51 protein-coding genes (2 of these 51 cut by a window edge) are annotated in these 56,717 nt (G+C 62.6%); 30 read left to right on the top strand and 21 right to left on the bottom strand.

Going from position 1 to position 56,717, the window contains the following annotated elements; genetic code table 11:
- From ACK4FZ_RS06070 to ACK4FZ_RS06025, 10 genes are all read left to right on the top strand, one after another.
- Positions 1-578, top strand: the 3' portion of a protein-coding gene (locus ACK4FZ_RS06070) for a methyl-accepting chemotaxis protein (RefSeq protein WP_409818886.1). It extends 229 nt beyond the left edge of the window; 578 of the gene's 807 nt are visible here — the last part of the coding sequence; the start codon falls outside the window, past its left edge; the stop codon is at positions 576-578.
- Between the two features lie 18 nt (positions 579-596).
- The gene (locus ACK4FZ_RS06065) at positions 597-965 is read left to right on the top strand and encodes a response regulator (RefSeq protein WP_409818858.1); all 369 of its coding nucleotides are present in this window, start codon (positions 597-599) and stop codon (positions 963-965) included.
- A gap of 47 nt (positions 966-1,012) precedes the next feature.
- Entirely contained in the window at positions 1,013-1,312 is a 300-nt protein-coding gene (locus tag ACK4FZ_RS06060) for a lipid asymmetry maintenance protein MlaB (protein WP_409818856.1), read from the top strand.
- On the top strand, positions 1,302-3,473 hold the full coding sequence (locus ACK4FZ_RS06055; protein WP_409818854.1) for a chemotaxis protein CheA: 2,172 nt from the start codon (positions 1,302-1,304) through the stop codon (positions 3,471-3,473). The genes ACK4FZ_RS06060 and ACK4FZ_RS06055 overlap by 11 nt, the downstream gene beginning before the upstream one ends.
- A gap of 39 nt (positions 3,474-3,512) precedes the next feature.
- Positions 3,513-5,153: a methyl-accepting chemotaxis protein gene (locus ACK4FZ_RS06050; RefSeq protein ID WP_409818851.1), complete on the top strand. Its 1,641-nt coding sequence runs from the start codon at positions 3,513-3,515 to the stop codon at positions 5,151-5,153.
- 14 nt (positions 5,154-5,167) lie between these two features.
- Positions 5,168-5,728, top strand: coding sequence for a chemotaxis protein CheW (locus ACK4FZ_RS06045; protein WP_409818848.1), 561 nt, complete (start codon positions 5,168-5,170; stop codon positions 5,726-5,728).
- A gap of 70 nt (positions 5,729-5,798) precedes the next feature.
- Positions 5,799-6,599 (top strand): CheR family methyltransferase, encoded by an 801-nt coding sequence (locus ACK4FZ_RS06040; RefSeq protein WP_409818845.1) that lies wholly within the window; start codon positions 5,799-5,801, stop codon positions 6,597-6,599.
- A complete protein-coding gene (locus ACK4FZ_RS06035) occupies positions 6,596-7,135 on the top strand; it encodes a chemotaxis protein CheD (protein WP_409818843.1) in 540 nt (179 codons plus the stop codon). Before ACK4FZ_RS06040 ends, ACK4FZ_RS06035 begins: the two co-directional genes overlap by 4 nt.
- A complete protein-coding gene (locus tag ACK4FZ_RS06030) occupies positions 7,132-8,229 on the top strand; it encodes a chemotaxis response regulator protein-glutamate methylesterase (RefSeq protein ID WP_409818841.1) in 1,098 nt (365 codons plus the stop codon). Before ACK4FZ_RS06035 ends, ACK4FZ_RS06030 begins: the two co-directional genes overlap by 4 nt.
- A 115-nt stretch (positions 8,230-8,344) precedes the next feature.
- Positions 8,345-9,538 carry an EAL domain-containing protein gene (locus ACK4FZ_RS06025; protein ID WP_409818838.1) on the top strand — a complete coding sequence of 398 codons (1,194 nt, stop codon included), beginning with the start codon at positions 8,345-8,347 and terminating at the stop codon, positions 9,536-9,538.
- A 162-nt stretch (positions 9,539-9,700) separates the two neighbouring features.
- Here ACK4FZ_RS06025 and ACK4FZ_RS06020 read toward each other — a convergent pair whose 3' ends face one another.
- The 7 genes from ACK4FZ_RS06020 to ACK4FZ_RS05990 form a co-directional block, all read right to left on the bottom strand.
- Positions 9,701-10,291: a porin family protein gene (locus ACK4FZ_RS06020; protein ID WP_409818835.1), complete on the bottom strand. Its 591-nt coding sequence runs from the start codon at positions 10,289-10,291 to the stop codon at positions 9,701-9,703.
- A gap of 227 nt (positions 10,292-10,518) precedes the next feature.
- A complete protein-coding gene (locus ACK4FZ_RS06015; RefSeq protein WP_409818833.1) occupies positions 10,519-11,853 on the bottom strand; it encodes an ATP-binding protein in 1,335 nt (444 codons plus the stop codon).
- Positions 11,850-12,551 carry a response regulator gene (locus ACK4FZ_RS06010; protein ID WP_409818831.1) on the bottom strand — a complete coding sequence of 234 codons (702 nt, stop codon included), beginning with the start codon at positions 12,549-12,551 and terminating at the stop codon, positions 11,850-11,852. Before ACK4FZ_RS06010 ends, ACK4FZ_RS06015 begins: the two co-directional genes overlap by 4 nt.
- A 72-nt stretch (positions 12,552-12,623) precedes the next feature.
- Positions 12,624-13,214 carry a porin family protein gene (locus tag ACK4FZ_RS06005; RefSeq protein WP_409818829.1) on the bottom strand — a complete coding sequence of 197 codons (591 nt, stop codon included), beginning with the start codon at positions 13,212-13,214 and terminating at the stop codon, positions 12,624-12,626.
- A 115-nt stretch (positions 13,215-13,329) separates the two neighbouring features.
- A complete protein-coding gene (gene thrB, locus ACK4FZ_RS06000; protein ID WP_409818827.1) occupies positions 13,330-14,268 on the bottom strand; it encodes a homoserine kinase in 939 nt (312 codons plus the stop codon).
- Positions 14,269-14,278: 10 nt separating this feature from the next.
- On the bottom strand, positions 14,279-14,593 hold the full coding sequence (locus ACK4FZ_RS05995; RefSeq protein WP_144372778.1) for a DUF2782 domain-containing protein: 315 nt from the start codon (positions 14,591-14,593) through the stop codon (positions 14,279-14,281).
- 63 nt (positions 14,594-14,656) lie between these two features.
- A complete protein-coding gene (locus ACK4FZ_RS05990) occupies positions 14,657-15,385 on the bottom strand; it encodes a TIGR00730 family Rossman fold protein (RefSeq protein ID WP_144372777.1) in 729 nt (242 codons plus the stop codon).
- A 19-nt stretch (positions 15,386-15,404) separates the two neighbouring features.
- Here ACK4FZ_RS05990 and polA point away from each other — a divergent pair, with 19 nt between their 5' ends.
- The gene (polA, locus tag ACK4FZ_RS05985; protein WP_409818825.1) at positions 15,405-18,209 is read left to right on the top strand and encodes a DNA polymerase I; all 2,805 of its coding nucleotides are present in this window, start codon (positions 15,405-15,407) and stop codon (positions 18,207-18,209) included.
- 57 nt (positions 18,210-18,266) lie between these two features.
- Here polA and ACK4FZ_RS05980 read toward each other — a convergent pair whose 3' ends face one another.
- Complete coding sequence (locus ACK4FZ_RS05980) at positions 18,267-19,937, bottom strand: diguanylate cyclase (RefSeq protein ID WP_409818823.1); 1,671 nt, start codon at positions 19,935-19,937, stop codon at positions 18,267-18,269.
- A 217-nt stretch (positions 19,938-20,154) separates the two neighbouring features.
- Here ACK4FZ_RS05980 and cysG point away from each other — a divergent pair, with 217 nt between their 5' ends.
- The 12 genes from cysG to ACK4FZ_RS05920 all read left to right on the top strand — a co-directional run bounded on the left by cysG (position 20,155) and on the right by ACK4FZ_RS05920 (position 32,687).
- Positions 20,155-21,546 carry a siroheme synthase CysG gene (gene cysG / locus ACK4FZ_RS05975; protein ID WP_409818821.1) on the top strand — a complete coding sequence of 464 codons (1,392 nt, stop codon included), beginning with the start codon at positions 20,155-20,157 and terminating at the stop codon, positions 21,544-21,546.
- Between the two features lie 79 nt (positions 21,547-21,625).
- Positions 21,626-22,039 carry a PTS sugar transporter subunit IIA gene (locus tag ACK4FZ_RS05970; RefSeq protein ID WP_409818819.1) on the top strand — a complete coding sequence of 138 codons (414 nt, stop codon included), beginning with the start codon at positions 21,626-21,628 and terminating at the stop codon, positions 22,037-22,039.
- Positions 22,020-22,289, top strand: a complete 270-nt coding sequence (locus ACK4FZ_RS05965; RefSeq protein WP_144372771.1) for an HPr family phosphocarrier protein — start codon at positions 22,020-22,022, stop codon at positions 22,287-22,289. Before ACK4FZ_RS05970 ends, ACK4FZ_RS05965 begins: the two co-directional genes overlap by 20 nt.
- A 38-nt stretch (positions 22,290-22,327) precedes the next feature.
- On the top strand, positions 22,328-24,067 hold the full coding sequence (ptsP, locus tag ACK4FZ_RS05960; RefSeq protein WP_409818817.1) for a phosphoenolpyruvate--protein phosphotransferase: 1,740 nt from the start codon (positions 22,328-22,330) through the stop codon (positions 24,065-24,067).
- Positions 24,068-24,085: 18 nt separating this feature from the next.
- Positions 24,086-25,168 (top strand): putative lipopolysaccharide heptosyltransferase III, encoded by a 1,083-nt coding sequence (rfaQ, locus tag ACK4FZ_RS05955; RefSeq protein ID WP_409818815.1) that lies wholly within the window; start codon positions 24,086-24,088, stop codon positions 25,166-25,168.
- Entirely contained in the window at positions 25,165-26,304 is a 1,140-nt protein-coding gene (locus tag ACK4FZ_RS05950) for a glycosyltransferase family 4 protein (RefSeq protein WP_409818813.1), read from the top strand. The genes rfaQ and ACK4FZ_RS05950 overlap by 4 nt, the downstream gene beginning before the upstream one ends.
- Positions 26,301-27,416: a glycosyltransferase family 9 protein gene (locus ACK4FZ_RS05945; RefSeq protein WP_409818811.1), complete on the top strand. Its 1,116-nt coding sequence runs from the start codon at positions 26,301-26,303 to the stop codon at positions 27,414-27,416. Before ACK4FZ_RS05950 ends, ACK4FZ_RS05945 begins: the two co-directional genes overlap by 4 nt.
- A complete protein-coding gene (locus tag ACK4FZ_RS05940) occupies positions 27,413-28,714 on the top strand; it encodes an O-antigen ligase family protein (protein WP_409818809.1) in 1,302 nt (433 codons plus the stop codon). The genes ACK4FZ_RS05945 and ACK4FZ_RS05940 overlap by 4 nt, the downstream gene beginning before the upstream one ends.
- Positions 28,707-29,813 carry a glycosyltransferase family 4 protein gene (locus ACK4FZ_RS05935; protein WP_409818807.1) on the top strand — a complete coding sequence of 369 codons (1,107 nt, stop codon included), beginning with the start codon at positions 28,707-28,709 and terminating at the stop codon, positions 29,811-29,813. The genes ACK4FZ_RS05940 and ACK4FZ_RS05935 overlap by 8 nt, the downstream gene beginning before the upstream one ends.
- Positions 29,810-31,558 carry a lipid A export permease/ATP-binding protein MsbA gene (gene msbA, locus ACK4FZ_RS05930; RefSeq protein WP_409818805.1) on the top strand — a complete coding sequence of 583 codons (1,749 nt, stop codon included), beginning with the start codon at positions 29,810-29,812 and terminating at the stop codon, positions 31,556-31,558. The genes ACK4FZ_RS05935 and msbA overlap by 4 nt, the downstream gene beginning before the upstream one ends.
- Before the next feature lie 185 nt (positions 31,559-31,743).
- Entirely contained in the window at positions 31,744-32,274 is a 531-nt protein-coding gene (locus ACK4FZ_RS05925) for a Tfp pilus assembly protein FimT/FimU (RefSeq protein ID WP_409818803.1), read from the top strand.
- Positions 32,265-32,687 (top strand): type IV pilin protein, encoded by a 423-nt coding sequence (locus ACK4FZ_RS05920; RefSeq protein WP_409818801.1) that lies wholly within the window; start codon positions 32,265-32,267, stop codon positions 32,685-32,687. Before ACK4FZ_RS05925 ends, ACK4FZ_RS05920 begins: the two co-directional genes overlap by 10 nt.
- 4 nt (positions 32,688-32,691) lie before the next feature.
- On the opposite strand, the gene ACK4FZ_RS05915 is transcribed toward ACK4FZ_RS05920, so the two are convergent.
- The 8 genes from ACK4FZ_RS05915 to ACK4FZ_RS05880 all read right to left on the bottom strand — a co-directional run bounded on the left by ACK4FZ_RS05915 (position 32,692) and on the right by ACK4FZ_RS05880 (position 39,716).
- A complete protein-coding gene (locus tag ACK4FZ_RS05915; protein WP_409818799.1) occupies positions 32,692-33,078 on the bottom strand; it encodes a FimV family protein in 387 nt (128 codons plus the stop codon).
- An 84-nt stretch (positions 33,079-33,162) separates the two neighbouring features.
- Positions 33,163-34,248 carry a 3-dehydroquinate synthase gene (gene aroB / locus ACK4FZ_RS05910; protein ID WP_409818797.1) on the bottom strand — a complete coding sequence of 362 codons (1,086 nt, stop codon included), beginning with the start codon at positions 34,246-34,248 and terminating at the stop codon, positions 33,163-33,165.
- Positions 34,245-34,796, bottom strand: a complete 552-nt coding sequence (aroK, locus tag ACK4FZ_RS05905; RefSeq protein ID WP_409818883.1) for a shikimate kinase AroK — start codon at positions 34,794-34,796, stop codon at positions 34,245-34,247. Before aroK ends, aroB begins: the two co-directional genes overlap by 4 nt.
- A gap of 33 nt (positions 34,797-34,829) precedes the next feature.
- The gene (pilQ, locus tag ACK4FZ_RS05900) at positions 34,830-36,971 is read right to left on the bottom strand and encodes a type IV pilus secretin PilQ (protein ID WP_409818795.1); all 2,142 of its coding nucleotides are present in this window, start codon (positions 36,969-36,971) and stop codon (positions 34,830-34,832) included.
- Entirely contained in the window at positions 36,968-37,465 is a 498-nt protein-coding gene (locus ACK4FZ_RS05895) for a pilus assembly protein PilP (protein WP_409818880.1), read from the bottom strand. Before ACK4FZ_RS05895 ends, pilQ begins: the two co-directional genes overlap by 4 nt.
- 32 nt (positions 37,466-37,497) lie before the next feature.
- Positions 37,498-38,103 (bottom strand): type 4a pilus biogenesis protein PilO, encoded by a 606-nt coding sequence (locus tag ACK4FZ_RS05890; protein WP_409818793.1) that lies wholly within the window; start codon positions 38,101-38,103, stop codon positions 37,498-37,500.
- The gene (locus ACK4FZ_RS05885) at positions 38,100-38,675 is read right to left on the bottom strand and encodes a PilN domain-containing protein (protein ID WP_409818791.1); all 576 of its coding nucleotides are present in this window, start codon (positions 38,673-38,675) and stop codon (positions 38,100-38,102) included. Before ACK4FZ_RS05885 ends, ACK4FZ_RS05890 begins: the two co-directional genes overlap by 4 nt.
- The gene (locus ACK4FZ_RS05880; protein ID WP_409818789.1) at positions 38,676-39,716 is read right to left on the bottom strand and encodes a pilus assembly protein PilM; all 1,041 of its coding nucleotides are present in this window, start codon (positions 39,714-39,716) and stop codon (positions 38,676-38,678) included.
- A gap of 211 nt (positions 39,717-39,927) precedes the next feature.
- Between ACK4FZ_RS05880 and ACK4FZ_RS05875 the strand changes: the two genes are divergently transcribed.
- Entirely contained in the window at positions 39,928-42,303 is a 2,376-nt protein-coding gene (locus ACK4FZ_RS05875; RefSeq protein ID WP_409818787.1) for a penicillin-binding protein 1A, read from the top strand.
- Between the two features lie 155 nt (positions 42,304-42,458).
- Here the strand turns inward: ACK4FZ_RS05875 and arsC are convergent, their stop codons facing one another.
- Entirely contained in the window at positions 42,459-42,803 is a 345-nt protein-coding gene (gene arsC / locus ACK4FZ_RS05870) for an arsenate reductase (glutaredoxin) (RefSeq protein WP_409818784.1), read from the bottom strand.
- Positions 42,804-42,873: 70 nt separating this feature from the next.
- Here arsC and ACK4FZ_RS05865 point away from each other — a divergent pair, with 70 nt between their 5' ends.
- Positions 42,874-44,076, top strand: coding sequence for a multidrug effflux MFS transporter (locus ACK4FZ_RS05865; RefSeq protein ID WP_409818781.1), 1,203 nt, complete (start codon positions 42,874-42,876; stop codon positions 44,074-44,076).
- Between the two features lie 7 nt (positions 44,077-44,083).
- Here the strand turns inward: ACK4FZ_RS05865 and ybaK are convergent, their stop codons facing one another.
- From ybaK to ACK4FZ_RS05845, 4 genes are all read right to left on the bottom strand, one after another.
- Positions 44,084-44,566, bottom strand: coding sequence for a Cys-tRNA(Pro) deacylase (gene ybaK / locus ACK4FZ_RS05860; RefSeq protein WP_409818779.1), 483 nt, complete (start codon positions 44,564-44,566; stop codon positions 44,084-44,086).
- A 31-nt stretch (positions 44,567-44,597) separates the two neighbouring features.
- Positions 44,598-45,212 (bottom strand): sulfite oxidase heme-binding subunit YedZ, encoded by a 615-nt coding sequence (locus ACK4FZ_RS05855; RefSeq protein WP_409818777.1) that lies wholly within the window; start codon positions 45,210-45,212, stop codon positions 44,598-44,600.
- An 11-nt stretch (positions 45,213-45,223) separates the two neighbouring features.
- On the bottom strand, positions 45,224-46,132 hold the full coding sequence (gene msrP, locus ACK4FZ_RS05850) for a protein-methionine-sulfoxide reductase catalytic subunit MsrP (protein WP_409818775.1): 909 nt from the start codon (positions 46,130-46,132) through the stop codon (positions 45,224-45,226).
- 76 nt (positions 46,133-46,208) lie between these two features.
- On the bottom strand, positions 46,209-46,388 hold the full coding sequence (locus ACK4FZ_RS05845; protein WP_409818773.1) for a protein MIGRI: 180 nt from the start codon (positions 46,386-46,388) through the stop codon (positions 46,209-46,211).
- 180 nt (positions 46,389-46,568) lie between these two features.
- Between ACK4FZ_RS05845 and ACK4FZ_RS05840 the strand changes: the two genes are divergently transcribed.
- The 5 genes from ACK4FZ_RS05840 to pbpC form a co-directional block, all read left to right on the top strand.
- Complete coding sequence (locus ACK4FZ_RS05840; protein ID WP_409818771.1) at positions 46,569-47,711, top strand: homoserine O-acetyltransferase; 1,143 nt, start codon at positions 46,569-46,571, stop codon at positions 47,709-47,711.
- Complete coding sequence (gene metW / locus ACK4FZ_RS05835) at positions 47,708-48,307, top strand: methionine biosynthesis protein MetW (RefSeq protein WP_144372745.1); 600 nt, start codon at positions 47,708-47,710, stop codon at positions 48,305-48,307. Before ACK4FZ_RS05840 ends, metW begins: the two co-directional genes overlap by 4 nt.
- 64 nt (positions 48,308-48,371) lie before the next feature.
- Positions 48,372-50,051 (top strand): AmpG family muropeptide MFS transporter, encoded by a 1,680-nt coding sequence (locus tag ACK4FZ_RS05830; RefSeq protein ID WP_409818769.1) that lies wholly within the window; start codon positions 48,372-48,374, stop codon positions 50,049-50,051.
- A 542-nt stretch (positions 50,052-50,593) separates the two neighbouring features.
- Positions 50,594-56,272, top strand: coding sequence for an alpha-2-macroglobulin family protein (locus ACK4FZ_RS05825; RefSeq protein WP_409818767.1), 5,679 nt, complete (start codon positions 50,594-50,596; stop codon positions 56,270-56,272).
- Positions 56,262-56,717, top strand: the 5' portion of a protein-coding gene (gene pbpC, locus ACK4FZ_RS05820) for a penicillin-binding protein 1C (protein ID WP_409818765.1). The gene runs 1,755 nt beyond the window's last position; only the first 456 of its 2,211 coding nucleotides appear in the window; it begins with the start codon at positions 56,262-56,264; its stop codon lies beyond the right edge, outside the window. The genes ACK4FZ_RS05825 and pbpC overlap by 11 nt, the downstream gene beginning before the upstream one ends.

Raw genomic sequence — 56,717 nt, 5'->3', positions numbered from 1 at the left:
CGCTGAATGCCGCCATCGAGGCCGCCCGTGCCGGCGAGGCTGGGCGCGGTTTTGCCGTGGTGGCCGATGAAGTACGCAAGCTGTCGATGCAATCCAACGATACCGGCAAGAACATTTCCAGCGCTGTAGGCCAGATCGTGGCCGAGCTGGAAGCCACCGCGCAGCGGGCGCAGCAGCTGGGTAATGACGAAAAAACGCTGATGAGCGACGCTGCCGCTTCGGTCACCGATGTCATTCACACCTACCAGCAGATCACCCGGGAACTGAAAGACAGCCAGCAACAGTTGGCCGCTAGTGGTAGCCAAGTCGGTGACGAGATCCAGGACGTGCTGGTTAACCTGCAGTTCCAGGACCGCGTCAGCCAGATTCTCAGCCACATCATTGCCGACATGCAGCGGCTGGAACGCGTGCTGAACGAGGCGATACAGGCACCGCCAGGGTCATTGCCGCCGGTACCCGATACCCGGCAGTGGCTAGCCGACCTGAAGCGTAGTTACACCACCCACGAACAGCACGCGCTGCACGGCGGGGGCGGCAAATCAAGCGCTGCAGCCAGCACTGAAGTGACATTTTTCTGATGAACGGGGAGCAAGCACATGGCCAAGACCATATTGATCGTGGACGACTCTGCCAGCCTGCGGCAGGTGGTGAAGATTGCGCTGATGGACGCCGGTTACGAGGTGATTGAAGCCGGTAACGGCCAGGAAGGGCTGCAGCGGCTGGATGGACGCAAGATCCACCTGATCGTGTCCGACGTGAACATGCCCATCATGGACGGCATTACCTTCCTGAAAAACGTCAAGCAGCACCCGTCGTACAAATTCACGCCGGTGATCATGCTCACCACCGAAACCAGCGACGACAAGAAAAAAGCCGGCCAGGAAGCCGGTGCCAAAGCCTGGGTGGTGAAACCGTTCCAGCCGCCCATCCTGTTGGCCGCCATTTCCAAGCTGATCCTGCCCTAGGCAGGGCCTTGCCGCTGCGGCGGCGCTGATTGTTGCCGGAGGAAGCCATGCCGTCCGTCATCACCCTGGAACAAGAATGCACCATCTACCAGGCCGCCCAGCTGCGCCAGCAGCTGTCGGACGCGCTGGTTGCCGGTGACGGCCTGCAGCTGGACCTGTCGGCCATCGACGAAATGGACTGTTCGGCCGCGCAGATCTTGCTGTGGCTGGCGGGCGAAGCACGCCGCCTGGACAAACCGTTGCAGCTGGTGCGGCTGTCTGCCGCCGCTCGCGAGCTGCTGACCATGCTGGGTCTGCTGCTGCTGTTGCCGATCAAAGACGAGGAGGATGGCCGCAATGAATCTTGATTCGGCACGCCAGACCTTTCTGGAAGAAGCGCGCGAACTGCTGGAAGACATGGAGCGCATCCTGCTGGACGTGGAAGCCAGCGCCACCACCGACGAGCAGCTCAACGCGCTGTTCCGCACCATGCACACTATCAAGGGCTCGGCCGGCCTGTTCAACCTGGACGAGGTGGTGCATTTCACCCACGAGGCCGAAAACGTGGTGGACCTCCTGCGCAGCGGCCAACTGACGCTCAGCGAAGACCTGTCCGGCCTGCTGCTGCGCTGCCACGACCACGTGAAGGCTATGCTGGTGGTGGTGGACGACAAGACCGCCATGCAGCAGATGCTGCAGACGCCGCTGCTGGACGAGCTGCGCCGCTACGCCAGCCCGGCGGTTACCGAAGCGTCTGCCACCGGGGCAGCGGCTGACGCGCCCGCCGATGCGGTGATGGAAGGCGGCTTGCGCGACTGGGTGCTGTCGCTACGCTTTGGCGACGACGTGCTGCGCAACGGCATGGACCCGTCGGCCTTCTTTCGCTACCTGCGGCTGCTGGGCGAGTTCCTGGTCGTCCAGCCGGTGGTCAGCCGCCTGCCTGTCGCCGAACGCTTCGACGCGGAAACCTGTTACCTGCGCTTCGAGGTGCTGTTCTCCAGCGACGCCAGCCAGCAAATGCTGCTGGACGTGTTCGAGTTTGTGCGCGAAGACAGCCAGATCCACATCTTCCCGGTCAGCGAGGCCGCGCAGCACTGGCCGCAGGTGGCTGCCCTGGGCGACGAGGCCGAACAGGCTGCCGTGGCCGCTGCCTGGTGCGCGCTGGGGCTGCAGACGGAGGCCACCACGGCCAGTACCGAAGCCGAAACCGACGTCGCACCTGACCCGGTGGCCGTCGTCAGCGTGGCCGCCAGCAGCGTCGACAAGGCAGATAAAACCGACAAAGCGCCGGCGGAGGTGCGTCAGCCGCGCGGTACCGAAAGCCGCTTCATCAAGGTGGAAGCGGCCAAGCTGGACAACCTGATCAACCTGATCGGCGAGCTGGTCATCGCCGGCGCTGCGGCCAACCTGATGGCCCGCCGCTCGGCGCAGGGCGCGCTGGTGGAGTCCACCATCGCGATCGCCAACCTGATCGAACAGATCCGCGCCGGTACGCTGAGCATGCGCATGGTGCAGATCGGCGACATCTTCAGCCGCTTCCCGCGCGTGGTACGCGACGTGTCGAAAGAGCTGGGCAAGAGCATCCAGCTGAATGTGTCCGGCGCCGACACCGAGCTGGACAAGTCGATGGTGGACAAGCTGGGCGACCCGCTGATGCACATCGTGCGCAACGCCATCGACCACGGCATCGAATCGTCCGAGACCAGGTTGGCCGCCGGCAAGCCGGCCGAGGGCAATGTGTGGCTGAACGCCTACCACGAGAGCGGCAGCGTGGTGATCGAAGTGGCCGACGACGGCGCCGGCCTGCGCAAGGACAAGATCCTGGCCAAGGCGGTGGCCAACGGCCTGGTGTCGCCCGACGCGGTGCTGCCGGACGGCGAGGTGTACAAGCTGATCTTCGAGCCGGGTTTTTCCACCGCCGAGCAGGTGACCAACATCTCCGGCCGCGGCGTGGGCATGGACGTGGTGCGGCGCAGTATCGAACAGCTGCGCGGCACCATCGATATCGAATCGGCCGTTGGCGAGGGCACCACCTTCCGCATCCGCCTGCCGCTGACGCTGGCCATTATCGATGGCTTCCTGGTGTCGGTCGGCAATGCCACCTTCGTGATACCGCTGGAAACGGTGATCGAATGCATTGAAATGCCGGGCAACGCGCTACAAGGCGACGCCCACAACTGCCTGAACCTGCGCGGCGAAGTGCTGCCGCTGCTGGGGCTGAACCAGTTCCTGGAGCTGGCGCAGCCGCCGGGCAAGCGCCAGAACGTGGTGGTGGTGCGTTACGGCGACAGCAAGGCCGGCATTGTGGTGGACGAACTGCTGGGCGAGTTCCAGACCGTGATCAAGCCGCTGGGTAGTTTGTTCCGTCACCTGCGCGCCATCAGCGGTTCCACCATTCTGGGTTCGGGCGAGGTGGCGTTGATCCTCGATATTCCGGCTCTGATCCAGTACGCCTGCGCGCAGGAAGCCGAGCGTTTCGTCCACCACGCCGACACCGCGCAGGGGCGCGGCGGCCACGGCAACCATTAACCAAGCACAGCAGCCGGCAGGCTGCGGGGGAGCACACAAATGAGCACAAAACAGATGTCAGTGGCCATGCGCCTGGGGCTGGGCTTTGGCGCGGTGATTTTCTTCATGCTGCTGGTGTTCGTCATTGCGATGAACGGCTTCAAGCAGATCAATGTGCAGCTGGATGCCATTACCAAAGAGAACAATCCGCAGTTGGTGCAGATCAACGTGATGAACGATGCGGTGCAGGAAATGCGCGTGCAGTACCGCAACGTGATCATCATTACCGACCAGGTGGAGCTGAGTAAGGCAGTGGAAATCTACAACAATAACAAGAATAAATACCCCGACGCCTACCGCAAGCTGCAAGAGCTGTTTGCCGGCCAGACGGCACCTATGTCGCAGAAAGAGCGTGATCTGATGGAGCAGATTGCAGCGCAGGCAGCCATTGCTTTCCCCATTGTGGACCGTGTGGTGCAAATGGGAGCAGCCAACCAGAATGAGGAGGCCGCTGCCCTGATGCAGGAGCAGGCCAATCCCGCCATGACTAAGTTGCGTAGCCTGATTTCGGAGTTGTCTGCTTATGAAACCCAGCTCAGTGCGGACATGGCCAAAGAAGCGGACGAGCAATACCAGGCCGCCTTCATGCAGATGCTGACGGTGTCCATCATCGCTTTGGTGGTGGGTATCGTGGTCGCCATCCTGATCATCCGCAACATCGCCCGTTCGCTGGGTGGCGAGCCGCACTACGTGGCTGACATGATGCGCGAAGTGGCCAGCGGCAACCTGATGGTGAACATCACCGTGAAACCGGGTGACACCACCAGCCTGGCGTCGTCCATCGCCATGACCATCGACAAGCTGCGCGGCATCATGGCCGAGGTACGCAGCAACGCCGACAACCTGTCGTCGGCGTCGCAGCAGGTGAGCGCCACTGCCCAGTCACTGGCGCAAGGTGCCAGCGAGTCGGCCGCCAGCGTGGAAGAAACGTCGGCGTCGGTGGAAGAAATGTCCTCGTCCATCAACCAGACCAGCGACAACGCCAAGCTCACCGAAAGCATTGCCACCAAGGCTGCGCGCGAAGCGGCAGAAGGCGGCGAAGCGGTGAAACAGACCGTTACCGCCATGCGGCAGATTGCCGACAAGATCAGCATTGTCGACGACATCGCCTACCAGACCAACCTGCTGGCGCTGAACGCTGCCATCGAAGCCGCCCGCGCCGGCGAGCACGGCAAGGGCTTTGCCGTGGTAGCGGCCGAGGTACGCAAGCTGGCCGAACGCAGCCAGGTAGCAGCGCAGGAGATTGGCGAAGTGGCCAGCGGCAGCGTGTCGATGGCCGAACGCGCCGGTCAGCTGCTGGAAGAAATCGTGCGCTCCAGCTCCAAAACCGCCGACCTGGTACAGGAAATCTCGGCAGCGTCGATGGAGCAGGCCAGCGGTGTCGGCCAGATCAACGCCTCGGTACAGCAGATCAACGCGGCCACGCAGCAGAGCGCGTCGTCCAGCGAGGAACTGGCGTCCACCGCCGAGGAGATGAGCGGCCAGGCCGAAAACCTGCAAGACCTGATCTCGTTCTTCCGCATTGAAACCTCGGGTATCGCCCGTCGTCGCGGCACACCGCGCAGCCCGGTGGTGAGCAGTGCCGCCAGCTCGCACGGCAGCGCCGGCGAGCCGGACGAGAACGACTTCGTGCGCTTCTGAGCCGGGAGGTGACCATGGGCGCATTGACCCTACGCCGGGGGCGCGACGCCGCCCCCGTGGAGGAGGTCCACGAGGACATCCTGCAATACCTGACTTTCCAGCTCAGCGGCGAAACCTACGCCATTGGTATTCTGGCTATCAAGGAGATTCTGGAGTACACCACGCTGACGCAGGTGCCGCTGATGCCGGCCTTCATCCGCGGGGTGATGAACCTGCGCGGTGCGGTGGTGCCGGTGATCGACCTGGCGGTGCGCTTCGGCCGCAGCGAAACGGCCATTTCACGTCGCACCTGCGTGGTGATCATCGAGGTCACCTGCGAAGACATGCAGCAGTACATCGGCATTCTGGTGGATGCGGTGCACGAGGTGCTGGCCATCCGCGCGGCCGACATCGAGCCGCCGCCGCAGTTCGGCAGCCGCATCCGCGTGGATTTCATCGCCGGCATGGCCAAGGTGGATAACCGCTTTGTGGTGCTGCTGGACGTGGAAAAAGTGCTGTCGGTGGAAGAAATGGCCGCGCTGTCGTCGCTGGGGGGGAGCGAGTCACCGGACCTGCGCGAGGCCGAGAGCCGTTAACCGTGCCGGCAAGAGATTCCGGGCCGGCCAGGCGAGTACCGGGGCGGGCGTTTGATACCGAGGGGGCACCATGCAATTGTCCGATGCCACGTTTTCCCGCTTTGCGGTGTGGATGAAGGCGCAGACCGGGGTGCATTTTCCGCCCGGCAAGAAAACGCTGGTGCACCAGCGCCTTACCCGCAGGTTGGCCGCACGCAATGTGGCCACCTTCGAAGCCTATTTCCGCCTGCTGCAGGACCCGGCCGAGCTGGACGAGCGCGAAACGGCGATCGACCTGCTGACTACGCACGAAACCTTTTTCTTTCGTGAGCCCAAGCATTTTAACTGGCTGCAGAAGCACCTGCGCGAGCAGCCGCCGGTGGGCACGCTGCGGGTATGGAGCGGCGCGTCGTCTACCGGCGAGGAGGTGTGGAGCATCGCCATGCTGCTGGCCGACGTGCTGGGTATCGACGGCGACTGGACGCTGCTAGGTAGCGACATCAGCCAGGGCGTATTGGCGCGGGCGCAAAAGGCGCATTACGCGCTGCAGCGCTGCGAAGGTATGCCGGAATCGTATATGCGCCGTTTTTGCCTGAAGGGGGTGCGCCAGCACGCCGGCACCTTTCTGGTGAACAAGACGCTGCGCGCCAAGGTGAATTTCCAGCTGATCAACCTGGATAAAACGCTGCCATCCATCGGCCCGTTTCACATCGTGTTCTTGCGTAATGTGCTGATTTATTTTGATGCCACCACCAAGCAGCAAGTGGTGGAGCGGGTGCTGGGCCGGCTGTCGGTGGGCGGTTTCTTGCTGGTTAGCCATTCGGAAAGCCTGCACGGCCTGCCGCTGCCCATCCAGCTGGTGGCACCCGGCATCTACCGGAAACTGTCATGAGCGAGTCGCACCAACGGACCGAAGTGTTCCTCAAGCCTGGCGAGTGGCATTTCGGCGGCGAAGAGTCGCTGATCAAGACGCTGCTGGGCTCTTGCGTGTCGATCACGCTGTGGCACCCGCGGCTGAAGATAGGCGGCATGTGCCACTACCTGCTGGCGCAGCGCAAGAACGGCGAACGCAGCGATACCTTCAGCGGCCGTTATGGCGACGAGGCCATGTTGCTGCTGGTGCGCGAGGCGCTGCGCAGCGGCCGGCCGCTGCGCGAGTTCCAGGCCAAGCTGATCGGCGGTGCCTCGGTGCTGTCCAGTGTGGAGCGCGAGATGCATGTGACCGACGTGCCAGGCGAAAACATTGTGATGGCCAGGTTGTTGGCCGCACAACTGGGTCTGAACGTGCAGGCCGAGGATTTTGGCGGCGCTGGTGCCCGGCTGGTGTTGTTCGACGTGGCCTGTGGCGACGTATGGGTACGCCAGAGTACCGAGCGCGATATCCCCCGTCCGCAGCCCGCACCCTTCCGAAGAAAGGCAACAAAATGACCATCCGCGTGATGCTGGTAGACGACTCCGCCGTGGTACGCCAGGTGCTCACGGCGGTATTTACCCAGGCTTCGGGCATTGAAGTGGCCGATGTGGCGCACGACCCGATCATGGCCATGGAAAAAATGAAGGCACGCTGGCCGGACGTGATCGTGCTGGACGTGGAAATGCCGCGCATGGACGGCATTACTTTTCTGAAGCAGATCATGAGCTCGCGGCCCACCCCGGTGGTGATCTGCTCGTCGCTGACGCAGAAGGGCTCCGACATGGCGATGAACGCGCTGGCGGCCGGGGCGGTAGAGGTGATCGCCAAACCCACCGGCGGCGTGAAGGCGTTTCTGGAAGCCAACGGCAACGCGCTGGTGCAGGCGGTAAAGGCAGCCGCTGTGGCGCGGATGGGCAATGTGCGTGCCTCGGCGCCCGTTGCGGCCAACCCTGCAGCAGGCAGCCGGCCACCGTTACCGGGCGTACCGGGCAAACTGTCAGCCGATGCGGTGCTGGACGCGCCTACTGGCCGCGAAATGTTCAGCACTACCGACCGCATCGTGGTCATCGGCACCTCCACCGGTGGTACCCAGGCGCTGGAGCATATCCTCACCCGTCTGCCACGCGGCTGCCCCGGCATGGCCATCGTACAGCACATGCCCGAGCGCTTTACCTCGTCGTTTGCCGAGCGGCTGAACCGGTTGGCCGCCATCGAGATAAAAGAGGCGGCCAACGGTGACAGGATCATTCCCGGCCGCGCGCTGATTGCGCCGGGCGGCAAGCATATGATGATCAAGCGCAGTGGCGCTTTTTACCACGTGGAAATCGTGGACGGCCCGCCGGTGAGCCGCCACAAACCGTCGGTGGACGTGCTGTTCCGCTCTGCCGCCAAATTTGCCGGCCGTAATGCCTTGGGGGTGATCATGACCGGCATGGGCGACGACGGGGCCAAAGGCCTGAAGGAATTGCATGATACCGGCGCCCATACCATTGCCCAGGACGAGCACAGTTGCGTGGTATTCGGCATGCCCAAGGAAGCCATCAAATTAGGGGCCGCGCGTGAGGTGCTGTCGCTGGATGCGTTGCCTGCCGCCATCAGCAAACACTGATTAATGGCAATGTGCTTGCATTTCAATGGCTTGTGTCTAATAGTTTGTTATTGAAATTAGGCGTTTTATCGATGCCATATTAATCAAATAGCTGTCTCGACCAAGGCTGTGACTGATGCCGAAATTCACACTGGATGACGTGCTGATCGTGGATGACAGCCCGTCGCAGTTGCAACTGCTGGCCGAACTGTGCCAACAGTTGCCGCTAAACCGGATACGTACCGCCCGTCATGGCGAAGAAGCGTTGCACGCCATGCGGCAGCAGCGGCCTTCGCTATTGCTGCTCGATCTGGAAATGCCCAGGCTGGATGGGGTACAGGTATTGCAGCGCATGGCACGCGAGGGCTTGGTGATGCCGGTGGTGGTGGCGTCTGCCAAAGACCCGATGTTGATCGCAACCGTTGAACTGATGGGCCGCGAGCTGGGCCTGCCGGTACTGGGGGCGTTGAAAAAGCCCATTCGCCTGCACGAGCTGAGCGATCTGCTCAACCGTGCCTGCCACCGCCAGCAGGCAGCGACGGACGAGGCACTGTGTACCGACAGTGCCATTCGCGTGGCATTGGACCGTGGCGAAATCGTGCCTTATTACCAGCCCAAGGTCACCTTGCACGGTCAGTTGCTCAAAGGCGCCGAACTGCTGGCACGTTGGCCACAAGGTGACGACGTCATCAGCCCGTCGCGTTTCATCCCGGTAATTGAAAGCTGTGGCTGGAGCAGCGAGCTGACCTTGCAGATGCTGCAGCATGGCCTGCACCAATGGCAACAATGGGCGCGGCGTGGCTTGCGCCTGCCGATGTCGATCAACCTGTCGGCACTCGCAATGCGTGGTGATGAACTGGTTGGCCGCATCGAGCAGCAGGTAGCGCACAGCAAGGTACCGCCGCGCTTCATCATTTTTGAAATTACCGAGACGGCAGTCGCCGACGACCTTGCTGCCGCGATCGGTATGGCGGCACGCTTGCGCTTGGCCGGTTTCGGTTTGTCCATCGATGACTTCGGTACCGGTTTTGCCACCATGCAGCAACTGGTGAGGTTTCCGTTTACCGAGCTCAAGATAGACCAGTCGCTGGTGCAGTCCATCAGTAACAAGACACATCTGGAAAACGTGGTGCACAGCGTGATCGAGCTGGCCAAGCGCATGAACTTGACCACGGTGGCCGAGGGTATAGAAACCGAGGGCGACCAATTGTGTCTGGGCCAGCGCGGCTGCCAGCTGGGCCAAGGCTACCTGTACACCCGGCCTTTGCCGCCGGCGCAGTTCGAGCACTGGATACGCCAGCGCCGCCAGACCGACCCGGTGCCGGCATAACAAAAAAAATGCCCGTCCAGCGGACGGGCCAAGCAACGCACTAGCACTCACTAAGGAGAAGCCCGCCGCCAAGGCGGGCAGGGAAGACACACGAGGTTTGGAGAAACGGGGTACTGCAGTAAAACGGGCTGACCGCCGCCTATGCGGGCAGCCCGTGGTCGTTTAGAAGCGGTAGCTCACACCCACTTTCAAGGCACCCACCGGGGCGGTGTCGGTGATGTCCTTGTGCTTGATGTTACCGATGCCGTCGTATTCGGCACGCAGGCTGACCTGCTTGTTCAGTTTGTAGTTGGCGCCCACACCCAAGCCCATGCCAAAGGTGCTGTCCTTGCTGTTCTGCAGCGCCGCGCTGGTGGCGGTGAATTTGCTGCGGATGTGGCTGGCAGAAACCTTGCCGTACACTTCGAACTGGTCATTTACAGGGATAATGCCAAGTGCAGCGACACGAAAGGCGTCGTAGTCCAGTTTGCCGGCACCCTTCAGTTCGGTAGCGTCGCCGTGGTTCAGGTAGCTGCCTTCAACGGCAAAGTTGTCGTTGATGCGCTGGCCGACACCCACTTCGAACATGCCGGAGGTGGCATCGTCCTTGTTCACTTTCTTGTCGCTCACGCCGGCTTTGGCGGCAGCGCCATCTTTGGCGGTCCACTGGTTGGCAGATACGCCCAGGTTGCCGAACACGTAGGTGCCGGTGTCAGCGGCGAAAGCAGTGGTACCGGCAGCGGCGAGGATGGAGGCAAGAATCAGCTTTTTCATGTGAAGCTCCTGTCGGGGTATGAGTGAATTCGATGTCGTCATTCTGCCCAGCGGCAGGGCTTAACACTATGTCGCTTGCGTGGGCCGAATGTGCGGCCAACATGCCGCTGTGTGACGGTGTGTGACAGCCGGCGTTGTGCTGTCTTTACAGGTATGAGCAGCGCAGAAACGACAAACCCCGCGTGATGGCGGGGTTGTTGTATGGCTGTTCTGGTAGCAGCGCTTGCTCAGCCTCTGGGGCGGGGCGGGTGTTGCGGTAAACGTAGTGCCATGCGGGCCCCCCCCAGGCTGGCTTGGCCGGCGCTGGCGCTGCCGCCATGGTGCAGGGTAATCAGGCGTACAAACGATAACCCCAGGCCGTGGCCGCCGGTGGCACGGTCGCGCGAGCGGTCAAGGCGCTGGAACGGCTCGAAGATGCGTTCGCATTCCTCGGGCGGTATGCCGGGGCCGTCGTCTTCCACCGCTATCCACAATTCGCCGCCATACAGGGTGACACTCATCTGCACGCGGCTGGTGGCGTACTTGAAGGCGTTCAGTAGCAGGTTCCGGGTCGCCACATACATCAGCTTGCGGTCGAAGGTGGTGTTGCCGCTGCCGCAGTCCAGCCCCAGTTGCAGGTGGGGTGGACACAGTGGCTGCATCAGCCTGATCAGATCGTCGAACCATTCGTTGAGGTCGACGGTTTCGTATTGCAGGCTCACTTCGCCGCGGTCCAGCTTGGCATAGCTGAGACTGATGTTCAGCAGTTCGTCCAGTTCGGTCAGGTCGCGTTCCATGCCTTCGCGGTAGTGCTGGCGCTCGTTGTCGTCTTCTGCCTCGTCCAGCATCGATAGCCCGAAGCGCAACCGCGCTACCGGCGTGCGCAGTTCGTGTGCCACGGCGTGGGCCAGTGCCTGCCGCGTTTCCACCTGGCGCTCCAGCCGGGTGGCCATGTCGTTGATCACGGTAGACAGCGGTGCAAACAGCGGACTTTTCAGGCGTCCTACCCGCGCGGACAGGTCGCCCTCAGCCAGTTGGGTGGCAGTTGCGCGCAGAGCCATCAGCGATTGCCAGTGCGGGCGCAGGTTCAGATAAATCAGCACCGCCATCGGTACGCCGAAAAAAACGAACCACAGCAGGAACAGCCCCCATTCGCTTTGCAGAAAGTTGTGCTGCTCGCTGTCCTGACCCAGTGGCCCCAGTTGCAGAATCTGCCTCGTACCAGGCAGCGGCGCGTACAGTAGCTCGTTACCGTAATCCAGCCAGCTTTGGCCGCTTGCCAGGCGGGCGCGGGCTTCGTCGTCCAGCGCGGCAGGCAGTGTGGGTAGCAGCTTGACCGGGTACGCAAACAGCTCGTTGATGCTGGCCAGTTCGGCAGCGCGCCGTGCTGGTGGCTGGCTGAGCAGTTCGCGCTGGATCATGCGTACGGTGCCGTCCATTTGCTGTTCGATGCGGTCACGGTCGGCGCCGGAGGTCAGCAAGATCAGCAGGGTGACGAAGCCCAGCAGCAGTACGAACTGCACCACCATCGTCTGTACGAAATAGCGCGCAAACAGCGCCGCCAGGCTCAGAGGCGGTTTCACTCCCAGTCGCTCCGTGAAAACAGGTAGCCCTTGCCGCGTACGGTCTTGATGCGGGTGGGGGTATCGGGGTTGTCGCCCAGTTTCTTGCGCAGACGGGAAATGCGGGCGTCGATGGAGCGGTCCAGGCCGTCGAAGCCGATACCGCGCAGCGCGTTCATGATGTCGTCGCGCGACAGGATTTCGCCGGCGTGGCTGGCCAGCAGCCACAGCAGGTCGAACTCGGCGGTAGTGAGGTCTAGTGCATCGCTGCCCAGCATGGCTTCGCGGGTGGCCTGACTGATGCTGAACTGACCGAAGACGATGCGGCCATCTTCGCTGGCCTGCCCGGCATCGCTGTCGCTACGGCGCAGCAGCGCCCGGATACGCGCCAGCAGCCGGCGCGGCTCTACCGGTTTGGTGAGGTAGTCGTCGGCACCCAGTTCCAGGCCCAGGATTTCGTCTATCTCTTCATCGCGCGCGGTCATCATCAGGATACGGCCATGGTAGCGCGGGCGAATATCACGGCAGACTTCAAAGCCATCCTTTCCCGGTAACATCACGTCCAGGATGACCAGGTCGGGGTTTTCCGCCAGGATGGTGTCGGCTGCGGTATCGCCGCGGGCATGGTGCAGCACCTCGTAACCATGCTTGCTCAGGTAAACGCGTACCAGCTCGGCCAGGCGTTGGTCATCTTCTACGAGTAACAGGCGTGGAGACATGCGGGCTCTCGATCAGGCGGTTAAAAAACAAAACAGCCCGCGGCGCGGGCTGTTGCGTGCACAACGGGCGGCTTAGTAATGATAAGTCACGCCGGCACTCAGGCGGGAGGCAGAGTGCGTATCTTCGGCACCGCCGGTAGAGGATTTTACCTTGCCGGTCTGGCTGTACTCCACATAACCGCGCATATCGGCATTCAGTTGGCTTTCCACGCCGACACCGATTACCGGGACGGTTTTGCGGGCTTTGAAGCCAGTGCTGGCGATGCTGCCGCTGAGGGTGGTCTTGCTTGCTACGCGTGCCAGACCGACACGGCCGTACAAACCAAGTTTTTCGTTAAGCGGCAGGTGGCCGATAGCGCTAACGCCGATACTGGACAGTTTGGACTCCGCCTTGCCGCTGGTGCCGTAGGTGCGCACATTCTTGCCGTAATCCTGGTAGTCCAGTTCCCACGACAGGTTGTCGTGACTGTAAAAGCCGGCGCGCAGGCCATAACCGCTGTCATTGCTCTCGGTTTTGGTCTGGGTATTGAAGGTAGGGTTACCCATGCCGACGCTGTGGCGGGTGAGCGACAGGTTGCCGCCGATGTATTCGTCTTTACTGCTATCTACGGCGTGGGCAGCCAGCGGGGCGATCAAAGCCAGCAGGGCCAGAGACTTTTTCATATCGGTTCTCCGTGCGTTGAGTGAGTGCTGCATGGTAGTGGCTAGCACGGTGGGTCGCAATATGCATTTTGTATCCTTGATTGCGACCTTCCATTTCGATAGGTTATTGCTGCAATTACAGCCAGAAATCCTGGCGTTCGCGGTGTGCGGCCAACAGGCGCTGGAAGACGCCCGGGTCTTTGGTGAAGGTCAGTTCACCCGCTGCCGGCCGGTGGAAGTCCAGCAGGCGCGATACCCAGAAGCGCAGGGCGCCAGCGCGCAGCATCACCGGCCACGCGGCCAGCTCGTCGGCGCTGAACGGGCGTACCGACTGGTAGCCGGCCAGCAGCGCGCGCGCCAGGGTGGCATCGATGCTGCCGTCCGGCAGGCGCGCCCAGTCGTTCAGCGCAATGGCCACGTCGTACAGCAGGATGTCGTTGCAGGCATAGTAGAAGTCGATGAAGCCGGCGATGCGGTCGCCGTCCATCAGCACGTTGTCCTTGAACAGGTCGGCGTGGATGACGCCCTGCGGCAGGAAATCGAAGCGGTGGCTACCCTGGAACGCGATTTCCTCGCGCAGCATGGCGGCGTCTTCAGCCGGCATGGCCGCGTAGAGTTCGGCGGCAGTGTGGCTCCACCACGCCGGGCCGCGCGGGTTGTCCATGCGCAGGGGGAAGGTCTGGCCGGCCTGGTGCATTTGCGCCAGCATTTCGCCGACGGCCTGGCATTGCGCGGCATTCGGGGCGCTGACGTCACCGCCGTGCAGGCAGCTGACCAGGCAAGCCGGCTTGCCGGCCAGTAGCGAGGCAAAGCTGTCGGTATGGTCGGCAATCGGCGCCGGGCAGGCAACACCGTGGCGCGACAGGTGGCTCTTCAGCTTGAGGAAGTACGGCAGTTCTTCCAGTTTCAGTACTTCGAACAGCGTCAGCACGTAACGGCCGTGCGTGGTGGTGACGAAGTAGTTGGTATTGGTGATGCCGGCGGCGATGCCCTTGAGTTCGACCAGCTCGCCCAGTGCGTAGCGCTGCAGCCAGCTGCGCATCTCGCTATCGGTAACAGAGGTGTAAACGGACACGGCGGGCTCCTCAGAACGTCATCAGCACCCAGCTCGGGGTACGCGGCGGCTGGTTGGGGGAGACGCGTTGCAGCGTGCCATGGCCTTCGTTGTCCAGCAGGTAGTAGGCCGGTGCCCCCTGCGGGCTGACCTTCACCATGTAGAGCTTGCCGTTCATGCGGTACTCTTCCACGGTATCGGGGCCGTTCTGGAACACTTTCACTTCCGGTTCCGGGCCGCTGATGGTAGCCGGCTTCAGGGGTGGCGGGGGCGGCACAACGGCCGGGGTGTCGGCATAAGCCGTCAGCGAGGCCACCAGCAAGGTGGCCAGCAAAAGGCGCTGCATGAGGAGTTTCCTTGGTCCTGGGCTTGAGGGCGGGGGGCTGTTGCCCCCTCTGTCGCCCTCATTCTACAGGTTTAGCAGCTGCTCGCGCTCCTCCGGCAGCGTGTCGAAGCCACGGGTTTCGTAGAAGCGGAAGATGGTTTCCACGATTTCCTTCGGCTCGTCGATCAGTTGCAGCAGGTCGAGGTCGTCCGGGTTGATCATGCCTTCGCCGGCCAGCCGTTCGCGTACCCAATCCAGCAGCCCGCCCCAGAAGGCGCTGCCGCACAGGATGATGGGCATCTTGCGGCTCTTGCCGGTCTGGATCAGCGTCAGCGCCTCGAACATCTCGTCCAGCGTGCCGAAGCCGCCCGGCATCACCACATACGCCAGCGCGTGCTTGACGAACATCACCTTGCGGCTGAAGAAGTGGTCGAATTTCAGGCTGAGGTCCTGGTATTCGTTGGGGCGCTGTTCGTGCGGCAGCACGATGTTGAGGCCCACCGACGGGCTCTTGCCGTAGAAGGCGCCCTTGTTGGCCGCCTCCATGATGCCGGGGCCGCCGCCGGAGATTACCGAGAAGCCGGCGTCGGAAAGCAGACGGGCCACGTCCTCGGTGAGCTTATAATACGGGTGGTCACGCGGGGTTCGTGCGCTGCCGAAGATGCTGACGGCCGGGGTAATGGTCTGCAGCTCTTCGGCGGATTCGACGAATTCCGACAAAATCTTCATCACGTGCCACGCCTCGCGCGCGCGGAAGCGTTGCATCATCGCGTAACGGTCGCTTGTTTGCGGTAATTTATCGTGCAAGCCCATACCTTAGCCCTTTTTGATTATGAAAACCCTGTTATTGATCGATGGCTCTTCTTATTTATATCGCGCCTTTCACGCGATGCCCGACTTGCGTTCGCCGCAGGGGGAGCCCACCGGTGCCATCTACGGCATGGTGAACATGCTGGCCCGTTTGGAAAAGGAAGTCCAATTCGATTATAGCGCCTGCATATTCGACGCCAAGGGCAAGACTTTCCGCGACGCGCTGTACCCGGAATACAAAGCCAACCGCCCGTCGATGCCGGCCGAGCTGGCCGCGCAGATCGACACCGTGCACGAGGTGGTACGCGCCAGCGGCTGGCCGCTGTTGATGGTGGAAGGCGTGGAGGCGGACGACGTGATCGGCACGCTGGCGCGCCAGGCCGAGGCGGCCGGCATGCAGGTGATCATCTCTACCGGCGACAAAGACATGGCGCAGTTGGTGACGCCGGCGGTCACCTTGGTCAATACCATGACCAACGAGCACCTGGACGAAGCCGGCGTGAAGGAAAAATTCGGCGTGCCGCCCAGCCTGATCATCGACTACCTGACGCTGATCGGCGACAAGGTGGACAACGTGCCGGGCGTAGACAAATGCGGCCCGAAGACGGCGGTGAAATGGCTGGAGCAGTACGGCTCGCTGGCCGCCGTCATCGACAATGCGGCCAACGTGGGCGGCAAGGTGGGCGAAAACCTGCGCGCGGTGCTGGACTGGCTGCCGCGCGGGCGCGAGCTGATCACCATCAAGTGCGACGTGGAGCTGTACCACGAGCTGCCGCAGGGTATGGACAGCCTGCGCCACGGCAGCAAGCAGTACGCGCAGCTGGCGGTGCTGTTTGCCCAGTGCGGCTTCCGCACCTTCCTGCGTGAAGTGAACGACAAGCTGGGTGGTGCGGTGGCGGCCAACCCGGCGCCGGCGCAAGCGCCGCTGCACGTCAGCGGCAGCCTGTTTGGCGACGACCTGGACACCGTGTCTGCGCTGGCCGCCGGCATCGAACCGCAACTGGCGCCGCCGCCAGCGGTGGAACGCCGCTATGAAACCATCCTGACCCATGCCCAACTGGACGCCTGGCTGCACAAGCTGGCCACGGCCGAGGTGGTGTCGGTAGATACCGAAACCACCAGCCTGGACCCGATGCAGGCGCGCATTGTCGGCCTCAGCTTTGCCGTGCAGGCCGGCGAAGCTGCCTACCTGCCGCTGGCGCACTGTGGCCCGGACGCGCCGGAACAGCTGGATTTCGATAGCACCCTGGCGCAACTGAAGCCGTGGCTGGAAGACGCCAGCCGGCCCAAGCTGGGGCAAAACCTGAAGTACGACCGCCACGTGCTGGCCAACCACGGCATTACCTTGCGCGGGGTGGTGGACGACACGCTGCTGGCTTCTTACGTGATCGAAAGCCACGAACGCCACGGCATGGACGACCTGGCGCGGCGTCACCTGGGCGAAACCACCGTCACCTACGAGGAAATCTGCGGCAAGGGCGCCAAGCAGATCGGCTTTGCCGAAGTGGCGGTGGACGTGGCGGCCAACTACGCCGCCGAAGATGCCGACATCACCTTGCGCCTGGCGCAGCACTTTGCCCCACAGCTTGCCGGCGCACTGGGCAGCGTCTACCGCGACATGGAGCTGCCGGTGGCCGAGGTACTGTTTGCCATGGAACGCACCGGTGTGCTGATCGACCGTGACAAGTTGGCCGCACAAAGCCACCAGCTGGGTAGCGAGATGCTGCAACTGGAGCAGCAGGCCTACGCGCTGGCCGGCCAGCCGTTCAACCTGAATTCGCCCAAGCAGTTGCAGGAAATCCTGTTCGGCAAGCTGGGCATCCCCACCAAGGGCGTGCGCAAAACGCCGTCGGGTGGCTTCTCTACCGACGAAGAAGTGCTGGAAAAACTGGCGCTGGACCACCCGCTGCCCAAGCTGATTCTGCAGTACCGCGGCCTGGCCAAGCTGAAATCCACCTACACCGACAAGCTGCCGACGCTGATTCATCCACAAACCGGCCGCGTGCATACCACGTATGCACAGGCGGTGGCCATTACCGGCCGCCTGGCCAGTAGCGACCCCAACCTGCAGAACATCCCGGTACGGACCGCCGAGGGCCGCCGCGTGCGCGAGGCCTTCATCGCCGAGCCGGGGTTCGTGATTGTCAGCGCCGACTACTCGCAGATCGAGCTGCGCATCATGGCGCACCTGTCCGCCGATGAAGGCATGCTGGCCGCCTTTGCCAGCGGCGAGGACATCCACAAGGCCACCGCCGCCGAGGTATTCGGCACGCCGCTGGCCGAAGTCAGCAGCGAGCAGCGCCGCGCCGCCAAGGCCATCAACTTCGGCCTGATCTACGGCATGGGCAAGTACGGCCTGGCCTCGCAGCTGGGCATTACCAACGACGCGGCGCAGCTGTACATCGATAGCTACTTCCGCAAATACCCCGGCGTGGCCGACTACATGCAGCGTACCCGCGAGCAGGCCGCCGAGCAGGGCTATGTGGAAACCGTGTTTGGCCGCCGCCTGTACCTGCCGGATATCCGCGCCGGCAACCAGGCGCGCCGTGCCGGTGCCGAGCGCGCCGCCATCAACGCGCCGATGCAGGGCACGGCCGCCGACCTGATCAAGCTGGCGATGATTGCGGTACAAGGCTGGTTGCTGCAGGACGGCCTGCGCAGCCGCCTGATCATGCAGGTACACGATGAACTGGTGCTGGAGGTGGCGCAGGACGAGCTGGATGTGGTGCGTACCCGTTTGCCGCAGCTGATGGCGGGCGTGGCGGCGCTGAAAGTGCCGTTGCTGGCCGAAGTGGGCGTGGGCGACAGCTGGGAGGCCGCGCACTAAGCCCGCGCCCGCGCACAAGGTTGGCCGCTAGGCGGTCTACATGCGTGGCTTACCGTGTCAGTCGTGTTCGGCGGGCAGGGCAATGCAGATGCAGTTACGACCTTCGTGTTTGGCCCGGTACAAAGCCTTGTCCGCTTGGCGCATCAGCGTGCTCAGGTCGTGGCTGTTTTGCAACTGCGCGATACCGGTGCTGACGGTCAGCTTAAAGCGCTGACCGTCACTGTCTACCTCGGTTGCGGCCAACTGCTTGCGTATCCCTTCGGCTACGCGCCGGGCTTCGGCCGCGCCCATGCCGCTAAGCAGGGCGGCAAATTCCTCCCCGCCCATACGGCAAGGCAGATCGTGTGAACGCATATTGTCCTGCAGGATGCGCGCAAACACCCGCAAGGCATCGTCGCCGGCGGCATGACCGTAACGGTCGTTGATTTGCTTGAAATGATCGAGGTCGAACATGAGCAGGCATACCGCCAGGTGCTGCCGGTGTGCACCGTCGCAGCTTGTTTGTGCCAGCTGCATGAAGTGACGGCGGTTGTGCAGACCGGTTAACGCGTCCTGCGTGGCCAACTGGAACAGGCGCTTGGCCCGCTGCTGTTGCTGTATGGCGATGGCCATCAGGTGCGAGGTGCGGTGGGTAATGTATTCGCTGTGCAGATCGGGGGCCTGACTATGGCCAAAGTAGATGGCAAAGGTGCCCAGTACGCTGCCATCATACGACTTGATCGGATAAGACCAGCAACTGTACAGGCCGTGGGCGGTAGCCAGTTCGGCGTAGTCTGCCCAGAACGGGTGGTGCGGAATGTCGGTCACGATGACGGCTTCGCCGGTAAAGGCAGCGGTGCCGCAAGAGCCGACGCCATGACCGATACTGACGCCGTCAATCTGCTGCCTGTAGAACTCGGGCAGTTTGGGGCCCGCTGCCAGTCGCAATTGCTGCCCGCTTTCGTCCAGCTGCATGATCGAGCACAGTGCGCCGTCGATCTGTGACTCGATCATGTGGCAGGTCCACACCATCACTTCCTGCAGCGGCCTGTCGTTGGCAATCATTTCCAGCAAGCGGTTCTCGTCCTCCTGCCAAAGCCGTATCGCATGTTCCTCGCTGATGTCGCGGTCTATACACAACAGCGACTGTATGTTGCCCTGCTCGTCGAACTCGGGTAGCAGCCTCGATTCGAATACTGCGCTACGGCCCTGGTGTATCAGCTGGTTTTCAAACACGCAGGGTTTGCCACTGTGCATGACCTGATCGCGGGCGTGGCGAAAGGCATCGCATACGTGTTGTGGCAGGCCGCGCTCTTCCAGTGTCAGCCCGATATGCAGCGCCGGCGGAATCGGCGAGTAACGCGCCAGTGTGCCGTTGGTGTACAGGCAAACCAGCTCCCGGCTATAGCGGCTGATGATGTCCGGCGAGTTTTCTACCAGGTTGCGAAACGTTTGCTTGTCCTCGCGCACACTGACCATCATGCCTCTGGGGAGCGGTGTTAGCAGCCAGTCCAGTAGTTGGCCGCCGTAGACCTGTTGTACGCCATGCGTTTGCCTGGCAACCAGCGCTTGCCACAGTTCTTCCGGCAGCAAATCTGGCGGCAATGTCTGGCCAGCCTGTAATGGTGGGCAGTGCAGCAATTGCTGGAAGCGCGTACTGACAAATGACACCCTTTGCTGTGTGTCCAGCAACAGATAGCCGCCGGGCAGGGCTGCCAGTGCGGTTTCCAGTGGGTTAGTAACAGGCACGATGGTCTCCGAAGACGGTAACGCGGGAGCTGGCAGGTACCGTAAGCAAAGGAGGGCATTGCCATGGTACGGCGCTATTGTGGATTGTAGCGATAAATGCCGCACTGTCATGATACTCCGCGCGCTGATATGCCAGCCTGGCGGTTACTGTCGCCGCCAAGTCGTGCAGCGAGGGTGGGGAATGGTATGCTGCTATCGATATTGGCAGGAGGATGTGGTGGAGTACTTTCCGATTTTCATGCGTTTGCAGGGACAGCCCTGTTTGCTGGTGGGCGGTGGTGAAGTGGGCTTGCGCAAGGCTCGCCTGCTGCTGTCTGCCGGCGCACGGCTCACCGTGGTATCACCGGCGCTGGCACCGGAGCTGGCACAAATGGCCGCACGCGGTGAGGTGACGCACATTGCGGCCAACTTCGAGCCCGGCCAGGTGGCCGGCCACAAGCTGGTGGTAGCGGCAACCGACGTGCGCGAGGTGAACCGGCTGGTGTCGGACACCGCGCAGGCGCTGGGCATCCCGGCCAATGTGGTGGACGACCCGGAGCTGTCCAGCTACATCACGCCGGCCATTGTCGACCGCTCGCCGCTGGTGATTGCGGTGTCGACCGGTGGTGGCGTGCCGGTACTGGCCAGGCTGGTGCGGGCGCGGCTGGAAAGCCTGATTCCGGCGGGGTTCGGCCGCCTGGCGCGGTTTGCGTCGGGCTTTCGCGACCAGGTCAAGGCCCGTTTCGGCAATGTGGAAGAACGGCGCGCGTTCTGGGAGGCGGTACTGGAAGGCCCGCTGGCCGAGCAGGTGATGAACGGTAACGAAGATGCCGCACGTGACGACATGTTGCGCAGGTTGGCCGCCGCCGATACGGCGCCGGCAGGGGCGGTCTACCTGGTGGGCGCCGGCCCCGGCAACCCCGATTTGCTGACCTTTCGCGCCTTGCGGCTGATGCAGCAGGCCGACGTGGTACTGTACGACAACCTGGTGGCGCCCGCCTTGCTGGAGTTGGTACGCCGTGACGCCGAGCGTATTTTTGTGGGCAAGCAACGCGCCAATCACACCTTGCCGCAGGAGGACATCAACGCTTTGCTGCTGCGTCTGGCGCAAGAAGGCAAGCGCGTGTTGCGGCTGAAAGGCGGCGACCCGTTTACTTTCGGCCGTGGCGGCGAGGAAATCGCGCTGTTGGCCGCCCACCGTATTCCGTTTGAAGTAGTGCCCGGCATTACGTCGGCCAGCGGTGCCGCCGCCTATGCGGGCATTCCGCTGACCCATCGCGATCACGCCCAGTCGGTGACGTTTGTCACAGGTCATAAAAAGGACGGTAGCATTACGCTAGACTGGCCCGCGCTCACCCGGGATGGTCAGACGGTCGTCGTCTATATGGGGTTGACCATGGCGGAGGAACTCTGTGCCGCGTTTATTAGTCATGGCAAGCCAGCCGCGACACCCGCCGCCGTCGTCGAGCAGGCGACCACACCGCAGCAGCGTGTCGTCATCGGTACGCTGCAAACCTTGCCTGCCTTGATTCGTGCGAATAGTATCAGCTCACCTGCATTGATTATTGTGGGTGAGGTAGTGTCGCTGTCGGCACAGCTGGGCTGGTATCAGCCCGCGGCCGCAGGCTGACAGCACGTTCCGGGAGCTGCCCGCCAGGGCAGCCGTTTGATGCAGCAGGCAATAGCCGGCCGGTGCCGGGGTGGAAAATATGGTTGGTGTATTACTGATTTCGCATGGCAATCTCGGCCACAGCCTGGCCGAGTGCGCCCGTCATGTCCTGGGCCGGGTGCCTGATAACCTGGCCATCATGGGCGTAGAAAAACACGAAGACCCCGAGCAGAAGCGGCAGGAAGCGCAAGCGCTGATCGACCAGCTGCAACAGGGGGATGGCGTGGTGGTGCTGACCGACATGGTAGGCGGCACGCCGGCCAACATCACCGGGCGACTGGTGCGGGCCGGCAAGGTCGAGGCTGTGGCAGGGGTGAACCTGCCCATGCTGGTGCGGGCGTTAAGCTACAGCAGCCAGCCCTTGGAAATCGTGGTCAGCAAGGCCATTACCGGAGGCCTGGAAGGGGTCTTCTATATGCTTCCGGAGGGGAATCATGCAGAAACAACAAATTGAGATCATCAACAAGCTGGGCCTGCACGCGCGGGCATCCAGCAAATTTACCCAGATCGCCAGCCGTTTCAAGGCCGAGGTCTGGATTGCCCGTAACGGGCGGCGCGTCAACGGCAAGAGCATCATGGGCGTCATGATGCTGGCTGCAGCGAAGGGCGCTACGGTAGAGCTGGAAACCAATGGCGAAGACGAGGATCTGGCCATGGCGGCGTTGGTCGAGCTGATCAACAACCGCTTCGACGAGGCGGAATAAACGCCCGCGACAATAAATAGACAGACAGGGGAGCAAGCATGAGTATCGTGTTGCACGGCGTACCGATTGGCGGCGGGGTGGCCATCGGTCGGGCGCATTTGCTGACGCAGAGCATGGATGACGTCGTGCATCTGGTGCTGGAAGACAGCGAGATCGCCGCCGAGCAGCAGCGTTTCGACCATGCCGTACGCGAGACCCGCAAGCAGCTGGAGCTGCTGTGGGGCAGCATCCCCGAAAACGCGCCCGCGGAGCTGGGCGCGTTCCTGTCGCTGCACATCATGTTGTTGTCTGATGTCACCATCTCGCGCGACCCGCGCGACCTTATCGAGAGCCAGCGCTGCAACGCGGAATGGGCGTTGAAGCTGCAGTGCGACACGCTGGTGGAGCAGTTTGACGCTATCGAGGAAGACTACCTGCGCGAGCGCAAGCACGACGTACTGCAGGTGGTGGAGCGCATCTTCAAGAACCTGGCGGGGCAGAGTACCGACCTGCAGCTGGCCGACGATATGGACGAGGACGCCATCTTGGTGGCGCACGATCTGTCGCCTGCCGACATGGTGTACTTCAAGGATGCCAACGTCGCCGCGTTTGTGACGGATGTGGGCGGCGCCACCAGCCACACCGCCATTCTGGGCCGCAGCCTGGACTTGCCGTCGGTGATCGCCCTGCACCACGCTCGCGAGCTGATCCGCGAAGACGAAATGATCGTGGTCGATGGCCAGCAGGGCGTGCTGATCATCAACCCGGAAGAAACGGTACTGGCCGAGTACCGCCGCCGGCAGCGCAACTGGATCGAGGCGCGGCGCAAGCTGTCCAGCATCCGCAAGACCGATGCCCTCACCCAGGACGGTACCCCGATCGAGCTGCTGGCCAATATCGAGTTGCCGCAGGACGCGGCCAACGTGCTGGAATCCGGCGCGGTGGGCGTGGGCCTGTTCCGTAGCGAGTTCCTGTTTCTGGGGCGCGACAGCCTGCCGTCGGAAGACGAACAGTTCGAGGCTTACCGCTCGGTGGCCGAGGCCATGCGCGGCGCACCGGTTACCGTGCGCACCATGGACCTGGGGGCCGACAAGAACCCGCGCTGGCTGAACCACGGCGCCGCCGAAAACCCGGCGCTGGGTCTGACCGGCGTACGCCTGTGCCTAGCCGAACCGCTGATGTTCCGTGCCCAGCTGCGGGCGCTGCTGCGCGCCAGCATCTACGGCAAGATCCGCATCCTGTTCCCGATGATCAACAGTCTGGGCGAACTGAAGCAGGCGTTGGCGCAGCTGGACTACGCCCGCAAGGAGCTGCGCGAGGAAGGCGTGGCCTTTGCCGAGGAAGTGGAAGTGGGCGCCATGATCGAGATCCCGTCCGCCGCGCTGGTGGTGGGTAGCTTCGTCAAGCACGTGGACTTCCTGTCGATCGGTACCAACGACCTGATCCAGTACACGCTGGCGGTGGACCGCAACGACGACTCGGTCAGCCATCTGTACGACCCGGTGCACCCGGCGGTGCTGAAGCTGATTTCGCATACCATCAAGACCGCCACCAAGGCCGGGGTACAAGTGTCGGTGTGCGGCGAAATGGCTGGCGACGAGCGCCTGACCCGCTTGCTGCTGGGCATGGGCCTGCGCCGCTTCTCCATGCACCCGGCCAATCTGCTGACCGTGAAGCAGAATGTGCTCAACAGTCACCTCGACACGCTGTCACCGCTGGTGGCGCGTATCCTGCGCAGCGAAGACCCTGATAGAATCGCAGACTTGTTGCAACAACTGAATGCCGGGCCGGACGCCTGATCCGGCTTTTTTCTTTTCATGCTCACAGATGCCATCGACCCGTCGGCCGTGCGCCGCGTATTGCTGATCAAGCTGCGCCACCACGGCGACGTGCTATTGACCTCGCCGTTGCTGACCACGCTACAGGCGCAGCTGCCGCATGCCGAAGTGGACGCGCTGGTGTACCACGACACGCGCGAGATGCTGTCCGGTCACCCGGGGCTGTCGCAGCTGCACACCATCGACCGCCAGTGGAAGAAGCGGGGGCCGCTGGGCCAGTTGCGTGCCGAGTGGCGCCTGCTGGCCACGCTGAAGGCGCGCCGCTACGACCTGGTCATCACGCTGACCGAGCATAACCGTGGTGCCTGGCTGGTGCGCCTGCTGCAGCCGCGCTGGTCGGTCGGGCCGGACGGCCCGTATGGCCGTTTCTTCCGCAAGAGCTTTACCCACCGCTATCTGCAGGTGCCGGGCAACCGCCGGCATACCGTGGAAATCCACCTTGATGCGCTGCGCCGCATCGGCATTTACGCCACGCCGGCGCAGCGGGCGCTGCACATCGTGCCCGGTGACGCGGCCGAGGCATCGCTGACCGCCAAGTTGCAGGCCCTGGGCTTGCAACGCGGCGGCTACGTTCTGGTGCACCCCACCTCGCGCTGGCTGTTCAAGAGTTGGCCGCCGGCCCAGATGGCGGCGCTGATCGATACCCTGAGTGCCCGTGGCGAACGCATCCTGCTGACGGCTGCGCCCAGCGCCGACGAGCTGGCCATGCTGGCTGACATCAGCGGCCAGCTGCAGCACCCGGTGGCCAGCCTGGCCGGCCAGCTCAGCCTGAAGGAGTTGGCCGCGGCCATTGCGGGGGCAAAGTGTTACATCGGGGTGGATTCGGTACCGATGCACCTGGCCGCGGCCGTACAGACGCCGTGTGTGGCGCTGTTCGGCCCGTCTGGTGACATCGAGTGGGGCCCGTGGCAAGTACCGCACCGTGTCGTGGCCGCCTCTGTGCCGTGTCGCCCGTGCGGCAACGCCGGCTGTGGCGGCGGCTGGCGCAGCGAATGCCTGGAAAAGATCAGCGTGCAGCAGGTGCTGGCCGCCTACGACAGCCTGCAGGAGCAAGGCCGATGACTTACCTCGCCATCATCCGGCAGAAATTCAACCCCGCCGGCGGTGCCGAGCGCGTGGTCAGCGCCATTCTGCGCCAGCTGCAAGGGCAGCAGGCCCTGCAGCCGGTGCTGATCAACCGCCGTTGGGAGCCCGTGCCCGGCATCGAGGCGCGCAGTGTCAACCCGTTTTATCTGGGGAGCGTGTGGCGCGACTGGGGCTTTGCCCGTGCCGCCCGCCGTGTTTGGCAGCAGTTGCCGGCCGACCTGGTGCTATCGCACGAGCGCATTCCCGGCTGCCATGTCTACCGTGCCGACGACGGTGTACACGCCGCCTGGCTGGACGTGCGGCGCCAGCGTGGCGGCTTGGGCGCGCGCGTATCGATGGCGCTGAACCCTTATCACCACTATATGCGGGCGATGGAGCAACGCATGTACCGCGACCCGGCGTTTCGCGGCGTGGTGTGCATTTCCGAGATGGTGAAGCGCGACGTCATGCAATACACCGGCCTGCCGGCTGAGCGTTGCCACGTTATCTACAACGGCATCGACACCGCGTTTTTCAATCCGCAGGACGCGCGTGCCCAACGCGATGCCTTGCGCCAGCAGTACGGCTTTTGCAGCGACACGCCGGTGTTGCTGTACGTCGGTTCCGGCTTTGAGCGCAAGGGCCTGGCGCAGGCGCTGCACGCTATCGTGCCGCACCCCGCAGTACAGCTGGTGGTGGTGGGCAGCGACAAGAAAAGCCGCCGTTACCACGCGCTGGCGCAACAGCTGGGCCTAGGCAATCGGGTGCATTTTGCCGGTGCGCAGCGCGATGTACGCAGCTACTACGGCATGGCAGATGGTTTCATCCTGCCGTCGATCTACGAGCCGTTCGGCCTGGTGGTGGCGGAGGCAATGGCCTGCGGCCTGCCGGTGCTGACCAGCACCCGCTGTGGTGGGGGCGAGCTGGTTCAGCCGGGCTTGACCGGCTGGCTGGCTGCGCCCGACGCCAAGGACGACTGGCAGCACAACGTGGGCCTGTGGTTGGCCGCCAGCCAGGGTTGGCCGCTGATGGCGGAAGCCGCGCGCCGGGCGGTGCTGCCGTTTACCGAAGCGCGCATGGTGGACGAGATGCTGACGCTGTTTCATCGCCTGCAAGCCAGGGAGGCCGCATGAAAGGGCGCTTTCCCGGCCGCGTGCTGATTTTTGCCGCGCTGTTATTCCGCCTGCCTTGGCAATGGTTACGCCGCCCGCCGCAGGCGGTACAGCGCATTCTGGTGCTGCACCACTTTCTGCTGGGCGATGCGCTGATGGCCACCAGCCTGTTGGCCAAGCTGCGCCAGCGTTATCCGCAGGCCGATATCGTGCTGGCTTGCCCGCCGCTGCAGGCCGGCTTGTACGATAGCCGGCCCTACGGTGTGCGTGCCGTACCGTGGCACCCGCGCGACTTTGCCAGTATCCGCCGCCTGTTTGCCATGCCGCGTTTCGACGTGGTGTACCTGATGGGCGAGAACCGCCTGAGTTATCTGGCGCGTGCCATCGGTGCGCGCTGGATTGTCGGTTTTGCCGGCGAAGTGCCGCAGTACAAGAACTGGCTGGTGGACGAGGCCATCCCGTACGCCGACCAGCCGGAAGCGTGGACCGACACCGCCGCGCGGCTGGTAGATGGCCCGCCACCACCGCCGTTCGACGTGGCCGATTGGCCGTTGGGTGTGCAGCAGCTACCACCATTACCGGCCAACTACGTGGTGCTGCATGTGGGCGCCAGCTCGCCAACGCGCTATTGGCCGGCGGCCAACTGGCAAAGTGTGGCCGCTGGCTTGCGCGCACGCGGCTTGGCCGTGGTGTGGTCTGGCGGCCCGGGTGAGGGGCATCTGATCGAACAGGTACAGCCGTTGCCGCAGGATACGGTCATTGCCGGCACGCTCAGCTTGCCGCAGTTGCGTGCGGTGCTGGCTGCTGCCCGTGCCTGCGTCTGTCCGGATACCGGCATCGCCCACCTGGCCAAGGTGGCCGGGGTGCCGCTGGTGATGCTGTTCGGGCCGGGCAGCGAAGTGCTGTTTGGCGGCAGCGACTTTTTCCGCCGTTATACCTGCCTGGGTGCCGGCCCGGCGCTATTTCCGTGCCGTTTCCAGCGCAGCGTGCATCACCGCCCGGTGGACTGGGCGCTGCGTTGCTTCCGGCCTGCTGGCGACCAGCCTGGCGGCTGCAAGCAGGTGCAGTGCATGGCAGCGGTGAAGCCGGAGGTAGTGCTTGACCTGATCGGGCAACTGGAGACCGAACCATGAACTTGACTGAAGGCTGGGGAAGTGCTCGCTGGGCTGTGCTACTAGCTGTGACGTTTCTAACGCTAGCGAATGTGTCGCACACCATTGCGCTACGTTACACATTGCTGGCTGTACTACTGTGCTGGGCGGTTGTTGACCGTTGGCGCTTGGTGACCACATTGAGTCAGCTGTCGGCTTCTGCACGATGGCTGGCGGCATTCTTGCTGTATGCACTTCTGCATAGCGTGATTTTTTCCGAGTGGCCAGCGGTGTCTTTGGCTGAGTGGCGTAGCCAGTTGCTGATGGGCGGGCTCTGGTTTGTGGCTGGCTTGGTACTGTTTCACCGGCAACGTGATTTGTCCGTGATGGATTGCGTGGTGTTGGCAGGTGCTTTACTGGTTGTGACCGAGGTGGTTCTGGCGGTGCAGTATCGCTTGTTAAATGGTACGTGGCTTTATCAGGAAGTGTTCACGACGGCTACCAAGCTTGAATTCACTTTTTTCGTTAATTTCGCGATGGCATTTGTCGCTACGCTAGTGGGTTTTGGTAAGGGGAAAACACGTTATCCGTTTTGGCTTTTGTTGCTTACCGGTGGCTTGATGTTTTTTGCTAGTTTTCATGCCGGAGCACGCAATGGCGTGATTGGTCTGACATATCTGATACTGTCCTTCACGTTTATCTTTGTGCTGTCGCACTATCGGAATATTGGTTTTGGACGGTTGGTTTTTTTTCTGTCCATGATCCTTTTGGGTACAGGGGCATTTGTTCAGGCGACATTTGAGCGAGATACACGCAATCAAGTGTTTGTAGAGACCGCCAAGATCGCCTGGCAGGACACAGAAGGCCAAGGCTGGTTGCGTACGGGGCCCTATCCATTGCTGGCAAACGGTAATACCGTTGATCCATCGGCCTACGAACGTATTGCTTGGATTCGGGGTGGCCTTGATCTGATTGCCGACAAGCCTTTGGGTTATGGTTACGATCGGCGTGCCTTTAGTCAAGCGTTGACACTAAGAGGACATCCCAACCAAATAGGTCATAGTCATAGCGGTTTTATCGACCTGGGTGTTGGCTTGGGGGTGCCAGGAATACTGCTTTGGCTGGGTTTCTGTTTTAGTCTAGTGTGGCAAGGATACTTGGCATTCACAAAAAGGCGCGACATAGCTGGTTTGGCTTTGATGCTCGTGACCTGTGGATTCATGGGGCGCATGGTGCTGGAGAGTGTCAGCAAAGACCATATGCTGCACATTTTCTTGTTTACCGTCGCGGCCCTACTGGCACAGATGCAACTCAACCAGACTAATGAGCAACATGACTAAGACCATTCTGTTCACCGAATCCTCCCCCAACGTTGGCGGGCAGGAATTACAACTGATGCAGCAGATGCAGCAGTTGGCGGCTGCCGGCTACCAGCCGGTGCTGGCTTGCCGGCCCGATAGCCGGGTAGAGCAGGTGGCGTTGCAGAAGGGCTTGTCGGTGTTGCCGGTGCGCTTCAGTAACAGCGTGCACCTGCCGTCCATTGCCATGCTGCGGCGCTGGCTGGCTACCCATCGCCCCCGCCTGGCCATTTGCCATAGCGGGCACGACAGCAACAACTTGGCCATTGCCGCTAGGCTGGTGCGCCAGCGGCCGTTCCTGCTGCGATCGCGTACCTACCAGCCGGGTAAAGCCTCGGCGTGGTCGTATAACACGCTAGTGGACGCCACCATGCTGCCCAGTCACTACCTGCGTGACTGTCTGCTGCAAAACCCGTCCATTCATCCGGACAAGCTGCACGTGATCTACCCCGGCATCGATTTTGACCGAATCCGCCTCGATGCCGGCGCCGACTTGCCGTCTAGCGTACAGCAGTGGCGCGATGCCCATCCCGGCCAGTTGCTGGTGCAGGCAGCCATGTTGCGTGGCGAAAAAGGCCACCAGACCATCCTGGAAGCGATGGCGCGCCTGCAGCCACGTTGGCCGCAGTTGCGTTACATCATCGCCGGTGAAGGGCCGGAAGCAGGGCGTTTGCAGGCCGAGATCCAGCGCCTGGGCTTGGGCGAACAGGTGCTGCTGGCCGGCATGGTACAGCCGGTGGCAGCCTTGCTGGCCAGGGCGGACCTGGTGCTGATGCCGTCCAGTTACGAGCCGCTGGGCATGTCGCAGATCGAGGCGTTGAGCCTGGCGGTGCCGGTACTGGCCAGTCGCACCGGTGGCATCCCGGAAACCATTCATGATGGCGTGACCGGCCAGTTGTTGCCGCCGGGCGACGTGGCTGCCTGGGCTGCTGCCATCGAGCAGGCCTTGTCTGACTCGGCCACCGTGCAAGCGCAGGCGCGAGCTGGCCAGACTGACGTCCATCGCCGTTTTTCCCCCCGCAGCAATACCGCCAGCCTGTTGGCGCTGGCGGGGCTGTCGTCCGAGACTTCCGATTCATGAACGATTCCTTCAAGCACAGCTGGCAGGTTTACCGCCGCCTGCTGCGTTACATCCAGCGCTACTGGAAAGTCCTGATCATTTCGCTGATCTCGATGTGTATCGCCGCGCTGACCGAAGCGGCGTTTGCCCGCCTGCTCAAGCCGTTGATCGATGGCGGCTTTGTCGACAAGGACCCGGATACCATCCGTTGGGTGCCGCTGGCGATTATCGGCGTGTTCCTGCTGCGTGGCGTGACCAGCTTCATCAACGAATATACGGCCAGCTGGCTGACCGGTCGTCTGGTGCAAACCCTGCGCGAAGAGATGTTCGTCAAGCTGCTACGCTTGCCGGTGAGCTTTTATGATCGCGAGCAGTCGGGCCGGCTGATTTCGCGTATCGCCAGCGACGTCAATCAGGTTACCGAAGCCGGTTTCAATGTGATTACCGTCGCGGTCAAGGATGGCGTCACCACGCTGGGCCTGCTGGCGCTGCTGCTGTACACCGACTGGCAGCTGACGCTGATCTGTTTCGTCGTCATGCCCGCGGTCACCGCCTGCATGCACTTTGTCGGCAAGCGTTTGCGCGGTCTGGCCCGCGAGAATCAGCTGCGCATGGGGCAGATGGTGCAGGTGGTCAGCGAGGCTATCGATGGCCGTAAAGTGGTGAAGATTTACGGTGGCGAGCAGTACGAAGCCGAGCGTTTTCACGAGGCGGCGGATGCGTTGCGCCGTAATCAGGTCAAGCAGAGTGCGGCCAGCTCCGCCAACACCGGTGTCACCCAGCTGATGATTGCCTGTGCGTTGGCCGCCATCCTGTACTTTGCCGCGCTGCGCGCCCAGCAAGGCAACTTCAGTGCCGGCGATTTCATGTCCTTTCTCACCGCCATGATGCTGCTGTTTGCGCCGATCAAGCGCATTACCGGCATCTCGCAGGCGCTGCAACGCGGTTTGGCGGCGGCAGAAACCATTTTCCAGTTTCTGGACGAGCCGGAAGAAAAGCAGGCCGGCTTGCCTTTGGCCGGCAAGACGCGCGGCCAGCTCGAGTTGCAGCAGCTGTCATTCAGCTACCCTGGCAGCGAGCGGCCGGCGCTCAAGCAGATTAGCCTGACGCTGAACGCGGGTGAAACGGTGGCACTGGTGGGTTCCTCCGGCTCCGGCAAGACAACGCTGGCCAGCCTGGTGCCGCGCTTCTACGAGCCCGACAGTGGCCGTTTACTGCTGGATGGCGTACCACTGGCTGACTACGCGCTGCCGGCGTTGCGCGAGCAGATTGCCTTGGTCAGCCAGGACGTGGTGCTGTTCAATGGCACCGTGGCGGCCAACATCGCGTATGGTGTGCTGGACAAGGTTGGCCGCGAGCAGATCGTCGATGCTGCCCGCGCGGCCAACGCGCTGGACTTCATCGAGGCGCTACCGGAAGGCTTCGATACCGAAATCGGCGAAAACGGTACCCGTCTGTCGGGTGGCCAGCGCCAGCGCCTGGCTATTGCCCGTGCGCTGCTGAAAAACGCGCCGCTGCTGATTCTGGATGAAGCGACATCGGCGTTGGACACCGAGTCCGAGCGTCTGGTGCAGGCCGCGCTGGATAACCTGATGAAAAACCGCACGACACTGGTGATTGCGCATCGTCTGTCTACCATCGAGCAGGCTGATCGTATTGTGGTAATGCATCAGGGCGAGGTGGTAGAAGTAGGCACGCACCAGACCTTGCTGGCTGAAAATGGCATGTATGCGAAGCTACATAGCATGCAGTTTGCTGAAGGCTGATTTCTAATTCACCCGGTAACACCGCCGCTGATTCAGGGGCGGTTTTTTATTTGCTTAACAGATAAATATCAACTTTTTCAGTCATTTATCTGCATTTCATTCAAATGAAAAACGCTGTTTGACAGTGATAAATGTCGCCTCCTAAGCTGCCATCATCATCCAAAGGTCATGAGTCGGGAGGCGCGATGCCAAGATGCAATACGGGCGTGGGGCTGCTTGAGTTATTGCTGGTAATGGTGATTGCGGCTGCGGTGATCATGTGGGGTAGCGCTCCCTATCAGCGTTTTCTCGAGCAGCAGGCTGTGGATACGCAGCTGGCACGCGTTGCCGCCGCCGTCATGCGCATGCGCAGCGAAGCCATTACGCGTAACACCAGTGTTCAGGTCTGCCTTGCCAATCTGAAAAACGATCTCGACATTCAGGGTTGCGCCAAGCAGGTTATCGGTAAAAATGGTTATGCGGTTGATGAAGGCTTGCTCTTTTTTATTGATAAGCCAGCTGGGTTAGCCGGTAGTTACAATAGCAAGGAAGGTCGTGACGTGGTACTGCGAGCTGCACAGGTAGAACTGCATAGCAGCGTGCTGCAATACCGTATTCGTCCCAGTGGCATGCTGTCGGTGGCTGGCGTGCATTACAAGGCGCTCAGTAGCAGCGGTATATGCCGTCAGCTGTGGCTGGGGCCTAGTGGTTACCGGCGTTTGTCAGTATGCGATTGATACAGCGGGGGTTTACGCTTATCGAGTTGATAATCGGCATGCTGCTGCTTAGCCTACTGCTTAGCGTGGCTGGCTGGCAGTACGACAGCTACCTGAAGCGGATGGATCAACAAGCGGTCGCCAGCCTGCTGCAACAAAATGCCAGTTTTCTGGAGCGATTTTACAGCGAGCGCGGCAGCTATAAAGCGACACCTAGCCAGTGGCCAGTGTTACCGCATCAGCGCTACCCCGCGAGCGGTACCGCGCGTTACCAGCTGGCATTTGGCAGTACGCCCAGAAATACCGACCCCGACTATTACGTACTGCGTGCAACGGCCAGCGATGAGGCCTTGGGTTATATCGAGCTGTTGCAGACCGGTACCTTGCGACGCTGCTTTGCAACTGCAGGGACAGTACAATGCAGCCCGCTTTAGTTGTTTACGAGTGGTACATGAACAGCGGTTCGTAAGGTGCCAGTAGCTGCCCTTCCTGGCAAATGGTTTCCCACATTGCTTTACCTTTTAGCTGTGGTGCCATTTGGCCAGCCAGCTCGCAGTAGGCGTTGACGTCGCGCAGATAAGCCAGCGTTTGCAGTAATAGCAGCTTGATTTCCAGATTATGCGGTTCTTCACGCTGTGCATGGCGCAGTACTCGCAGGGCTTCTTGGCGTCTGCCATATGCGAGGTACACCTCGGCCTCTCCCACCGGGTCGATCAGGCGCTCGCGCGGTGGCACAAAACGCCATGGGCTCAATCGGTGACTGAGCAGGCCATGCTCTTGGCAGGCGTGGACTTTGCTGATGAGATGTTTGAAGAGGCCTGACATGGCTGACTCCTTATCGAGTACAGCCATTGTCGTGCTCGCTGTCAGCTTTGCCTATCCGTAGAATTTCGTAGTGGGCGCAATAGGCTATCGGGCAATGAAGCGGCTATTGAGCGTGGCGGAAAGCACCGACTGGGGAAGTGTTGCGACAATGGCATGGCCAAGTTGTTGTAGCAGCACAAAACGAATGGTGCCCTCGCTCACTTTCTTGTCATGACTCATGTACTCCAGCCATGCAGCTTCGCCAAGGTCGGGGCTGATGGTGGGCAGGCCTGCGGCTTGCAGTAGGCGTTCTATGCGGCCAACTTCCGCTTCACTGATATGTCCCAGCAGGCGTGATGCTTCTGCTGCCAGCATCATGCCGGCAGCCACTGCCTCACCATGCAGCCAAGTACCAAAGCCCAGACCGGCCTCGATGGCGTGGCCAAACGTGTGGCCCAGGTTCAGCAGGGCGCGGATGCCGCTTTCACGCTCGTCTTGCGATACGATGTCGGCTTTCATGGCGCAGCAGCGGCGTACGGCCTCGGCCAGTACGGTTTTGTTCTTGGCGCGCAGCGCGCCCATATTCTGTTCCAGCCAGTCGATAAAACCGGCATCGCCCAGCAGGCCGTATTTGATGACTTCCGCCAGGCCAGCCGACAGCTCGCGCTCGGGCAGCGTATCCAGCAGCGTCATGTCGGCCAGCACCGCTTTGGGCTGGTAGAACGCGCCGATCATGTTTTTGCCCAGCGGGTGGTTGATGGCGGTTTTGCCGCCTACCGAGGAGTCCACCTGCGACAGCAGCGTGGTGGGAACCTGAATGAACGGCACACCCCGCTGGTAGCTGGCGGCGGCAAACCCCACCATGTCGCCGATGACGCCACCACCCAGCGCAATCAGTGTCGTACTGCGTTCGCATTTGTTGGCCAGCAATGCATCAAAGATCAGGTTCAGCGTTTCCCAGGTCTTGAAGTCTTCGCCATCTGGCAGGGTCACGCTCAGTACGCTGACGCCGTGCTGTTGCAGGCCACGACGCAAGGTTTCCAGATACAGTGGAGCGACCGTGGTATTGGTGACGATCATCACCTTCTTTTGCTTCAGGTGCGGTAACAGCAGTTCGGCTTGCGATAACAGGTGCTCACCGATGTAGATGGGGTAGCTGGTGTCGGGCAGGGTCAGGTTGAGCGTAATCATGGTTTGGCAGGGAGTCGGCTTTGCAGGGACAGCAGGCGCTGTTCCAGACGATGGACCAGGACGTTGACGTTCTGGTGGGAGGTGTCGATGGTGATATCGGCAATTTCGCGATACAGCGGGTCGCGGATGGCAAACAGTTCTTCCAGCTTCTGGCGCGGGTCGGCAGTTTGTAACAGTGGCCGGCTTTTGTCGTGCTGGGTGCGCGCCAGGATGTCGTCTATTTGGGCGCGCAGGTAAATGACGGTGCCGTGCTTGCGTAGCACCTGGCGGTTTTCCGGTGCCAGGATGGCGCCACCTCCGGTGGCCAGAACGATGCCCTGCATCTGGCACAACTCGGCGATGGTATCGCGTTCACGCTCACGAAAGCGGTATTCACCTTCGATGTCGAAGATCGTAGTGATGCGAACACCGGTGCGGCGTTCGATCTCGTGATCGGAGTCATAGAAAGTCTTGCCGGTATGCTTTGCCAGCGTGCGGCCAACCGTGGTCTTGCCCGAGCCCATCAGGCCCACCAGAAAAAAATTGCCTGCCAGTTCCATGGCAGGCATTGTATCGGATGACTTCATGATATGTCTGCTAGCTCAGCGGGAGATGAACTCATTCTCCACGATGCGCGGCGTGATGAAAACCAGCAGTTCGCGACGATTGCTGGTATTGGAGTTGTTGCGGAACAGCGCCCCGACTACCGGCAGGTCACCCAGCAAAGGCACACGGTTCTCCACCGTGTTCTGTTCCTGTACGTAGATGCCACCGATCACCACCGTACCGCCATTTTCTACTCGCACTTCGGTGTCTACCGTCTTGTTATCGATGGCAGGGTTCTCACCTACTTTCAGCTTGGTATTCGGCGTGTCTTTGGTAATGTTGAGTTTCAGCACGATATCGTTTTCCGGTGTCACTTGCGGTGTCACCGACAGGCTGAGGTTAGCTTTTTTGAAGGTCGTGGAGGATTTGCCATTGTCGTCTACGGTCTGGTATGGGATCTCGGTACCCTCGGTGATGGTAGCCTTGGTGCGGTCGGCGGTCAGGATGCGCGGGCTGGAGACGACCTTGCCACGGTCTTCTGCCTGCATGGCAGACAGTTCAAGCCCGATGATGCTGCTGGCGCCCTTGAAGATGGCCGCAATCGACGCGCCGCTTAATGAAGAGGGCAGGCTGACATTCGGGTTGAAGGTGACATCACCGGATGGCAACTGGCCGATAGGAACAGTGCCACCGTTGGACAGGTTGCCAACCGAGGTATCCCCGCCGACTTTGGTGACCTGCAGGCGTACCCCCAGGTCTTTCTGGAAGTTGTCCTTGGCCTCGACAATACGCGCCTCGATCAGCACCTGGCGCAACGGGGTATCCAGCGTCTGGATCACCTTGCGGATTTCCTCGATGACGGAGACCCGCTCACGGATGATGATCTTGTTGGAACGTGGGTCGACCAGTATGGCTGCGCGGGTGGTTTGTCCACTGCTGGTACCGCCATTGGTGCTGGTGGTACTTTCGCTGTAGAAACCCGCCAGGTCTTTCAACGCTTCGCGGATTTCCTCTGCGGCGCGGTATTTGATCTGGAAGGTTTCAGTAATGATGGGCTCACTGGTCGCGCGCTGCTTTTGCGATTCTGCTGCCTGACGTTCGATGGTCAGCAGCTCTTCGCGTGGCGCGATGCGTACCACATTACCAATCTGGCGTTTCTCCAGATTTTTCTGTGCCAGGATCAGGTCTAGCGCCTGATCCCACGGTACGTCTTTCAGGCGCAGCGTCAGGGTGCCGTTCACCGAGTCACTGGTAATGATGTTCATGCCGGTAAATTCGGCGATGACTTGTAGCAGCGAGCGCACCTCGACGTTCTGGAAATTCAGCGACAGCTTTTCGCCCTTGTAACTGGCTTTGCCTTGCGCTTGCAGGGCTGCTTCTACTTCCTCGGCAGAAATCTTGCGCACTTCAACCACCAGCCGCTTGTCGGTCTGGTAAGAGGAGTAAGCCCAGTCACCTTCGGATTGGACTACCACCCGGCTACCGTTGCCTTGATTGGTGGCATCAACCCGACGAGCCGGGGTAGCAAAGTCGCCCACGTCCAGCCGGCGTTCCAGGTGACGTGGCACTTTGACGCCAGCCAGGTCGATGATCACATTTTTGCCTTCGCGGCGAATTTCTACTGGCGTATTGGCATTGTTGAGGTCGATCAGTACCCGTGCCTCGCCGTTATCGCCGCGGCGGAAGTCCACGTTCTGTACCACGCCATTTGGTGCGGTGGCGTTTGGCGCTGCAGCGATCACTGGCGGCAGTATCTCGGTAGGCGTCTCTTGCGCCCGGCTTGCCGGCGACTGTGCTGGCGGAGTACTGCCAGGCGCATTCAGCGTGATCAGCAGTTTGTTGTCCTCCACCTTGCTGGTGTAGGCAGTCGATTTGTTTAGATTGAGTACCAAGCGCGCCTTGCCTTGACCTTCTACCAGTGTCGCGGCATTGAGCAAGCTGGCTGCGTAGGGCAGCTGGCTTTTACCGGTGAGGTTTCTGGTATCGGGAAAGTCAAACGCTACCCGTGGCGGATTGGAAATGGCAAAACTGTTTGGGGCGCTGCCGAGCGGGGTATTGAAGGTGACGGCCAGTACCTGCTGTTCCTGGGCATTTTTCACCAGTTCAATGGCAGTAATACCGTTGGCCGCAGCGACCAGATTGCTGATACCTGCAAGGGCTAGCGCGACGGTGAGCTGCGTCAGGGTCATTGTTTTCATGGTGCTTTTCCTTGTTCCTGAAGCAGGTAGAGGTTGTTTTCCTGTTTTACCCACTCGCCGTTCACATCCTCGACAGTTTCTTCCAGTTTGATTTCGGTTTCGCTGATGGCACGCACCATGCCGTAATTCGGCCCGACAAAACTGCCCACCCGAACCCGATAGATGCCGCCCTCCGGGGTCTGGACCAGCCCGACCCGTTCGCGCTGCAGCTGCATGGTGCCCACCAGTTTCAGTTTGTCCAGTTCATAGTTTTCCAGGATTTCCCGCGGGCGGCCGGTATCGGGCAGGTTGCCGCTGGCACTCTTGCGTGCCAGTTGCAGCCGGTTGGTGTCGAATGGCGGGCTGAGATCCTGGCCACGATACTGATACGGCTTGTAGGGCTCGATCTGTGGCAACGGCTCTACTTGACCATGCAGACCACTGCCGGCCTGTTGCATCCATTGTTCCAGATCGTCCTGTTGGCTGAAACTGCAACCAGTCAGGCATAGCAGCATGACGGGTAGCAGTCTTGAAGTTGTCATTGTGCTCATTTGGGGGCGGCCACTTTTTCTTCCGCTTCGAGTGCGCGGTAGGTTTTGGCGGTTGCCATCATGACCAGACGGTTGCCTTTGGGGTCGGTCGGTGTCAGCGAGATGTCGCCAATGGTGACGATGCGCGACAGCTGGGACACGTCTGTTACAAAAGCAGCCAACTCGTTGTAGGTGCCAGTCAGACGGATCTGGATAGGCAGTTCTGCCATCTGATCGGTTTTGACTTCAGCGGCAGGGCGGAACAGCTCGAATTGCAGACCGCGACCGATACCCGCCTGGTTAATTTCGGTCAGTAGCGCGTCCATTTCCGACTTGCTGGGTAGCTGCTTGAGCAGGGTGCCGAACGAGACTTCGATCTGCTTGAGCTGGTTTTCCAATGCGGCCAGGTTACTGGCCTGGCGTTTCTTGTCGATATAGGTCTGTCGTAGCTGTTCTTCCTGCAACCTGGCCTGTTCTATTTCATCCTGTACTGTTGAAAAAACCAGGAAATAGGCAGCCAGCAGGATCAGTACTACCATGCCAAACAAGGCGGCCAACTGTCCCTGCAGCGGCCAGTTGGGCATGTCTTTGAAATCAAGGTTGCGCAGCTCGTCTAGGGTCATTTCGGCGCTCCTTCCGCAGCTGGTGCGGTTTGTTGGCTGCGGATCGCCACGCTCAGGCTGAATTGGTTGGCACGGATCTTATCGACGTTGGCCGCACTCACTTCGATCAGTACCGGGTCTGCGAAAGTACCGGATTCAGCCAGACTGCGCATCAGCAGAGAGACTCTGGCGCTGGACAGGGCGAAGCCGCTCAGCGCGACATTACTGCCTGTCTGGCGGAAGTCTTTCAGGTAAACGCCTTCCGGCATCAGGCGGATCAGCTCGTCAAAGATGTATACCGCCTGGGTACGGTCGTATTGCAGCCGCTCGACCAACTGCTTGCGGCCCAGCAGCTCGGCTTTTTTTTGCCGTAGGGATTCGATATTGCTGAGTTTGGCATTGATCTTGGCAATTTCTTCGTCGAGGCGTTGATTGCGTGCCAGTTGGGCTGCCTTGGCGTCCTCCAGCATCATATGGGCAAAATAAGTCAGGCCCAACGCCAGCAGTACGCTAGCCAGCAATAAGGTCTGGAAGCGTTTCCGGTGTGCGGCCTTTTTCTGTTCGCGGTGCGGAAGCAGGTTGATGCGGATCATTTAATCAAATCTCCGCAAGGCCAGACCGCATGCTACCAGTAGCGATGGCGCGTCCAGCAGCAGTTCTTTCAACTGGATGCCGGGGGCCTGGGTCATGGTGGTAAACGGGTTGGCGATCATGGTGCTGATCTGGGTACGATTGAGAATGGCGTCGTCCAGGCCGGAAAGCATGCTGCAACCGCCGGCTAGCAGGATGTAGTCCACACGCAGGTATTGCGACACGCTGACCGTTGTATAGAAAAACTGCAGTGCGCGCTGGATTTCCTGTGCCAGCGAATCGACAAACGGGTACAGCAGCTCGGCCTCATAACCGTCCGGCAGGGTCATGTTGCGCTTGCCGGCCTCGGCTTCTTCGTAGGTATAGCCATAGCGACGCTGGATATCCCGCGTCAGCTGTATGCCACCGAATACCTGTTCGCGGTAGTACAGTTGCTGGTTGTTACGGATCACCGAGCAGTGGATCTTGCTGGCGCCGATATCGAACAGGGCAAAGGTCTGATTCATGCCCTGGTCGGGCAACTGCTGCTGGATCTGCTCGAAGGCGGTCATCATGGCAAAGGCGTCAATATCGACGATCTCTACCTTGAGCCCGGCCATCTCGGCCACCGCCACCCGCTCTTCTACCTTCTCCTTGCGCGAAGCACAGATCATGACGTCAAGATCGTCGGCACTGTTGCTGGATGGCCCCAGTACCTGATAGTCCAGGTTTACTTCTTCCAGCGGGAACGGAATGTACTGGTTGGCTTCGCTTTCCACCTGCAGCTCCAGATCATCGCCTAGCGCACCAGCGGGTACCAGAATCTTTTTGTAGATGGCCATGGAGGTAGGCAAGGCAATGGCCGCACGTTTAGTGGGGGAGCCCATGCGGTGCCAAGCGCGACGGATGGCGTCAGCCACCTCGTCCATATTGTTGATGTTGCCATCGGTGATCAGGTCTTTGGCCAGCGGCTCGACGGCGTAACGTTCGAGTTGCGGCGTGCGACCGTGGCGGCTCAGTTCTACCATTTTGATGGCAGTGGCACTGATATCCAGGCCCAGCATGGCATGGCGGGAGGAGGGGAGCCAGCTACTGAATAGCTGTTGAAGGCGATTTCTATCGAAACGTCTGGATTCTCCTGACATCATATCTTGGCTCCGGCGTCACGCTGGTAACCAGCCTCCTTGGTGCGGGCACAGGCTTGTGCGTTGCTAATCGTCTTGTGGTGCTACCTTGCAGGTATAATGCACCATCACTTTTATAGGCTAGAACAAGATGCTCCAGCGTTTTATTACCCTTACAGCCGGTCTCATCGCCGGTCTGGCCATTATCGTGGCCGGCCTGGTGTTGATCGCTGTGGTGATTACCTACCCGCGTCTGCCCAGTCTGGATGTCCTGACCGACTACCGTCCCAAGATGCCGTTGCGCGTTTACTCGGCAGATAACGTCTTGATTGGCGAGTTCGGCGAAGAGCGCCGTTCGTTCACGCGTATCCAGGACGTGCCGCAACATATGAAGCAAGCGCTGCTGGCGGCTGAGGACGAGCGTTTTTATCAACACGGTGGTATCGACTACCTCGGCGTTCTTCGCGCCGCCGTAGGCAATATAGTATCCGGTCGCGCGCATTCCGGTGCAAGCACCATCACTATGCAAGTGGCAAAAAATTTCTTTTTATCGAGTGAACGCACTTTCACTCGTAAATTCAATGAAGCTTTGTTGGCATTCAAGATTGAGCATACTTTATCGAAAGACCAAATCTTAGAGCTGTATATCAATCAAATCTATTTGGGCCAACGTGCTTACGGTTTTGCCGCTGCGGCGCAGGCCTATTATGGTAAGCCCTTGGCAAATCTGGATATTGCGGAAATGGCGATGCTGGCTGGCCTGCCCAAGGCACCGTCCAGCTATAACCCGGTGGTGAACCCGGAGCGTGCGCGCTTACGTCAACTGTATGTGTTGCGCCGTATGCACGAGCTGCATTTCATTACCACCGAGCAATACGAAGCTGCCAAAGCAGCCCCCATCGTCTTGGCGAAGCCGGCGCTGGAAGCCAGCCTGCCGGCGCAATACATGGCCGAAATGGTGCGCCAGGCCATGTATGGCCGTTACAAGGAAGCGGCTTATACCGAGGGCTATCGCGTGTATACCACGCTCGATAGCCGCCATCAGCAATGGGCATTCGACTCGCTGCGTGCCGGCTTGATGGACTATGACCGTCGTCACGCTTACCGTGGTCCCGAGGCCTTTACCGACCTGAATGCCATTGCGCCGGAAGAGCTGGAAGAGTCTCTGGACGAGGCGCTGGCTGCTGTTCGCGATAGCGGTAACCTGCAGCCTGCCATCGTGTTGGCAGCCAGCAGTAGCAAGGTGACCGTATACATGCGTGGCGGCAAGCGGGTGGCCATCAGCGGTAATGGCCTCAGCTTTGCACGTTCTGCCTTGTCCGAACGGGTAACGCCGGCACAGCGTCTGCGCCCCGGGGCGCATGTACGCGTGGTGCAGGATGCCAAGGGTAATTGGCAGATTACCCAGATGCCGGAAGTGGAGGGGGCTTTCGTGGCGCTGGACCCGCGCACCGGTGCCATCCGTGCGCTGGTTGGCGGTTTTGATTTCAACCGCAGCGCATTCAACCACGTCACGCAGTCCATCCGCCAGCCGGGCTCCACCTTCAAGCCCTTTGTCTATTCGGCAGCGCTAGACCGCGGCTTTACGCCGTCCACCATGATCAACGATGCGCCGGTAACCGTTGATCCGCAAACCATCGGTGGCCAGAGCTGGGATCCGAAAAACGATGATGGCCGTTACGCTGGCATGATCACCATGCGCCGCGCACTGGCGCTGTCGAAGAACCTGGTGTCCATCCGTATCCTGATGTCCGTTGGTACCGACTTTGGCCAGCAGTACGTGCAGCGCTTCGGTTTTGACGGCAAGAGCATCCCGGCTTACCTCACCATGGCACTGGGTGCCGGCACTGCCACGCCGATGCAGATTGCCGAAGGCTATGCCGTGTTCGCCAATGGTGGCTACCGTACGCGTGCCTATTTCATCGATCGTATCGAGGATGCCAGCGGTCGCGTGCTGGCGCGCACCCAGCCGGCGATTGCCGGCCAGAATGCCCCGCAGGCTATTGACCCGCGCAATGCCTTCATCATCAGTAATATGCTGAAGGATGTGGTGCGCTATGGCACGGCCAATCGTGCCATGACGCTGGGCCGCAACGATCTGTCTGGCAAGACCGGTACTACCAACGATTTCCGTGACGCCTGGTTTGCCGGCTTCAACCCCAATCTGGTAGCCGTTACCTGGGTGGGCTTTGACAAGCCACGCAGCTTGGGGCGCTACGGTTATGGTGGCACGGCAGCGCTGCCGATCTGGATCAATTACATGAGTAATGCGCTGAAGGGCGTGCCGGACGTCGAATTGCCGCCGCCGCCAGGTATCGTGGTGAAGCCGGGTGCTGGCCTGCGCGGTAACGACGAGTACTATCTTGAGGAATTCCAGCGCACCAATCCCGAACTTCGCATCAATAACCGTGGTTCGGTGCCGGGTAGCGGCGGTGGTGTAGAGGAACAAGCCTCTGGCGCTGCCACCGAGGAACCGGCAGCGCCGGTGCAAGACGCAGTAGAAAACGTGAAGGACCAGCTGTTCTGACGGGCAGGAAACACAGAAATCAGTCAGCAAGAACAATCCCCGGCTAGCCGGGGATTGTTGTTTATCCTGTTGAAGCGGCAGGGTTTTACGCCGGGCGGCGTACCGGGCAGGTAGTCTTGCTGTTGGTGGCCGCCGCGTGGGGCGGCCTGCTTTCTCTATAATAGCGACAGCAGGTTTTCCGGCGGCCGGCCGATGGCTGCCTTGCCGTCGGTCACGGCCAGTGGTCGTTCGATCAGCTTGGGGTGGGCCAGCATGGCCTGGATCAGGTGCTTGTCTTCCAGCGTCACATCGTCCAGGTGCAGGGCCGAGTATTCCTCTTCCTTCTTGCGCATCATGCTGCGCGGGTCACCGCCCAGCAAGGCGATGATGGCGGCCAACTCGTCGGCAGTGGGCGGGGTTTTCAGGTACTCGATCACGTCCAGCTCGGCGCCGTGCTGTTGCAACAGCTGCAGGCCTTCGCGGGATTTCGAGCAGCGCGGGTTGTGGTAGTAACGAATCATGATGCTTTCCGTAGGCTGCGAGAGTGTCACTTTTATATCGCAGTTTCGTGTTTCAGAAAGTAGTTTTCTCATGACAGATTCTTCCGGCCGCCGCTTTGGCGTACTGGCGCTGCTGTTGGCCGCACTGGCCTCGCTGGGGCCGTTTTCCATCGACACCTTCTTGCCGGCCATGCACGACATGGGCCAGTCGCTGGGGGCCTCGCCCATCGAAATGCAGCAAACGCTGTCGATCTACCTGTTCTGCTATGCGCTGATGATGCTGTGGCATGGCGCCATTTCCGATACCGTGGGCCGCCGGCCTGTCATTTTGTTGTCCACGCTGACCTTTGCCGTGGCCTCGATCGGTTGTGCGCTGGCGCCGAATCTGGGCACGCTACTGCTGTTTCGCGCCATGCAAGGCTTGTGCGGGGGCGCCGGCCTGGTGGTAGGGCGGGCCATCATCCGCGATACCTTCCACGGTCACGACGCGCAACGCATGATGTCGCAGGTCACCATGCTGTTTTCGCTGTCGCCGGCGGTGGCGCCGCTGGTGGGGGGCTTGCTGTTCGGGGCGCTGGGCTGGCGGTCCATTTTCGTGTTTCTAGCGCTGCTGGGCCTGGCCGTATTTGCCGTGTGCTGGCGCGCCATGCCGGAAACCCACGCCCCGGCGGCACGCACGCCGTTTGCCTGGCGCCAGTTGCTGGCCAACTACCTGGAGGTTGGCCGCAAGCGCGAGTTCCAGCTGTTGGCGCTGGCGGTATCGTGCAATTTTGCCGGCTTCTTCGTGTACATCCCGTCGGCGCCGGTGTTCGTCATGCAGCACCTGGGGCTGGGCCATAACGATTTCCTGTGGATGTTCGGCCCCATCGTGTCCGGCATCATGTTCGGCGCGTTTTTGTCCGGCAAGCTGGCCGGGCGGCGCGACACCCGCACCATCGTCAATATCGGCTACACGCTGATGTTTGCCGCCACGGCGGCCAACCTGCTGCAGGCCTTCCTGATCACGCCGGCGGTACCGTGGGCGGTGCTGCCGCTGGCGCTGTACACCACCGGCATGTCGCTGGCGGCGCCGTCGATGACGCTGACGCTGATGGACCAGTTCCCGCACCTGCGTGGCACGGTGTCGTCGGTGCAGGGCTTTGTGCAGACCATGTTCTCCACGCTGCTGGCCGGGGTGATTTCACCGCTGGTGTGGGGCAGCGTGCAAAGCCTGGCGCTGACCATGCTGGGCTTCCTGGTGGCTGGCTTTGTGCTGCGCAGCGCCTATCGCCGCCGCATCCAGCGGCCGGTGTAGCCGCTTATCACGCGCTGGCCGTCACCAGTACCGGCTGTAGCACACGCTGCAGCTCGGCCGGCGCCATGCCTACCAGAAAGCCGCGCTTGCCGCCGTTGATGTAGATGCGGGCCAGTTCGGCAATGCCAGCTTCCATGTACACCGGCATCTTGCTCTTGGTGCCGAACGGGCTGGTACCGCCCACCTGGTAGCCGCTGTGCTTGTCGGCGGTTTTCGGGTCGCACGGCGTGATCTTCTTGGCGCCGATCTGCTTGGCCAGCATGCCGGTGGCCACTTCGCGGTCGCCGTGCATTAGCACCACCAGCGGTTTGCGCTGCTCGTCTTCCATGATCAGGGTCTTGATCACAGCGTGCTCGTCCACGCCCAGCTCGCGCGCCGACACGCGGGTGCCGCCTTTTTCTTCGTATTTGTACAGATGCTCGGTATAGGCCACCTGGTGTTCGCGCAGCATGCGCACCGCCTGGGTGACCGGGGCTTTTTCCTTGGACATGGCTATCGATAGGGCAGGGTAAGACAGGGCGCTATTGTACCCGCGGCCCAGAGGTTGGCCGCAAGCGCCACCACAGCCGCAGCCCCAGCAGCACCGCCAGCACGGCGGCGTACAGCAGCGGCTCGGTCAGGTCGCGCTTCACCAGCCACAGGTAGTGCAGCACCGCCAGCAGCGCCAGCGGGTAGACCAGCCGGTGCAGCTGGCCCCAGCGCCGCTGCAGCCGCCGCAGCCAGCCGTCGGTAGAGGTGATGGCCAGCGGCAGCAGCAGCGCAAACGCCGCCATGCCCACGGTGATGAACGGGCGCTTGATGATGTCTTGCACGATGGCGGCCCAGTCGAACAGCTGGTCCAGCCACAGGTAGATCAGCAGGTGGACGCTGGCGTAGAAAAAGGCGTACAGCCCCAGCATGCGGCGCAGTCGCAGCAGCCAGCCCGGCGCGCCCAGCCGACGCAGCGGCGTAATGGCGAGGCCGGCCAGCAGCAGGTTCAACGCCCAGCTACCACTGTCGCGGGTAAGCGTTTCTACCGGGTTCACCGCTTGGCCGCTCAAGGCTTGCCACAGGCTGGCCGCCAGCGGCAGCAGGCACTGCACGAACAGCAGCGCCTTGATGCGGCCAACCGTGGCCGCCGAAGGGTTGTGGAGCAAGGTTGGCCGCATCAGAAGTTTTTCACCAGGTCCATGCCGCGGTACAGGCCGGCTACCTGGTCGGCGTAACCGTTGAACGGCAGCGTCTTGCGCCTCAGGAACTCGCCGATGCGGCGCTCGCTGGCCTGGCTCCAGCGCGGGTGGTCTACCGCCGGGTTCACATTGGAATAGAAGCCGTACTCGTTTGGCGCCGCCATGTTCCAGCTGGTGGGCGGCTGTTTTTCCAGCAGTGTGATGCGGCTGATCGACTTGATGCTCTTGAAGCCGTACTTCCACGGCACCACCAGCCGCACCGGCGCGCCGTTCTGGCCTGGCAGCAGCTCGCCGTACAGGCCCACGGCCAGAATGGTGAGCGGGTGCATCGCTTCGTCGATGCGCAGGCCTTCGCGGTACGGCCAGTCCAGCACGCGGCGCGCCACGCCGGGCATCTCGCCAGGGCGCAGCGCGGTTTCGAAGGCTACGTACTTGGCGCGGCTGGTCGGGCCTACCTGCTTCAGCAGGCTGGCCAGCGGAAAGCCCACCCACGGAATCACCATGCTCCAGCCTTCGACACAGCGCAGGCGGTAGATGCGTTCTTCCAGCGGAAACTTCAGCAGCTCCTCGATGCTGAAGCTGCGCGGCTTGGCCGCCTCGCCGCCCACGGCCACCGACCACGGTCGCGTCTTCAGCCGGCCGGCATAGCGCGCGGGGTCGTCTTTGCCGGTGCCGAACTCGTAAAAGTTGTTGTAGCTGGTGATCTCCTGCCGGCTATTGGGCTTGTCGCTGGCGGAGTAAGGGCTTTTGCTGGCCGGCAAGGCGGCGATGGACGCCACCGGCAGCAGCAAGCCGGCACTGCCTGCCATGAACTGGCGGCGGTTGAGGTACACGCTGTGCGGGGTAATCTCCGACGGCGCGATATCGGATGGGTGGCGTATCAGCATGGGGCGGGCTCCGGGTAGGCATGCACGTCAGTCGTGCCAGAGAGGCCGATCTGACAGCTACCCGTGCAAAAGATTCTTACAAATGGACGCCCGCCATGTACAGCACAAAGAACAATACCGAGCTGATTACCAGTGAAATGGCCAAGGTATGAAAGAAATCCTGCAGCGTGGCGCGCTGCTGGCGGTTGAACAGCCAGCGCACCACCATCACCAATATCAGGCACAGCAGGGCAAGGCGGAGCAGGCGACCTATCATCGGGAGCGGTCCGTAAAAGGAAGGCCACGATTATCCGCAGCGACAGGACAGGTACGCAAGCCGGCGTTGCCTATATAATCGGCACATTGCCAGCAGAAGCCTTGATCACGGGGCGGCAGAGCCGCAAAGGCCGCCTGTAGCCACGCTACCCGCCCCCGGCCGACCAACAAAGAGACAACCATGTCCAGTAATGCATCCTCTGTCGGTATTGTCAGCGCACAGCGCGCGCTGTTCGAAACGCCGCTGCCGCTCGCTGGCGGTACGGTGTTGCCCAGCTACGAGCTGGTGTTTGAAACCTATGGCGAGCTGAACGCGGCGCGCAGCAATGCGATCCTGATCTGCCACGCGTTGTCCGGCCACCATCACGTCGCCGGCCGTTATCGCGACGACGATAAAGCTGCCGGCTGGTGGGACAACATGATCGGTCCCGGCAAGCCCATCGATACCAACCGCTTTTTCGTGGTGGGCGTCAACAACCTGGGCGGCTGCCACGGCAGTACCGGCCCGTCCAGCATCGACCCGGCCAGCGGCCAGCCGTGGGGCTCGCGCTTTCCGGTGGTAACGGTGCCCGACTGGGTCACGGCGCAGGCGCGCCTGGCCGACCGTCTGGGCGTGGAGCGCTGGGCGGCGGTGATCGGCGGCAGCCTGGGCGGCATGCAGGCGCTGCAGTGGAGCATCAACTACCCCGACCGCGTGGCCAACGCGCTGGTGATCGCCTCGGCGCCCAAGCTGTCGGCGCAGAACATCGCCTTCAACGACGTGGCCCGCCAGGCCATCATCACCGACCCCGATTTTTGCGGCGGCGACTTCTACGCCCAGGGCACCATCCCGCGTCGCGGCCTGCGCCTGGCGCGCATGCTGGGCCACATCACCTATCTGTCCGACGACGGCATGGGCGAGAAATTCGGCCGCATGCTGCGCTCCGGCGAGTACAAGTTCGGCTACGACGTCGAGTTCGAGATCGAGAGCTACCTGCGCTACCAGGGCGACAAGTTTTCCGACTACTTCGACGCCAATACCTACCTGCTGATGACCAAGGCGCTGGACTACTTCGACCCGGCCAAGGATTACGGCGGCGACCTGGTGGCTGCCTTGCAGCGCGCCACCGCCAACTTCCTGGTGGCCAGCTTCACCAGCGACTGGCGCTTCTCGCCGGAACGCTCGCGCGAGACGGTGAAGGCGCTGATCGCCGCCGGCAAGCGCGTGTCCTACGCCGAAATCGAATCCGTACACGGCCACGATGCCTTCCTGATGACCGACGAACCGTATATGAACCTGATGCGTGCCTACCTGCAGCGCGTTGCCGTGGAGGTTGCCGCATGAGCCAGCCCGTTTCCGCCTTGCGCCCCGACCTGCAACTGATCGCCGACTGGGTCAGCCCCGGCAGCCGCGTGCTCGACCTGGGCTGCGGCGAGGGCGACCTGCTGGCCTGGCTGCAGGCCCACAAGCAGGTATCCGCCTACGGCGTGGATTTCGACGTCAACAACGTGGTGCGCTGCGTGGCGGCCAACGTCAACGCCATCCAGGGCGACTTGGAAGCGGGCCTGGCCGAGTTTGCCGACCAGCGTTTCGACCACGTGGTGCTGTCGCAAACCATCCAGGCCATGCACAACACCGAGCAGATTCTGCTGGAAATGCTGCGCGTTGGCCGCGAAGCCATCGTTACCTTCCCCAACTTCGGTTACTGGGAAAACCGCTGGCAGATCCTCAAGGGCCGCATGCCGGTGTCCGACGACATGCCCTACCAGTGGTACAACACCCCCAACATCCACTGGTGTATGCTCGGCGACTTTGACGAGCTGTGCGCCAAAAACGGCCTGCGCGTGCTGGAGCGGGTGGTGATGACCGGCGGCCGCCGCGTGACCTTCCTGCCCAATCTGCGCGGCAGTCTGGCGTTTTACCGCGTCACGCGCGGCTAGGCAGCAACCGACATGGCGCTTCGGCGCCATTTTTCATCGATAACAACAAAAACGGGAGGCGCGGATGCGCGATATCCGGCAGCAGGGCGCGTGGCGCATGCTGATGATCTGGGTGCTGGGTTTTGCCAGCGGCTTGCCACTGGCGCTGTCCGGCACCGCCATGCAGGCGTGGCTGACGCTGGACGGCATCGACGTGGCCACCATCGGTTTCCTGAGCCTGGTGGGCTTGCCGTATACCTTCAAGTTCTTGTGGGCGCCGCTGATGGACCGCTTCGAGCCGCCGTGGCTTGGCCGCCGTCGCGGCTGGCTGGTGCTCACCCAGCTGGGCTTGGCCGCCGTGCTGCTGGCCATGTCCGGCATGCAGCCGGCCCGCGACGTGCAGGGTTTTGCTTTGCTGGCGGTGCTGCTGTCTTTCCTGTCCGCCTCGCAGGACGTGGTGATCGACGCCTACCGTACCGACGTGGTGCAGCCGGCCGAGCGCGGCCTGGCGTCGTCGCTGGGTGTGTTCGGCTACCGTTTGGCCATGGTGCTGTCCGGCGGTATCGCCATGGTGTGGGCCGATCCGCTCAACGGCAACGGCTGGAGCTGGGGCACCGTCTATCAGGTGATGGCCGCCATCATGCTGGCCGCCGCCGTCATCTCGCTGCTGCTGGTGCCGCCGGTGCCCAAAGACAACGTGGCGCCGGTCAGCGACGCGCGCAACGACCTGAAAGGCTTTGCCGCCGTGTTACTGGCGGTGGTCATCGGTTACCAGTTCACCACCCACGTGGCGGCGCCGCTGGCCGAACGTGTGGTGGCACCGTTCTACCCGGCAGTGGCCGAAGCGCCGGCAGGCCCTGCGGCCAACCCTGTGCCTGCGACGCCGGTCGCCAGCGCGGTGGTTGCCAAGGCTGCCGAGGCCGCCAAGCCGGCCGCGGACAAAGGCGACAAGAAAGGCAACCCTAACCAGAAGAAGTGGATAGACCTGCTGTCGCTGCTGCTGGGCATGGCCTTCACGCTGCCGTTGGCGTGGTGGGCGGCGCAGAAGGCGCGCTTCGATACGCTGAACCGCTCGCTGGGCAACTATTTCAGCATGGAAGCCGCCGGCGCTTTCCTGGCGCTGATCATCCTGTACAAGCTGGGCGACGCCTTTGCCGGCGCGCTGACCACCACCTTCCTGCTGAAGGGGGCCGGCTTTGCCCAGGCCGAGATCGGCGTGGTGAACAAGGTGATCGGCATCTGGCTCACCATCGTCGGCGCGCTGGCCGGTGGCGCGCTGATGCTGCGTCTGGGCTTGTACCGTTCGCTGATGGCGTTCGGGGTGCTGCAGCTGCTGTCCAACCTGGGCTTCTGGCTGGTGGCGGTGTCGGGCAAGGGCGCGTGGGGCAGCTTTACGCTACCGGCTTTCGACTGGCTGATCGTGGCGCTGAAAGACAGCAGCCAGGTGGACTACCTGCTGTTGTTCGCCGTGGCAGTGGAAAACCTGTCCAGCGGCATGGGCACCGCCGCTTTTGTGGCCTTCCTGATGGCGCTGTGCAACCAGAAATTCACCGCCACCCAGTTTGCGCTGCTGTCGGCGTTTGCCGCGGTGGGCCGCGTGTGGGTGGGGCCGCTGTCCGGCGTGCTGACCGAAAGCATAGGCTGGCCGGCGTTTTTCCTGTTCTCCACCGCCGCGGCGCTGCCAGGCCTGCTGATGCTGGCGCGGCTGAAAGCCCGCGTGCAGGCGCTGGACGTACCCAAGGGGCCGGTAGCGCTGGACGATTAGCCGGCCCTGGGGCAGGCAAACAAAGCGCGATGCCGCCTACGGGCGGCATTTTCTTGCCCGCCAGCCTAATCCCAGTCAGTTAGACGAATGTGTTTGGTTATCAAAGAGTAGTACGTTGGTGAAGCACCCTGTCCCGTTGGCGCGAGCCGGTCAAAATGGTGCGCCCCAGGTTTTAAGACGCCGATTTGTTTGAGCCCCGAGCCGTTAGCGAGGGGCGAGTTCGGCGGCGCCTGGGGCGTGCCGTTTTGGACGGGGTTTCGAGCAGCCCCGGGTTGCGGGGGAATGAAAAGGGGGCGGCAATCCGCCCCCTTTCCCGTCTGCCGGGCGGAACCGGCATCTAATCATCGTCCGCAGAGCGGACACACTAGGCTACTTCAACGCAACAAATCCCTTAACCAAAAAGCGTCAGTCAGCGTTAGCTGACTGGCATTGCGCCTGCGTGAGGCATTTTCTTGCCCGCCAGCCGGCTTTTACTTATCGAAATGTCACATGCCGGGTGAATGTCGGGGATAATGGCGGCCTGCATTTTCCGGGCCTCCATCATGAAAACCCTGCTTGCCGGCGTACTGCTGCTGGCCCCCTTGTTCAGCCACGCCGCCAGCGTGGCCACCTTTAGCCCGCAAGGCGAGGTGAAGGCGCCGCAACAGGTGCGCATCAGCTTCAGCACCCCGATGGTGCGCTTGGGCGACAGCCAGGCCGCCGCGCCGCTGCAGTGGGACTGCCGGCTGGACGGCAGCGGCCACTGGGTGGACGACAAGAGCTGGGTGCTGGACCTGCGCACGGTGCCGGACGCCGACACCCGCTGCCGCTTCAGCCTCAAGAGCGGGCTGAAAGATGTGCAGGGCGTGGCGCTGGCGTCGGCCAGCTACCAGTTTGCCACCGGCGCGCCCAGCATCGTGCAGAGTTGGCCGCAGGATGGCGAGCGCATCGAGGAAGACCAGGCCTTCGTGCTGCGCCTGAACGCCCGTCGCAGCAGCCTGCCCGGCTTGTACTGCCAGAGCTCGGCGCTGGCCGAGCGCCTGCCGTTGCTGCCGCTGCCCGCCGCCGAGCGTCAGCGCCTGCTGCAGCACCTGAAGCTGGAAAAAGACGCCGCCAGCGTGCTGACGCTGCGTTGCGGCCAACGCCTGTCGGCCGACAGCAAGGTGTCGCTGCACAACCCGCGCCCCGGTGAGGCCGAGCGGCTGGATTTCCGCGTGCGCCCGCCGTTTAGCGCCACCCTCAGCTGCACCCGCGAAAACACACGCGGAGCCTGCATCCCGTTCAAACCGATCAGCCTGGTGTTCAGTTCGCCGGTGCCGGCGGCGCAGGCCGCCGCCATCCGCCTGCAAGGCGAGGGCGAGGCCAAGGCCCGTACGCCGCAGCTGGACGGCCAGCGCGGCGAGCCGGTAGACAGCATCCAGTTCAAGCCGCCGTTTACCCCGCAGCAGACGCTGCAGCTGCAGTTGCCCGACGGCCTGGTGGATGAGGTTGGCCGCAAGCTGGTGAACGCCGCCAAGTTTCCGCTGGCCGTGCGCATTGGCGATTTTCCGCCGCTGGCCAAGTTTGCCGCCGCGCCGTTCGGCATTATCGAAGCCGGCAGTGACGCCAGCCTGCCGGTGACGCTGCGCGGCGTGGAAGCCGCGCTGCCGCTGCGCAGCGTGTCGCTGAGCGGGCAGGGCGTGCTGGCGCGCGACGACCGCAACATGATGCGCTGGCTGGGCAAGGTGCTGCGCTACCACGAAAGCACGCTGCCGCAAGGCCAGGGCAAGGAGGTGGAAAGCCGCCGCCTGTCGCTGCTGAGAAAACTGCCGCAGGCGCACAAGCTGTCGCTGCCGGCGCAGCCGGACGCCAAAGGGCGCTGGCCGTTCGAGGTGGTGGGCATTCCGCTGCCGCAACGTGGCCTGCACGTGGTGGAAATCGAATCGCGGCTGCTGGGCCGCGCCTTGCTGGGCAAAGCGGCGCCGATGTACGTGCGCAGCGCGGCGCTGGTGACTAATCTGGCGGTACACCTGAAGCGCTCGCCGGAAAACGCCGCGGTGTGGGTCACCTCGCTGGACCGCGCCGTGCCGCAAGCCGACGCGCTGGTCAGCGTCTACGACTGCCGCGAAACGCTGCTGTGGCAGGGCCGCACTGGCAAGGACGGCGTGGCGCGCATCGCCAAGCCGCTGCCGGAAGCCCAGTGCGACGGGCCGGAAAGCCTGGACGGCCTGTTTGTTACCGCGCGCCTGAAACTGGCCGACGGCAGCGAGGACGTGTCTTTTGTGCGGAGCGGCTGGAACCGTGGCATCGAAAGCTGGCGCTTCCCGTTCCCCACCAGCAGCGGCGAGCAGCCGTCGGTGGTGGCGCACAGCATTCTGGACCGCAGCCTGCTGCGTGCCGGCGAGACGGTATCGATGAAGCACCTGCTGCGGGTGCAGAACAGCCGCGGCCTGGCGCTGCTGAAAGCCGGCGAGCTGCCGCAAAGCGTGCGCATCAGGCACGACGCCAGCGACGACGAGTTCGTGCTGCCGCTGCAATGGCGCCGTGGCCGCTACGCCGAGACCAGCTTCACCCTGCCCAAGGCCGCCAAGCTGGGCGAATACAGCATCTACCTGCTACGCAAGGGCAGCCGCAGTAGCGGCGACCATCAAGCCGCATCGCTGGCGCTGGACGGCTACGAGCTGTACAGCGGCAACTTCCGCGTGGAGGCGTTCCGCCTGCCGGTGATGAGCGGGCGCATCGGCTACCCGGCCGGCGCCGGCATTGCTGCCGAGCGGCTACCGCTTAGCGTCAACCTGGCCTGGGGCAACGGCGGCGCGGCGCGCAACTGGCCGCTGCAAGTGAGCGCCATGCTGCAAGCGCGCTACGAGCAGCCGCGTGGCTACGACGGTTTCAGCTTCAACCCGCCGCAGGGCGGCGACGAGGACGAAGCCGAGCGCAACAAGCTGGATGGCAAAGTGGTGCTGGACAAAGCCCCGCTGCAGCTGGACGGCAATGGCAACGGCAAGCTGGCCATCGACAAACTGCCGGCGCTGGACCGCCCGTACTGGCTGCTGGCCGAAGCCAGCCTGCGCGACCCGTCCGGCGAAACGCAGACCCTGTCGCGCATGGTGCCGCTGTGGCCGGCGGCGCTGCAGGTGGGGGTGGCGGTGGACGACTGGGTCTCGGTGGGCCGCACGCTGAGTGTCAAAACCGTGGTGCTGGACACGCTGGGCAAGCCGCAAGTTGGCCGTAAGGTTACGCTGCGCCTGGCCAGCCACCATTACCTGTCTAGCCGCAAACGGCTGGTGGGCGGTTTTTACGCCTGGGAGCACACGCACGAGCGCAGCGACGAGGGCAAGCTGTGCAGCGGCACCACCGACGCCAGCGGCCTGCTGATCTGCGAGCTGTCGCCCAAGGAAGAAGGCAATCTGGAGGTGATTGCCGAAGTCGACGACGACAAGGGCCATACCGCGCGCGCGGCGCAGCAGGTGTGGGTCAGCCGTCACGACGAGGTGTGGTTCGACGTGGCCGACAACGACCGCATCGACCTGCTGCCGGAGCAGCGCAGCTACAACCCCGGCGATACCGCGCGCTTCCAGGTGCGCATGCCGTTCCGCAAGGCCACCGTGTGGCTGGCCATCGAGCGCGAAGGCATCATCGACACCCGCGTGCTGCAGCTGGAAGGCAAGTCGCCGGTGGTCGAACTGAAAGTGGGCGAGGGCTGGGGGCCGAACGTGTACGTGTCGGTGCTGGCGGTGCGCGGCCGCGTGCGCGACGTGCCGTGGTACTCGTTCTTTACCTGGGGCTGGAAAACGCCGGTGGAGTGGTGGGACGCCTACTGGCACGAAGGCAGCGACTACACGCCGCCGTCCAGCATGGTGGACCTGTCGCGGCCGGCGTTCAAATACGGCGTGGCCGAGATCGAGGTTGGCGACAAGGCGCGCCGGCTGCAGGTAACGGTGACGCCGCAGCGCACCCGTTACGGCATCCGCGAAACGGTGCCGGTGCGCATCCAGGTACGCATGCCGGACGGCAAGCCGGCGCCTGCCGGTAGCGAGGTGGCGTTTGCCGCGGTGGACGAAGCGCTGCTGCGCCTGCAACCGAATAACAGCTGGCAGCTGATGGAGGCCATGTACCAGCGCCGCAGCTACGGCGTGGACACCGCCACCGCGCAGCTGGAGGTAGTCGGCAAGCGCCACTACGGCCGCAAGGCGCTGCCGCCGGGCGGCGGTGGCGGCCAGGCGCCCACGCGCGAGCTGCTGGATACGCTGCTGCTGTGGCGGCCGTCGGTGGTGCTGGACGCCAACGGCGCGGCCAACCTTAACGTGCCGCTGAACGACGCGCTGACCCGCTTCCGCCTGGTGGCGGTGGCCGAGGTGGGCAGCCATTTCTTCGGCACCGGCCAGGCCGACGTGGAGGTGGTGCAGGACGTGCAGATCAGCAACGGCCTGCCGGCGCTGGTGCGCGAGGGCGACCAGCTGGCCGCCACTGTTACCGTGCGCAACGGCAGCGACAAGGCGCTGACACTGGACGTGGCCGCCAGCGCCGGTAGCCAGAAGCTGCCGCCGCAGCGCATCAGCCTGCCAGCGGGCGAAGCACGCGAACTGCGCTGGCCGTTCACGGTACCGGCCGGTATCGACACGCTGGACTGGGTGATCAGCGCGCAGGCGGTGGCCGGCAAGGGCAGCGACCGGCTGGCCTTCCGCCAGCAGGTGGCGCCGGCGGTACCGGTGACGGTAGAGCAGGCCACGCTGCTGCGGCTGGACGCGGCGCAAACGCTGCCGGTGGGCCTGCCGACCGGCGCCTTGCCGGGGCGCGGCGGGGTCAGTGTGAGCCTGCAATCGCGCCTGGGCAGCAGCCTGCCGGGGGTGCAGCGCTGGTTCGAGCAATACCCGTACAGCTGCCTGGAGCAACGCGCGTCGCGCGCGCTGGGCACCGCCAATGCCGCGCAGTGGGATGCGCTGGGCAAGGAGCTGCCGCTATACCTCGATAGCGACGGCCTGGCCGCGTACTTCCCGCTGTCGGAAGGCAGCGGGCCGTGGGGCAGCGACGTGCTGACTGCCTACTTGCTGCAAGTGAGCCATCAGGCCGGGCAAGCGCTGCCGGAAGGCCCGCGCCAGCGCATGCTGGCCGGCCTGGCCGCCTTTGTGGAAGGCCGTTTGCAGCGCCCGCTGCCGCTGGCCAGCCAGCATCGCGACGCGCGGCTGCTATCGGCTATGCTGGCATTGGCGCGCCACGGCAAACTGCAGCCGGCCATGCTGGAGGTGCTGGACGGCCAGACCCAGCGCTACAGCACCGCCATGCTGATCGACTGGCTGGAGCTGCTGCAGCGCACGCCGGCGGCGGCCAACCGTGCCGCCGCCATGGCGCAGGCCGGCCAGCTGCTGCGCAGCCGCCTCAGCTACCAGGGCACGCGGCTGGTGTTCAGCAGCGAGGCCGACGACAACGCCTGGTGGCTGATGGGTAGCGCCAACCAGAACGCTGCCCGCCTGCTGCTGCTGGCCAGCACGCTGCCGGACTGGCAGGCCGACGTACCGCGCCTGCTCACCGGCCTGTTGGCGCGCCAGCAGCGCGGCCACTGGCAGGGCACCACGGCCAACCTGTGGGGCAGCCTGGCGGTGGCGCAGTTCTCGCGCCAGTACGAAAGCGTGCCGGTCAGCGGCAGCAGCAGCGTGACGCTGGGCGGGCGTCAGGCCAGCCTCAGCCCCACCGATACCCCGCAGCGTTTGCCGCTATTGCCGTGGCCTGCGGGCGGCAAGGGCACGCTGACGCTGACGCACGAGGGCAGCGGCGCGCCGTGGGCCACGGTGGAAGCGTTGGCCGCGGTGAAGTTCAGCGGCGAGCGTAGCGCCGGCTACCGCATCAGCAAGACGCTGACGCCGGTCAGCCAGCAGGTGTCCGGCGAATACCGACCCGGCGACGTGATGAAGGTGACGCTGCAGATCGACGCCCAGGCCGACATGGGCTGGGTGGTGGTGGACGACCCGGTGCCAGCCGGTGCCAGCATTCTGGGCAGCGGGCTGGGTAACGATTCGGCCATCGCCGTGGCACAGGCGCGCGAGCGCGGCAACGGCTGGGCCGACTATATCGAGCGCCTGCCGGGCAACTACCGCGCCTACTACCGCTACCTGCCGCGCGGCGCGCTGACGGTGGAATATACGGTACGGCTGAACACCCCAGGCCGCTTCCAGCTGCCGCCGACGCGGGTCGAGGCGATGTACGCGCCGGGCGTGTACGGCATGCTGGCCAATGCGCCGTTCGAGGTGGCCGGTGCGCGCTAAGGCGGCGATCGGGCTGTGGCTGGCAGGGTTGGCCGCCGCCCAGCCGGTGGCGGCCAACCCCGGCTTTGCCGAGGTACGCGCCGCGTGGCGGCCGTCGGACGTGATCGTGCTGGACCGCCACGGCACGCCGCTGCAGCGCGTACGGCAGGACAAACGCGCGCTGCGGCTGGACTGGCTGCGGCTGGCCGACACCTCGGCGCCGCTGCGTTACGCGCTGCTGCTGTCGGAAGACCGCCGCTTTTACCAGCACAGCGGCGTGGACTGGTCCGGCGTGGCGGCGGCGGCCTGGGGCAACCTGTGGCACAGCCGCACCCGTGGCGCGTCCACCCTCACCATGCAGCTGGCCGGCTTGCTGGACGCCGATCTGAAAGCCGGCAGCGGCGGGCGCAGCCTGTGGCAGAAGCTGGGCCAGACCTGGTCGGCCAGCGCGCTGGAAAAACAGTGG

The sequence above is a fragment of the Vogesella sp. genome (assembly GCF_046297735.1).
Lineage (GTDB): Bacteria > Pseudomonadota > Gammaproteobacteria > Burkholderiales > Chromobacteriaceae > Vogesella > Vogesella urethralis.
The sequence above is the reverse complement of the archived record's forward strand: the minus strand, read 5'-3'. Positions and strand labels throughout refer to the sequence as shown.

Excerpts from the sequence above, each read along its gene's own strand:
- ACK4FZ_RS06065 (WP_409818858.1), top strand. The coding sequence starts at position 597 with ATGGCCAAGACCATATTGATCGTGGACGACTCTGCCAGCCTGCGGCAG.
- ACK4FZ_RS06060 (WP_409818856.1), top strand. The coding sequence starts at position 1,013 with ATGCCGTCCGTCATCACCCTGGAACAAGAATGCACCATCTACCAGGCC.
- ACK4FZ_RS06055 (WP_409818854.1), top strand. The coding sequence starts at position 1,302 with ATGAATCTTGATTCGGCACGCCAGACCTTTCTGGAAGAAGCGCGCGAA.
- ACK4FZ_RS06050 (WP_409818851.1), top strand. The coding sequence starts at position 3,513 with ATGAGCACAAAACAGATGTCAGTGGCCATGCGCCTGGGGCTGGGCTTT.
- ACK4FZ_RS06045 (WP_409818848.1), top strand. The coding sequence starts at position 5,168 with ATGGGCGCATTGACCCTACGCCGGGGGCGCGACGCCGCCCCCGTGGAG.
- ACK4FZ_RS06040 (WP_409818845.1), top strand. The coding sequence starts at position 5,799 with ATGCAATTGTCCGATGCCACGTTTTCCCGCTTTGCGGTGTGGATGAAG.
- ACK4FZ_RS06035 (WP_409818843.1), top strand. The coding sequence starts at position 6,596 with ATGAGCGAGTCGCACCAACGGACCGAAGTGTTCCTCAAGCCTGGCGAG.
- ACK4FZ_RS06030 (WP_409818841.1), top strand. The coding sequence starts at position 7,132 with ATGACCATCCGCGTGATGCTGGTAGACGACTCCGCCGTGGTACGCCAG.
- ACK4FZ_RS06025 (WP_409818838.1), top strand. The coding sequence starts at position 8,345 with ATGCCGAAATTCACACTGGATGACGTGCTGATCGTGGATGACAGCCCG.
- ACK4FZ_RS06020 (WP_409818835.1), bottom strand. The coding sequence starts at position 10,291 with ATGAAAAAGCTGATTCTTGCCTCCATCCTCGCCGCTGCCGGTACCACT.
- ACK4FZ_RS06010 (WP_409818831.1), bottom strand. The coding sequence starts at position 12,551 with ATGTCTCCACGCCTGTTACTCGTAGAAGATGACCAACGCCTGGCCGAG.
- ACK4FZ_RS06005 (WP_409818829.1), bottom strand. The coding sequence starts at position 13,214 with ATGAAAAAGTCTCTGGCCCTGCTGGCTTTGATCGCCCCGCTGGCTGCC.
- ACK4FZ_RS05995 (WP_144372778.1), bottom strand. The coding sequence starts at position 14,593 with ATGCAGCGCCTTTTGCTGGCCACCTTGCTGGTGGCCTCGCTGACGGCT.
- ACK4FZ_RS05990 (WP_144372777.1), bottom strand. The coding sequence starts at position 15,385 with ATGGGCTTGCACGATAAATTACCGCAAACAAGCGACCGTTACGCGATG.
- polA (WP_409818825.1), top strand. The coding sequence starts at position 15,405 with ATGAAAACCCTGTTATTGATCGATGGCTCTTCTTATTTATATCGCGCC.
- ACK4FZ_RS05970 (WP_409818819.1), top strand. The coding sequence starts at position 21,626 with ATGGTTGGTGTATTACTGATTTCGCATGGCAATCTCGGCCACAGCCTG.
- ACK4FZ_RS05965 (WP_144372771.1), top strand. The coding sequence starts at position 22,020 with ATGCAGAAACAACAAATTGAGATCATCAACAAGCTGGGCCTGCACGCG.
- ptsP (WP_409818817.1), top strand. The coding sequence starts at position 22,328 with ATGAGTATCGTGTTGCACGGCGTACCGATTGGCGGCGGGGTGGCCATC.
- rfaQ (WP_409818815.1), top strand. The coding sequence starts at position 24,086 with ATGCTCACAGATGCCATCGACCCGTCGGCCGTGCGCCGCGTATTGCTG.
- ACK4FZ_RS05950 (WP_409818813.1), top strand. The coding sequence starts at position 25,165 with ATGACTTACCTCGCCATCATCCGGCAGAAATTCAACCCCGCCGGCGGT.
- ACK4FZ_RS05945 (WP_409818811.1), top strand. The coding sequence starts at position 26,301 with ATGAAAGGGCGCTTTCCCGGCCGCGTGCTGATTTTTGCCGCGCTGTTA.
- ACK4FZ_RS05940 (WP_409818809.1), top strand. The coding sequence starts at position 27,413 with ATGAACTTGACTGAAGGCTGGGGAAGTGCTCGCTGGGCTGTGCTACTA.
- ACK4FZ_RS05935 (WP_409818807.1), top strand. The coding sequence starts at position 28,707 with ATGACTAAGACCATTCTGTTCACCGAATCCTCCCCCAACGTTGGCGGG.
- msbA (WP_409818805.1), top strand. The coding sequence starts at position 29,810 with ATGAACGATTCCTTCAAGCACAGCTGGCAGGTTTACCGCCGCCTGCTG.
- ACK4FZ_RS05925 (WP_409818803.1), top strand. The coding sequence starts at position 31,744 with ATGCCAAGATGCAATACGGGCGTGGGGCTGCTTGAGTTATTGCTGGTA.
- ACK4FZ_RS05920 (WP_409818801.1), top strand. The coding sequence starts at position 32,265 with ATGCGATTGATACAGCGGGGGTTTACGCTTATCGAGTTGATAATCGGC.
- ACK4FZ_RS05915 (WP_409818799.1), bottom strand. The coding sequence starts at position 33,078 with ATGTCAGGCCTCTTCAAACATCTCATCAGCAAAGTCCACGCCTGCCAA.
- aroB (WP_409818797.1), bottom strand. The coding sequence starts at position 34,248 with ATGATTACGCTCAACCTGACCCTGCCCGACACCAGCTACCCCATCTAC.
- aroK (WP_409818883.1), bottom strand. The coding sequence starts at position 34,796 with ATGCCTGCCATGGAACTGGCAGGCAATTTTTTTCTGGTGGGCCTGATG.
- pilQ (WP_409818795.1), bottom strand. The coding sequence starts at position 36,971 with ATGAAAACAATGACCCTGACGCAGCTCACCGTCGCGCTAGCCCTTGCA.
- ACK4FZ_RS05895 (WP_409818880.1), bottom strand. The coding sequence starts at position 37,465 with ATGCTGCTATGCCTGACTGGTTGCAGTTTCAGCCAACAGGACGATCTG.
- ACK4FZ_RS05890 (WP_409818793.1), bottom strand. The coding sequence starts at position 38,103 with ATGACCCTAGACGAGCTGCGCAACCTTGATTTCAAAGACATGCCCAAC.
- ACK4FZ_RS05885 (WP_409818791.1), bottom strand. The coding sequence starts at position 38,675 with ATGATCCGCATCAACCTGCTTCCGCACCGCGAACAGAAAAAGGCCGCA.
- ACK4FZ_RS05880 (WP_409818789.1), bottom strand. The coding sequence starts at position 39,716 with ATGCTGGGCCTGGATATCAGTGCCACTGCCATCAAAATGGTAGAACTG.
- ACK4FZ_RS05875 (WP_409818787.1), top strand. The coding sequence starts at position 39,928 with ATGCTCCAGCGTTTTATTACCCTTACAGCCGGTCTCATCGCCGGTCTG.
- arsC (WP_409818784.1), bottom strand. The coding sequence starts at position 42,803 with ATGATTCGTTACTACCACAACCCGCGCTGCTCGAAATCCCGCGAAGGC.
- ACK4FZ_RS05865 (WP_409818781.1), top strand. The coding sequence starts at position 42,874 with ATGACAGATTCTTCCGGCCGCCGCTTTGGCGTACTGGCGCTGCTGTTG.
- ybaK (WP_409818779.1), bottom strand. The coding sequence starts at position 44,566 with ATGTCCAAGGAAAAAGCCCCGGTCACCCAGGCGGTGCGCATGCTGCGC.
- msrP (WP_409818775.1), bottom strand. The coding sequence starts at position 46,132 with ATGCTGATACGCCACCCATCCGATATCGCGCCGTCGGAGATTACCCCG.
- ACK4FZ_RS05845 (WP_409818773.1), bottom strand. The coding sequence starts at position 46,388 with ATGATAGGTCGCCTGCTCCGCCTTGCCCTGCTGTGCCTGATATTGGTG.
- ACK4FZ_RS05840 (WP_409818771.1), top strand. The coding sequence starts at position 46,569 with ATGTCCAGTAATGCATCCTCTGTCGGTATTGTCAGCGCACAGCGCGCG.
- metW (WP_144372745.1), top strand. The coding sequence starts at position 47,708 with ATGAGCCAGCCCGTTTCCGCCTTGCGCCCCGACCTGCAACTGATCGCC.
- ACK4FZ_RS05830 (WP_409818769.1), top strand. The coding sequence starts at position 48,372 with ATGCGCGATATCCGGCAGCAGGGCGCGTGGCGCATGCTGATGATCTGG.
- ACK4FZ_RS05825 (WP_409818767.1), top strand. The coding sequence starts at position 50,594 with ATGAAAACCCTGCTTGCCGGCGTACTGCTGCTGGCCCCCTTGTTCAGC.